53 protein-coding genes and 1 pseudogene (1 of these 54 only partly in view) are annotated in these 56436 nt (G+C 70.1%); 18 read left to right on the plus strand and 36 right to left on the minus strand.

Features of this window, described 5'->3' with window-relative positions; translation table 11 throughout:
- Positions 1 to 117: 117 nt before the first annotated feature.
- The 4 genes from ACZ601_RS29320 to ACZ601_RS29335 form a co-directional block, all read right to left on the minus strand.
- Positions 118 to 783 carry a response regulator gene (locus ACZ601_RS29320; protein WP_469543557.1) on the minus strand — a complete coding sequence of 222 codons (666 nt, stop codon included), beginning with the start codon at positions 781 to 783 and terminating at the stop codon, positions 118 to 120.
- On the minus strand, positions 780 to 2051 hold the full coding sequence (locus ACZ601_RS29325) for a sensor histidine kinase (RefSeq protein WP_469543560.1): 1272 nt from the start codon (positions 2049 to 2051) through the stop codon (positions 780 to 782). Before ACZ601_RS29325 ends, ACZ601_RS29320 begins: the two co-directional genes overlap by 4 nt.
- A gap of 69 nt (positions 2052 to 2120) precedes the next feature.
- A complete protein-coding gene (locus tag ACZ601_RS29330; protein WP_469543563.1) occupies positions 2121 to 2912 on the minus strand; it encodes an ABC transporter permease in 792 nt (263 codons plus the stop codon).
- Positions 2909 to 3847, minus strand: a complete 939-nt coding sequence (locus ACZ601_RS29335) for an ATP-binding cassette domain-containing protein (RefSeq protein ID WP_469543567.1) — start codon at positions 3845 to 3847, stop codon at positions 2909 to 2911. The genes ACZ601_RS29330 and ACZ601_RS29335 overlap by 4 nt, the downstream gene beginning before the upstream one ends.
- A gap of 142 nt (positions 3848 to 3989) precedes the next feature.
- Between ACZ601_RS29335 and ACZ601_RS29340 the strand changes: the two genes are divergently transcribed.
- A complete protein-coding gene (locus ACZ601_RS29340) occupies positions 3990 to 4547 on the plus strand; it encodes a GNAT family N-acetyltransferase (RefSeq protein WP_469543568.1) in 558 nt (185 codons plus the stop codon).
- A 35-nt stretch (positions 4548 to 4582) separates the two neighbouring features.
- Here the strand turns inward: ACZ601_RS29340 and ACZ601_RS29345 are convergent, their stop codons facing one another.
- From ACZ601_RS29345 to ACZ601_RS29390, 10 genes and pseudogenes are all read right to left on the minus strand, one after another.
- Positions 4583 to 6163 (minus strand): type IV secretory system conjugative DNA transfer family protein, encoded by a 1581-nt coding sequence (locus ACZ601_RS29345; protein ID WP_469543571.1) that lies wholly within the window; start codon positions 6161 to 6163, stop codon positions 4583 to 4585.
- A 1-nt stretch (position 6164) separates the two neighbouring features.
- Positions 6165 to 7583 carry an ATP-binding protein gene (locus ACZ601_RS29350; RefSeq protein ID WP_327338147.1) on the minus strand — a complete coding sequence of 473 codons (1419 nt, stop codon included), beginning with the start codon at positions 7581 to 7583 and terminating at the stop codon, positions 6165 to 6167.
- A 90-nt stretch (positions 7584 to 7673) separates the two neighbouring features.
- Positions 7674 to 9224 (minus strand): SCO6880 family protein, encoded by a 1551-nt coding sequence (locus ACZ601_RS29355; protein WP_440578599.1) that lies wholly within the window; start codon positions 9222 to 9224, stop codon positions 7674 to 7676.
- Positions 9221 to 10591: a hypothetical protein gene (locus ACZ601_RS29360; protein WP_469543575.1), complete on the minus strand. Its 1371-nt coding sequence runs from the start codon at positions 10589 to 10591 to the stop codon at positions 9221 to 9223. Before ACZ601_RS29360 ends, ACZ601_RS29355 begins: the two co-directional genes overlap by 4 nt.
- Positions 10581 to 11450, minus strand: coding sequence for a DUF8175 domain-containg protein (locus tag ACZ601_RS29365; RefSeq protein ID WP_469543579.1), 870 nt, complete (start codon positions 11448 to 11450; stop codon positions 10581 to 10583). Before ACZ601_RS29365 ends, ACZ601_RS29360 begins: the two co-directional genes overlap by 11 nt.
- Positions 11451 to 11632: 182 nt before the next feature.
- Positions 11633 to 11941: a hypothetical protein gene (locus tag ACZ601_RS29370; RefSeq protein ID WP_024493027.1), complete on the minus strand. Its 309-nt coding sequence runs from the start codon at positions 11939 to 11941 to the stop codon at positions 11633 to 11635.
- Between the two features lie 315 nt (positions 11942 to 12256).
- On the minus strand, positions 12257 to 13006 hold the full coding sequence (locus ACZ601_RS29375; protein WP_469543582.1) for a ribonuclease FAU-1 family protein: 750 nt from the start codon (positions 13004 to 13006) through the stop codon (positions 12257 to 12259).
- 202 nt (positions 13007 to 13208) lie between these two features.
- Complete coding sequence (locus ACZ601_RS29380; protein WP_440578281.1) at positions 13209 to 13409, minus strand: DUF397 domain-containing protein; 201 nt, start codon at positions 13407 to 13409, stop codon at positions 13209 to 13211.
- Positions 13369 to 13680 (minus strand): annotated as a pseudogene (locus tag ACZ601_RS29385) (Scr1 family TA system antitoxin-like transcriptional regulator); the annotation flags it as partial. The gene ACZ601_RS29380 and the pseudogene ACZ601_RS29385, both read right to left, overlap by 41 nt.
- Before the next feature lie 301 nt (positions 13681 to 13981).
- Positions 13982 to 14266, minus strand: a complete 285-nt coding sequence (locus tag ACZ601_RS29390; RefSeq protein ID WP_469543585.1) for a hypothetical protein — start codon at positions 14264 to 14266, stop codon at positions 13982 to 13984.
- Between the two features lie 219 nt (positions 14267 to 14485).
- On the opposite strand from ACZ601_RS29390, the gene lacZ reads away from it, so the two are divergent.
- Entirely contained in the window at positions 14486 to 17656 is a 3171-nt protein-coding gene (gene lacZ / locus ACZ601_RS29395) for a beta-galactosidase, LacZ type (protein WP_469543588.1), read from the plus strand.
- Between the two features lie 212 nt (positions 17657 to 17868).
- Complete coding sequence (locus ACZ601_RS29400; protein ID WP_469543591.1) at positions 17869 to 19041, plus strand: hypothetical protein; 1173 nt, start codon at positions 17869 to 17871, stop codon at positions 19039 to 19041.
- Positions 19042 to 19048: 7 nt separating this feature from the next.
- Here the strand turns inward: ACZ601_RS29400 and ACZ601_RS29405 are convergent, their stop codons facing one another.
- Entirely contained in the window at positions 19049 to 20251 is a 1203-nt protein-coding gene (locus tag ACZ601_RS29405; protein ID WP_469543594.1) for a low temperature requirement protein A, read from the minus strand.
- Between the two features lie 304 nt (positions 20252 to 20555).
- Here ACZ601_RS29405 and ACZ601_RS29410 point away from each other — a divergent pair, with 304 nt between their 5' ends.
- From ACZ601_RS29410 to ACZ601_RS29435, 6 genes are all read left to right on the plus strand, one after another.
- Complete coding sequence (locus tag ACZ601_RS29410) at positions 20556 to 21005, plus strand: peptidoglycan-binding domain-containing protein (protein WP_469543597.1); 450 nt, start codon at positions 20556 to 20558, stop codon at positions 21003 to 21005.
- A 364-nt stretch (positions 21006 to 21369) separates the two neighbouring features.
- A complete protein-coding gene (locus tag ACZ601_RS29415; protein WP_469543600.1) occupies positions 21370 to 21633 on the plus strand; it encodes a hypothetical protein in 264 nt (87 codons plus the stop codon).
- Entirely contained in the window at positions 21630 to 23435 is a 1806-nt protein-coding gene (locus ACZ601_RS29420) for an alpha/beta hydrolase (RefSeq protein WP_469543603.1), read from the plus strand. Before ACZ601_RS29415 ends, ACZ601_RS29420 begins: the two co-directional genes overlap by 4 nt.
- 101 nt (positions 23436 to 23536) lie before the next feature.
- On the plus strand, positions 23537 to 23992 hold the full coding sequence (locus ACZ601_RS29425) for a hypothetical protein (protein ID WP_469544016.1): 456 nt from the start codon (positions 23537 to 23539) through the stop codon (positions 23990 to 23992).
- Between the two features lie 126 nt (positions 23993 to 24118).
- Complete coding sequence (locus ACZ601_RS29430; RefSeq protein WP_242436523.1) at positions 24119 to 25081, plus strand: C40 family peptidase; 963 nt, start codon at positions 24119 to 24121, stop codon at positions 25079 to 25081.
- A 269-nt stretch (positions 25082 to 25350) separates the two neighbouring features.
- Positions 25351 to 26085, plus strand: coding sequence for a phosphatase PAP2 family protein (locus ACZ601_RS29435; protein WP_440578743.1), 735 nt, complete (start codon positions 25351 to 25353; stop codon positions 26083 to 26085).
- A gap of 100 nt (positions 26086 to 26185) precedes the next feature.
- Here ACZ601_RS29435 and ACZ601_RS29440 read toward each other — a convergent pair whose 3' ends face one another.
- Entirely contained in the window at positions 26186 to 27790 is a 1605-nt protein-coding gene (locus ACZ601_RS29440) for an FAD-binding oxidoreductase (RefSeq protein WP_469543607.1), read from the minus strand.
- Between the two features lie 54 nt (positions 27791 to 27844).
- Positions 27845 to 28018 carry a hypothetical protein gene (locus tag ACZ601_RS29445; protein WP_469543609.1) on the minus strand — a complete coding sequence of 58 codons (174 nt, stop codon included), beginning with the start codon at positions 28016 to 28018 and terminating at the stop codon, positions 27845 to 27847.
- Between the two features lie 132 nt (positions 28019 to 28150).
- Between ACZ601_RS29445 and ACZ601_RS29450 the strand changes: the two genes are divergently transcribed.
- A complete protein-coding gene (locus ACZ601_RS29450; protein ID WP_469543612.1) occupies positions 28151 to 29197 on the plus strand; it encodes an SCO4651 family lipoprotein in 1047 nt (348 codons plus the stop codon).
- A gap of 135 nt (positions 29198 to 29332) precedes the next feature.
- A complete protein-coding gene (locus ACZ601_RS29455; protein WP_123527661.1) occupies positions 29333 to 29527 on the plus strand; it encodes a hypothetical protein in 195 nt (64 codons plus the stop codon).
- Between the two features lie 61 nt (positions 29528 to 29588).
- Here the strand turns inward: ACZ601_RS29455 and ACZ601_RS29460 are convergent, their stop codons facing one another.
- Positions 29589 to 29984, minus strand: a complete 396-nt coding sequence (locus ACZ601_RS29460; protein ID WP_469543615.1) for a metal-sensitive transcriptional regulator — start codon at positions 29982 to 29984, stop codon at positions 29589 to 29591.
- A 200-nt stretch (positions 29985 to 30184) separates the two neighbouring features.
- Between ACZ601_RS29460 and ACZ601_RS29465 the strand changes: the two genes are divergently transcribed.
- Together ACZ601_RS29465 and ACZ601_RS29470 are read left to right on the plus strand one after the other, a co-directional pair.
- On the plus strand, positions 30185 to 30805 hold the full coding sequence (locus tag ACZ601_RS29465) for a DUF47 domain-containing protein (RefSeq protein ID WP_024493297.1): 621 nt from the start codon (positions 30185 to 30187) through the stop codon (positions 30803 to 30805).
- A 5-nt stretch (positions 30806 to 30810) separates the two neighbouring features.
- On the plus strand, positions 30811 to 31809 hold the full coding sequence (locus tag ACZ601_RS29470; protein ID WP_469543618.1) for an inorganic phosphate transporter: 999 nt from the start codon (positions 30811 to 30813) through the stop codon (positions 31807 to 31809).
- A 253-nt stretch (positions 31810 to 32062) separates the two neighbouring features.
- On the opposite strand, the gene pstB is transcribed toward ACZ601_RS29470, so the two are convergent.
- The 11 genes from pstB to mshD form a co-directional block, all read right to left on the minus strand.
- Complete coding sequence (gene pstB / locus ACZ601_RS29475) at positions 32063 to 32839, minus strand: phosphate ABC transporter ATP-binding protein PstB (RefSeq protein WP_311304167.1); 777 nt, start codon at positions 32837 to 32839, stop codon at positions 32063 to 32065.
- Between the two features lie 27 nt (positions 32840 to 32866).
- The gene (pstA, locus tag ACZ601_RS29480) at positions 32867 to 33949 is read right to left on the minus strand and encodes a phosphate ABC transporter permease PstA (RefSeq protein WP_469543622.1); all 1083 of its coding nucleotides are present in this window, start codon (positions 33947 to 33949) and stop codon (positions 32867 to 32869) included.
- Entirely contained in the window at positions 33946 to 34938 is a 993-nt protein-coding gene (gene pstC / locus ACZ601_RS29485; RefSeq protein WP_469543625.1) for a phosphate ABC transporter permease subunit PstC, read from the minus strand. The genes pstA and pstC overlap by 4 nt, the downstream gene beginning before the upstream one ends.
- 152 nt (positions 34939 to 35090) lie before the next feature.
- Positions 35091 to 36227, minus strand: a complete 1137-nt coding sequence (pstS, locus tag ACZ601_RS29490; RefSeq protein ID WP_440577425.1) for a phosphate ABC transporter substrate-binding protein PstS — start codon at positions 36225 to 36227, stop codon at positions 35091 to 35093.
- Between the two features lie 344 nt (positions 36228 to 36571).
- Positions 36572 to 37009 (minus strand): NUDIX hydrolase, encoded by a 438-nt coding sequence (locus tag ACZ601_RS29495; RefSeq protein WP_469543629.1) that lies wholly within the window; start codon positions 37007 to 37009, stop codon positions 36572 to 36574.
- Complete coding sequence (locus ACZ601_RS29500; RefSeq protein WP_469543631.1) at positions 37006 to 38001, minus strand: CHAD domain-containing protein; 996 nt, start codon at positions 37999 to 38001, stop codon at positions 37006 to 37008. The genes ACZ601_RS29495 and ACZ601_RS29500 overlap by 4 nt, the downstream gene beginning before the upstream one ends.
- A complete protein-coding gene (locus ACZ601_RS29505; protein WP_469543634.1) occupies positions 37988 to 40243 on the minus strand; it encodes an RNA degradosome polyphosphate kinase in 2256 nt (751 codons plus the stop codon). Before ACZ601_RS29505 ends, ACZ601_RS29500 begins: the two co-directional genes overlap by 14 nt.
- Positions 40244 to 40497: 254 nt before the next feature.
- A complete protein-coding gene (locus ACZ601_RS29510) occupies positions 40498 to 41469 on the minus strand; it encodes a hypothetical protein (protein ID WP_469543641.1) in 972 nt (323 codons plus the stop codon).
- Positions 41466 to 42368: an ABC transporter ATP-binding protein gene (locus ACZ601_RS29515; RefSeq protein ID WP_469543644.1), complete on the minus strand. Its 903-nt coding sequence runs from the start codon at positions 42366 to 42368 to the stop codon at positions 41466 to 41468. The genes ACZ601_RS29510 and ACZ601_RS29515 overlap by 4 nt, the downstream gene beginning before the upstream one ends.
- Positions 42365 to 42775 (minus strand): GntR family transcriptional regulator, encoded by a 411-nt coding sequence (locus ACZ601_RS29520; RefSeq protein WP_440579352.1) that lies wholly within the window; start codon positions 42773 to 42775, stop codon positions 42365 to 42367. Before ACZ601_RS29520 ends, ACZ601_RS29515 begins: the two co-directional genes overlap by 4 nt.
- 110 nt (positions 42776 to 42885) lie before the next feature.
- Positions 42886 to 43824: a mycothiol synthase gene (gene mshD, locus ACZ601_RS29525; protein WP_469543648.1), complete on the minus strand. Its 939-nt coding sequence runs from the start codon at positions 43822 to 43824 to the stop codon at positions 42886 to 42888.
- 699 nt (positions 43825 to 44523) lie between these two features.
- On the opposite strand from mshD, the gene ACZ601_RS29530 reads away from it, so the two are divergent.
- Positions 44524 to 46410, plus strand: a complete 1887-nt coding sequence (locus ACZ601_RS29530; RefSeq protein WP_469543651.1) for a bifunctional metallophosphatase/5'-nucleotidase — start codon at positions 44524 to 44526, stop codon at positions 46408 to 46410.
- Between the two features lie 427 nt (positions 46411 to 46837).
- Here the strand turns inward: ACZ601_RS29530 and ACZ601_RS29535 are convergent, their stop codons facing one another.
- On the minus strand, positions 46838 to 47122 hold the full coding sequence (locus ACZ601_RS29535; RefSeq protein ID WP_440579362.1) for an AbrB/MazE/SpoVT family DNA-binding domain-containing protein: 285 nt from the start codon (positions 47120 to 47122) through the stop codon (positions 46838 to 46840).
- A gap of 278 nt (positions 47123 to 47400) precedes the next feature.
- Here ACZ601_RS29535 and ACZ601_RS29540 point away from each other — a divergent pair, with 278 nt between their 5' ends.
- Positions 47401 to 48294 (plus strand): phosphatidylinositol-specific phospholipase C, encoded by an 894-nt coding sequence (locus ACZ601_RS29540; protein WP_469543655.1) that lies wholly within the window; start codon positions 47401 to 47403, stop codon positions 48292 to 48294.
- A 14-nt stretch (positions 48295 to 48308) separates the two neighbouring features.
- On the opposite strand, the gene ACZ601_RS29545 is transcribed toward ACZ601_RS29540, so the two are convergent.
- Both ACZ601_RS29545 and ACZ601_RS29550 read right to left on the minus strand, forming a co-directional pair.
- Positions 48309 to 49406, minus strand: a complete 1098-nt coding sequence (locus tag ACZ601_RS29545) for a cell wall protein (protein ID WP_469543658.1) — start codon at positions 49404 to 49406, stop codon at positions 48309 to 48311.
- Positions 49407 to 49629: 223 nt separating this feature from the next.
- Positions 49630 to 50091 carry an ATP-binding protein gene (locus ACZ601_RS29550; protein WP_469543661.1) on the minus strand — a complete coding sequence of 154 codons (462 nt, stop codon included), beginning with the start codon at positions 50089 to 50091 and terminating at the stop codon, positions 49630 to 49632.
- 232 nt (positions 50092 to 50323) lie between these two features.
- On the opposite strand from ACZ601_RS29550, the gene ACZ601_RS29555 reads away from it, so the two are divergent.
- The 3 genes from ACZ601_RS29555 to ACZ601_RS29565 all read left to right on the plus strand — a co-directional run bounded on the left by ACZ601_RS29555 (position 50324) and on the right by ACZ601_RS29565 (position 52026).
- Positions 50324 to 51175 (plus strand): DUF5753 domain-containing protein, encoded by an 852-nt coding sequence (locus tag ACZ601_RS29555; protein ID WP_469543664.1) that lies wholly within the window; start codon positions 50324 to 50326, stop codon positions 51173 to 51175.
- Positions 51176 to 51188: 13 nt separating this feature from the next.
- Positions 51189 to 51383 (plus strand): DUF397 domain-containing protein, encoded by a 195-nt coding sequence (locus ACZ601_RS29560; protein ID WP_469543667.1) that lies wholly within the window; start codon positions 51189 to 51191, stop codon positions 51381 to 51383.
- A gap of 301 nt (positions 51384 to 51684) precedes the next feature.
- Complete coding sequence (locus ACZ601_RS29565) at positions 51685 to 52026, plus strand: hypothetical protein (RefSeq protein WP_469543670.1); 342 nt, start codon at positions 51685 to 51687, stop codon at positions 52024 to 52026.
- Positions 52027 to 52117: 91 nt separating this feature from the next.
- Here the strand turns inward: ACZ601_RS29565 and ACZ601_RS29570 are convergent, their stop codons facing one another.
- From ACZ601_RS29570 to ACZ601_RS29585, 4 genes are all read right to left on the minus strand, one after another.
- Complete coding sequence (locus ACZ601_RS29570) at positions 52118 to 52453, minus strand: cupin domain-containing protein (RefSeq protein ID WP_469543672.1); 336 nt, start codon at positions 52451 to 52453, stop codon at positions 52118 to 52120.
- 249 nt (positions 52454 to 52702) lie between these two features.
- On the minus strand, positions 52703 to 54031 hold the full coding sequence (locus tag ACZ601_RS29575; RefSeq protein WP_469543675.1) for an LPXTG cell wall anchor domain-containing protein: 1329 nt from the start codon (positions 54029 to 54031) through the stop codon (positions 52703 to 52705).
- Positions 54032 to 54318: 287 nt separating this feature from the next.
- Positions 54319 to 55761, minus strand: a complete 1443-nt coding sequence (locus ACZ601_RS29580) for a sensor histidine kinase (protein ID WP_469543678.1) — start codon at positions 55759 to 55761, stop codon at positions 54319 to 54321.
- On the minus strand, positions 55758 to 56436 hold the 3' portion of the coding sequence (locus ACZ601_RS29585; RefSeq protein ID WP_440576887.1) for a response regulator transcription factor. 53 nt of this gene lie beyond the right edge of the window; 679 of the gene's 732 nt are visible here — the last part of the coding sequence; its start codon lies beyond the right edge, outside the window — the gene reads right to left on this strand; it ends in the stop codon at positions 55758 to 55760. Before ACZ601_RS29585 ends, ACZ601_RS29580 begins: the two co-directional genes overlap by 4 nt.

Consider the following 56436-nt stretch of genomic DNA (forward strand, 5'->3'; position numbering starts at 1 on the left):
GGGGACCCTGTGGGAGAGTAGGACGCCGCCGAACTCCTTTTAATAGTTAAGCCCCGTGCCCTTGTGGCACGGGGCTTTTCTGCGTTCCCGACCAGGCCGGAGGGCCCCTTACCTCTCTCAGCCCGCAGTGACCAGGTGGGTGTCGTACGCCAGGATCACTGCCTGGACGCGGTCCCTGGCACCGGTCTTCGCGAGGATGCGGGAGACGTGGGTCTTCACGGTTGATTCGGCCAGGTGCAGTCGTTCCGCGATCTCCGAGTTGGTCCAGCCCTGTCCGATGACGGTGAGGATCTCCCGTTCCCGGCCGGTGAGGGTCCCGATGCGCGAGTCCGGCGTCGCGGGTCCGCCGGGGGTGGTCGGCAGGTGCTGGACGTACGCGTCCAGGAGGCGGCGGGTCAGGCTGGGGGCGACCACCGCGTCGCCGCTCGCGACCGCACGGATGCCGGAGAGCAGTTCCTCGGGCATCGCGTCCTTGATGAGGAAGCCGCTCGCGCCGGCCCGCAGCCCGTCGTACGCGTACCGGTCCAGGTCGAACGTCGTGACGATGAGGACGCGGGTGCGGGAACCCGTCCTGATGATGCGGCGGGTCGCCTCGATGCCGTCGAGCAGGGGCATCCGGATGTCCATCAGGGCGACGTCCGGCTGGTGCCGGGCGATGAGCTGGAGCGCCTCGTGGCCGTTGGCGGCCTCGCCGACGACCGTCATGTCGTCCTGGCTCTCCAACAGCATGCGGAATCCGAAGCGTTGCATCGGCTGGTCGTCCGCGATGAGCACGGTCGTCACGAGGGGGAGTCCTCCAGAGGGAGCCGGAGCCGTACCCGCCAGCCTGTGCCGGTGGGCCGGCCCGTTTCTACGGTGCCGTCGTACAGGGAAGCGCGTTCACGCATGCCCGTGATGCCCTGCCCGGTGCCGTCGGATGCGGCGGCGCCGGGAGCAGGTGTTCCGTTGTCGGTGATCACGGCCTCCAGCTCGTTCGGCCGGTAGGTCAGGGTGACCTCGGCGGCCAGGGCGGAGTGTCCGCCGCCGTGCTTCAGCGTATTGGTCAGCGCCTCCTGCACCACCCGGTAGACCGTCAACTGCCGCCCCGCGGTGGTTGGGACGGCCGGTGGGGTGCCATGGCTGCTGAGACGTACGGGAAGGCCTGCCGTCCGTACGCCGGTGAGCAGGGTGTCCATGTCGTCGAGGGTCGGTTGCGGGGTGCGGTGGGCGCTCTCGGGGGGATCGCGCAGGACTCCGAGCAGGCGGCGGAGTTCGGCGAGGGCCTGGCGGCTGGTGGTGCCGATCGCGTCGAGGGCCTGGGCGGCCCGTTCCGGGCTCTTGGCCGCGGCGTACGCCCCGCCGTCGGCCAACCCCGTGATGACGGACAGGTTGTGGCCGATGATGTCGTGCATCTCCCGGGCGATCCGGGTCCGTTCGGCGACGGCGGCGAGCTGGGCCTGCTGGTCCCGTTCGAGTTCGAGCCGGTCGGCGCGGTCGACGAGGGCCTCCGTGTACTCCTTGCGGGTCCGGAAGACGATGCCGAACAGGGACGCGAACACGAACGCGTACAGGTGGGGGACGAAGAGCTGGTTCCAGTGCGCCGGGAAGTGGGCCGAGCCGATCGCGAGCGGGGCGAGCACGACCCCGCCGGACAGGGCCAGGGTGCGCAGCGGCAGCCGGAGCGCGATGTTGAAGACCACGATCTCCTGGAGGAAGGCGGCCTGGATGACCGCCCCCGTCCAGACGTTGACCAGTGCGAACGGGGTCATGAACAGCAGGACGGCCAGCGGGTGGCCGCGGCGCCACAGCAGCGGTGCGGAGAACGCGGCGCTCAGCAGCAGCACCAGCCGGGGGGACACGTCCGGGTCGACGGCGACGGTGCGCCAGCCACCGGAGGAGACGTCGAGTACGGCGAACAGGATCCAGAACGTGGTGAGCAGTCCGTCCCAGACGGCCGGCCTGCGCCGGTCGGCCGCGCGGATGCGCTGGAGCAGTCGCTGAATGTGCCCGGTGAGCGGGCTGGGGCGGGGTGTCCCCGCCCGGTCGGTGCCGTCGTCCCCGTAGCCCGTCATGTCCGCGTCCCCCGATCGTCCTTCGTCTCCCCCGCGATCCTTACACCCTCGTCCGGGGCCCCGTCCGCCTCATGCGTCACGTCGGCGTAGGAGGGTGGCCGCCGCGAGGAGTGCGGCCGAGGCCCAGAGGACGAGGGCGAGCAGGGCGGCGCCGTTGGAGGCGGCGTCGGGCAGCGGGGTCGCGGAGCCGAGTACGCCGGCGGCCTGGGTGGGGAAATAGCGGACGGCGGTCTCCACCGCGTCGTAGGGAAGCATGGAGAGGACCTCCGGAAGGACCATCACGCCCCCGATGAACGCGCCGATGGCGCCGGGAGTCGAGCGGAGCAGGGCGCCGAGGCCCAGGGCGATCAGGCTGAGGAGCGTGGTCCCGGCGGCGTTGCCCGCCACGGCGCGCAGGACGCCGGGATCGGTGAGGGAGGCGGCCTGGTCGGTGTCGTCGAGGAAGAACTGCGCGACGACGAAGGTGACCAGCGAGGTGGCGAGCATGGCGGTGAAGACGGTGGCGGCGAAGACCGCGGCCTTCGCCCACAGGACCGGGAGCCGTTGGGGGACGGCGGTGAGCGAGGCGCGGATCATGCCCGTCGAGTACTCGCCGGCCGTGATGAGGATGCCCAGCACGACCGTGCAGAGCGTGCCGAGTGTGGAGCCGTAGAGGACCATGACGACCGTGTCGACGTCCGAGTCGCCGCCCCCGGACGTATAGGTCGTGCCCATGAGGATGCCGACGGCGAGGACGAGAGCGGCGGCCGATCCCAGAGTGATCCAGGTTGAGCGCAGGGACCGGAGCTTGTGCCACTCGGAGCGCAGCACCCGGGCCGGGGTGATGCGGTAGGGGTGCGGGGTGACGGCCACGGTGGTCATGCGAGGGCTCCGGTCGGTTCGGGGGCGGTGATCCGGTACTCGACCGACTCCTGGGTGAGGTCCATGAAGGCCTGCTCCAGTGAGGCGGTGCGCGGCGTGAGCTCGTACAGGGGGATGGCGTGTGCGGCCGCGAGGCGGCCGATGTGGGCGGCGTCGGCGCCGCGGACCTCCAGCTCAGCGGTTTCGGTGCCGGTGGGGCCGGTGATCTCGATGCCGGGGCCCTGGAGGAGGGCGCGCAGGGCGGGGGCCTGCGGGGTGAGGACGTGGACCGAGGCGCCGCCGGACATGGCGACGAAGTCGTCGACGGTGGTGTCCGCGAGGAGGCGGCCGCGTCCGATGATGACGAGGTGGTCGGCGGTCAGCGCCATCTCGCTCATCAGGTGCGAGGAGACGAGGACCGTGCGGCCCTCCGCGGCGAGGGATCTGAGCAGGTTGCGGATCCACAGGACGCCCTCGGGGTCGAGGCCGTTGACCGGTTCGTCGAGGATGAGGACGGCCGGGTCGCCGAGCAGTGCGGCGGCGATGCCCAGCCGCTGGCCCATGCCGAGCGAGAATCCCTTGATCCGCTTCCCGGCGACCGAGGTCAGCCCGGCCAGGCCGAGGACGTGCTCGACGCGGCTGCGGGGGATGCCGTGGGTGTGGGCGAGGGACATCAGGTGGTGGAAGGCGGTGCGGCCGGGGTGGACGGAGCGGGCTTCCAGCAGGGCGCCGACTTCGGTCAGCGGTGCGCTGTGGGCGGCGTACGCGCGTCCGCCGATCGTCGAACGGCCCCGGGTGGGGGCGTCCAGGCCGAGCAGCATGCGCATGGTGGTTGATTTCCCGGCGCCGTTCGGGCCGAGGAAGCCGGTCACGGTGCCGGGGCGGACCGTGAAGTCGAGGTCCTGGACGACGGTGGTGTCCCCGTACCGTTTGGTGAGTTCGTATGCCCTGATCATGCGGTCGACGCTACGGAGCGGGCGGGCGCGGAACGTCGGACCGGGGGTGGCAGGTGGCGGTGCGCGTAGTACCGGGGTACGACGCCGGGGCCGGTGCGGGAACCCGTTTGCACGGCCGTCGGGGGCGGGTGAGGATCGGCGCATGGACTACGTGGTACGGCCGGTGCGGGCCGAGGAATGGCAGCCGGCGAAGGAACTCCGGCTGGCCGCGTTGCGGGATCCGGTGGCGCCGCTGGCGTTCCTGGAGACGTACGAGCAGGCCGTGGAGCGGCCCGACGCGTTCTGGCAGGAGCGGGCGGCCGGTGCTTCGGAGACGGGCGACGGTGAGAAGCGGCAGTTCGTCGCGGTGGCGCCGGACGGAAGCTGGGCGGGTTCGGTGACCGTGCTGGTCGAGCGGCCGGACGGGGAGGTGGTGTTCGGGGCGGCGACCGATGTGCACCAGGCCCATGTGGTCGGGGTGTTCGTACGCCCGGAGGCGCGGGGCGGGGGCGTGGCAGGGGAGCTTTTCCGGGCCGGTCTGGACTGGGCGTGGTCGCTGGGCGGGCCGAGGATCGAGCGCGTACGGCTGTATGTGCACGAGGACAACCTGCGGGCTTCCGCCTTCTACCGCCGGATCGGGTTCGTGCCGACCGGGGAGACGGTGCCGGTCCAGGGCGACCCGTTGGCTCGCGAGCTGGAGTACGCGGTGGTCCGGCCGTAGCGGTGGGGCGGGGTGGGTCAGGAGGTGGGGGTGGGTCAGGGGGTGCTCGGCGTCTGGAGTTGCTGGGTCCAGCGGGCGCGGCCCTGTTCGGGGGAGCGGAGCAGGGCGACGGTGGGCAGGCCCAGGTTGTTTCCGGTCGCCAGCAACTCGGGCAGCCGGGGCAGCGGTGCGACGGCTGCGACATCGTCGAGGACGAGCGTCATTGGTGGGTCGAGCCGACCGTCGGATGACCGTGCGGCCATGCGGCGGCCGTGCTCGACCACGTCTGAGGCGAGCGCCGTGAGCAGGGGCATGGCTCCCGGGCCCGATCGTGGATTCTCGATGGGTTCACCCACCACATAAAGCGTGCCCCCTTCGTCCGCGAAAGACTCCAGCGCGAGCGCATCGGCCCGATTGGGGGTGCAGGTGTCGCGGACATGGACCGAGGAGAGCGCGCCGAAGGCCCGGACCGTCAGTTCCCGTGCCATCTCGCGGCGTTCGGGGTGCGCGGTGAGCGCGGACTCCAGCAGTCCGGCGAGTCCGGACGCGGCCTTGGGGTGGGTACGCAGCAGCCGCACCGGTTCGTGGGCGGCGCCGCCCAGGGCCCAGCGGTGGACCTGGCGGAAGGGGCGGCCGTCGATGGCCGCGGCGTGCAGCCAGCACTGGAGGAGCGTCTCGGCGGTGTCGGCCGTCGCCGCGTCGATGCGGGCCTGCGGGCGGACCGGGGCGAGGAGGGCGGCGGCGCGGGCGGCCGCCAGGTCGGGCTGTTCGCAGCCGGTGGTGGGGGCCCAGTGGAGCCGGGCCGGGGTGTCGCAGAGGTGGCCGGGGTCGTAGATGAGGACGGGGCCCAGTTTGGCGCGGGCGTCCTTGGTCTCGGTCCAGACGCTGGGGTCCGAGGTGACGACGAGCACGGGCCCGGCGGCTTCGCCGATGGCCTGGACGACGGTGGGCCGACGGGTGGCTGCGGGGCCGTAGACGACGAGGGGGGCGCGGGGGGAGGGCACGGTGAGCGGGGCTGCGGTCGCGAGGAGTTCGGTGGTGGTGGCCGGGGTGGCGGTGGTGGCGTTTGGGGCGGTTGTGGCCTGTTGTTGTGGTTCGGGGAGGCGTTCCGTGGGGGTGGGCACTGGTGCTGGTGCTGGTGCTGGTGCCGGGGACTGATGTCCGTGCTCCTGGCCCTTCTCCAGGTCGGGGAGTTGCTGGGCGCCTCGCTCCGGCTGATGCTCCTCCAGCCGTTCCAACCGGTCCAGCCGCTGGGCGCGTTGCCGGGACCGTACGTCGCGCCAGCGTGCGACCACGCCCATGACGAAGATGGTCAGCACCACGAGCACCATCAGCTCACCGATGAACAGGCCCCAGAACAGCCCGTATCCGGAGAGCGCCCCCGCTGGGGTGGTCGGCCAGGCGGCCGGCAGGTCGTGCGGGGCCTCCACCAGGCGCCGTATGGCCAGCGGGGTTTCGGCGAGGGTGACGCCGTGCGGCCAGGCGCCGTGCGCGAGGAGTCCGGACAGTCCGGTGGCGGTCCAGGCCAGCAGTGTCAGCCCGAGCAGGAAGGACAGCAGGCCGATCAGCAGTCCGTCGGGGATGCCGCCGCTGCCGCCCGCGTTGCCGCCGGACCGTGCCTCGCCGCGCCCTGCCATGTCATGCCACCGTTGACTCGGACGACTCGTTGAGCCGCTGCTGGTTCTCGATCCGGGCCGCGCGCTGCTCCGCCTCCAGTTCGGCGGCGCGTACGTCCTCCGGGAGCAGGTCGATGGCGGAGGACTCGGTCATGGCGCGGTCGGTGAAGACGAGGGGGCGTTCGGCCTCGGTGATCAGGTGTTTGACGACCTGTACGTTGCCGTTGACGTCCCAGACGGCGATGCCAGGGGTGAGCGTGGGGATGATCTCGACCGCCCATCGGGGCAGCCCGAGCACCCGGCCGGTGGCTCTGGCCTCGTCGGCCTTCTGGGCGTAGATCGTGCGGGTCGAGGCCATCTTGAGGATGGCCGCCGCTTCCCGTGCCGCGGCTCCGTCGACGACATCGCTGAGGTGGTGGACGACGGCGACGAAGGACAGCCCGAGCCGTCGGCCGAACTTCAGCAGGCGCTGGAAGAGCTGGGCGACGAAGGGGGAGTTGATGATGTGCCAGGCCTCCTCGACCAGGAAGATGCGTTTCTTCCGGTCGGGCCTGATCCAGGTGTGCTCCAGCCAGACGCCGACGATCGCCATCAGGATCGGCATGGCGATCGAGTTGCGGTCGATGTGGGAGAGGTCGAAGACGATCAGTGGGGCGTCCAGGTCGATATCGGCGGACGTCGGCCCGTCGAACATGCCGCGCAGGTCGCCGTCGACGAGCCGGTCCAGTACGAGGGCGACGTCCAGGCCCCAGGCCCGTACGTCGTCTATGTCGACGTTCATCGCCTGGGCAGACTCGGGTTCCGGGTGGCGCAGCTGGTCGACGATGTCCATCAGGACGGGCTGGCGGTCGTTCTTCGTCTCGTTCACGAAGGCGTGCGCGACCTTGAGCGCGAAGCCGGACCGTTCGTCGAGGCCGTGGCCCATGGCGACTTCGATGATCGTGCGGAGCAGGGCGAGCTGCCCGGTCGTGGTGATCGCGGGGTCGAGCGGGTTGAGCCGGATGCCGCCGTTGAGCGCGGAGGTGGGGTCGAGGCGGATGGGGGTCAGGCCCAGTTCCTGGGCGATGAGGTTCCATTCACCGACGCCGTCCTCGCCCTGGGCGTCCAGGACGACGACCTGGCGGTCGCGGAAGCGGAGCTGGCGGAGTACGTACGTCTTCTCCAGCGCGGACTTGCCGTTGCCGGACTCACCGAGCACCAGCCAGTGCGGGGCGGGGAGCTGCTGGCCGTACAGCTGGAAGGGGTCGTAGATGTAGCCCTTGCCGGAGTACACCTCGCGGCCGATGATCACGCCGGAGTCACCGAGGCCGGGGGCGGCGGTGGGCAGGTAGACCGCCTGCGCCTGTCCGGTCGAGGTGCGGACGGGCAGCCGGGTCGTCTCCACCTTTCCGAAGAGGAAGGCGGTAAAGGCGTCCGACAACGCGGACAGCGGATCTCGCATGGCGTGACCGACCTCCCTTTCGTCTCTCTCGGTGCTCGGTGCTCGGTGCTCGGTGTTCTCGGTGCTCTAGGTGTTCTCGGTCGTGTACGGCTAGCGGCGGATGCCGGTGGCGAACGGCAGGGTGTTCACGAACGCGCGGTGGTGCTCGCGGTCGCACCACTCCAGCTTCAGGTACGACTTGCCGGCCGAGGCCCGGATCGTCCGCTTGTCGCGGGCGAGGGACTCCGGCGAACGGGACGACACGGTGATGTACCCCACCAGGTTCACCCCTGCCGCGCCGCTCGCGAGATCTTCACCCCGCTGGTCGAGCCGGCCGTGGGCGGCGATGTCGCGGGGGTCGACGGTGCGGTTCATCTTGGCCTGGCGGCTGGCCTCGGCGTCGTCGTTGGTCTTCTCGGTGAGCATCCGCTCGATGGCGATCTCGGTGGGTTCGAGATCCATGCAGACCGCGACCGTACGGATCACATCGGGCGTGTGGACCAGGAGCGGGGCCAGGAAGTTGACGCCGACGGGCGTCATCGGCCACTCCTTCACCCAGGCCGTGGAGTGGCACCAGGGGGCGCGGGTGGACGATTCGCGGGTCTTGGCCTGGAGGAACGTCGGCTCGACCGCGTCCAGTTCGGCGGGCCAGGCGTTGCGCTTCGTCATGGCCTGGATGTGGTCGATGGGGTGGTCGGGGTCGTACATCGAGTGGACGAGCGAGGCCAGGCGGCTCTGGCCGAGCGGCTGGCGTACCCGGATGTCGGCCTCGGCGAGGCGGGCGCAGATGTCGGTGAGCTCGCGCGCCATCACGACGGCGAGTCCGGCGTCCCGGTCGAGCTTGCGGCCGCCGTGGGGCCGGGCGGCGCGGGCCATGGCGTTGGCCTCTGCGGCGAGCTCGCGGTCGAACTCCATGCAGGCGACCAGGTAGGCGCGGTGCTGCTCGCTGGAGGTGGAGACCATCGACTGGAGCTGCTCGTAGGACTCCTGGAGCCAGCCGGGGGAGGCCTTGTCGCCGCGCTGGGCGACGTCCTTGGCGTGGGCGTCGGGGTCGGCGGGCAGGGTGCGGGCGAGCATCTGGATGCGGGTCACGAAGCCGTCGCCGTTGGCGACGTGCTTGAGCAGGGTGCCGAAGCGGTCGACGAGCGCTTCCTGGTCCTCGCTGTCGCGCAGCCCGACGCCGGGCCCCTCGATCTCGATCGCCGCGGTGACGGTGCGGCGGTCGGCGTGCAGCAGTACGGCGATCTCGTCGGGGCCGAAGGGCGCGGCCAGCCAGTTGATCCGGCCGATGCCGGGGGGCGGTCCGATCTCGACCTCGCGGCCGTCGGCGCTGGTGCCCGCTTCCATGGCGCCGGACTGGTAGGTGGCGCCTCGGCGCAGGGAGCGCTTGAAGCTGCGGTTGATCTCGAACCACTTGTAGAACGTCCGGTGCTTGTACGGGACGTAGACGATCGCCAGGGCGAGCAGCGGGAAGCCGGTGAGCAGCACGATCCGCATGGACAGGACCGGTACGAGCAGCCCGCTCATCATGCCGAGGAACGCCCCGCCGATGATCAGGGCGATCTCGCCGGTCTCGCGGTTCTTGCCGACCATGGCGTTGGGCCTGGCCCGGCCGATGAGATACGTACGGCGGGGCGCGATCGGATGGGACTGCGTGCTCAACGCCCGCCACCTCCTGTGCTGCTGTTACCTGAACTTCCTGATCCGCGGCGCGGGCCGCGGCTGCTGTGCGGGGTGCCGGAGGTGGGGCCGGAGCCGCTGCGGGGCGGAGGTGCGGCGGAGGGGACAGATCCGCCGCCGACCCCGCTCCCGGAGTTGCGGGAGCTGTGGGCGGCTACTCCGCCGCTGACCGGGTTGGCGGGGCGTCCGCCGCCGCTGTTGCCGCCGCCGTTGTCCTGGCCGCCGCCGCCGCGGCTGCTGTGGGTCTTGATGCCCTGGGAGACGAGAGCGGCGGGCGAGCTGATCATCGCGGCGGCCTGGGAGCCGTCGGTGGCCTGCTTGCGGTTGGTACGGGCGCCCTGGATCTCGTCGCCGAAGCCGGGGACGAAGCGGTAGATCATGCCGGAGGCGAAGATCGCGAGCAGGATGATCGCCAGTCCGGAGACGACGGCGGAGAACGCGTCCGGTCCGTCGTCGGAGGACAGCGCGCCGGCCAGGCCGAGCACGATGACGATGACGGGTTTCACCATGATCACGGCGATCATGATGCCTGCCCAGCGGCGTACGTGCCCCCACATGTTCTTGTCGACGAGCCCCGCGTACACGGCGGTTCCGAGCAGGGCGCCGACGTAGAGGAGGGCGGCCCGGATCACGAGTTCCAGCCAGAGGATGCCTGCGGCGAGGATCGACACCAGCGACACGACGATCAGCATGATCGGTCCGCCGCCGATGTCGGAGTCCTTCTTGAGCGCCTCCGCGAACGACCCGAAGAAGACGTCCGTCTGCCCGCCGGAGGACGAGGCGATGACCTCGGTGACGGCGTCAGTGGCGGAGACGATCGTGTACAGGATCAGCGGGGTGAACGCGGACGCCAGGACCGTCAGCCACAGGAACCCGATGGCCTCGGAGATGGCGGTGGTGAGCGGCACCCCGCGGATGGCGCGCTTGGCGACGGCGAGCAGCCACAGGACGAGCGTCAGCACGGTGGAGGCGGCGAAGACGATCGCGTACTGCTGGAGGAAGCGGGTGTTGGTGAAGTCGACGTTCGCGGTGCCCTTGACGGCGTCGCTGAGCTTGCCGACGATCCACGCGGCGGCGTCGGCACAGCCACGGCCCAGGGAGGTCAGGGGGTCCAGGGCGGAGTCGACGCTTTTGGGGGCGTTGGACTTGGAGGTGCGTGCGTCGCCTTCGCAGTAGTCCTTGGCGGGGCCAACGATGAGCGAGCAGTTTCCATCCCCAGAGGGAGAGCCGGAGGGGGACGGGGACGGCGTCGGTGCTGCTGCGGCGCGGGTTGCCAGAATTACCAGAGTTGCCTGGGCGCTTGCCAGGGCCGCACTCAACTTGATTGCGTGCCGGGATTTAGCGGGCATAGGTAAACCCTCCGTACTCCTCGACGGCCTTGGCGATGTCATCGGCGTTGGAGGCCGTACGGTCGGTATTGACCGGTGCCGGTCCGTCTTTCTGGGAGAAGCTGTCGACTCTCCAGTCGTTGCTCTCCCACTGGAGCTTGAGCGTCATGGTGAACCAGTCGTTGCTCACGGGATTGGTGGAGCCGACCCCAGCCGTTCCGAAGACTCCTGTGCACCACACCTCGACAGTGGCGGAAGAGCCAGAGAGCTGCGTCACCTTGGTCCCGACGGGCGCGGTCCTTGAGACGTACGTCATGCCCTCAGCTGCTTGACCGTTCTCGTCGAGGCCAACCTTGTCAAGGAAGTCCTTGCTGTACGCCTGGTTGAGCTTGGTCTCAAGCTCGTCGACTCGGCCTGCGGCGAAGACGCGGCGTACGATCTGCGTCCGGCGATCTGGCTTGAGGATGTCTGCCGATACGAGTGCCACGGAATAGTTCGCCGCCGCGCTCTGCGCCCCCTGCTCGTCATGCGCGAACCCCGAGGGAATCGAGCCGTTCTTCCCCGTCACCGGCTTCGTCCCGGTGGCCGCGGTCGGTGCGGAGCCGGCCTTCTTGGCGTCGCTTCCTCGGGCACCGTCGCCGCCGTTGCCCCCGTCGCCTCCGCCCATGTTCGCGAAGGCGATGGCGGCCAGGAGCAGGACCACCACGCCGAGGACGGTGAGGAGCGAGCGGGAGTTGCGGGCCGGGCGGCGGGGGCCGTAGCCGTCGCCGCCCTGGCCGTCGGGGAGTCGGGTGCGGGTCTGGCGCGTGCCGCCGAGGGTGCTGTAGGCGTCGTTCGAACGGCCGGAGTCGTTGCCGTAACCGTCGTCGTCGGGACTCATGCCGCGTACGCCCCCTCAACCGTTGCCTGAACCGCGTCGTAGTACGACGGTAGCCGTGCTGGTTCCCGCGCGGGCGCGGTGTGGTGACTCGACATCAGGGAGACGCAACCTCTGCCGGTGGGCACGACGGGCGGATGGTGGGGACGGGGCGGGAGTGCCCCCTGGCGCGGGCTGACGGCCGGTTAGACAGCCATCCCGTAGACGATGGTGAACAGGGTTCCCAGCGATCCGATGATGAACACACCGGTGAGACCGGCGACGATCAGTCCCTTGCCCTGCTCCGCGCTGAACGTGTCACGCAGAGCCGTCGCGCCGATGCGCTGTTTCGCCGCTCCCCAGATCGCGATGCCGAGACAGAGCAGGATGGCGATCGCCATCACCACTTCGATCATGACGCGGGCCTCGTTGCCCAAGGTCCCGAACGGCCCCCAGTTCGGGGCGATTCCGCCGATGATGGTGGTGATGTCGCCCTTTTCAGCTGCCAGGATCATTTAAGTCACCGCCCTTGCTGGGTAGTTCGGTGCCCGCACCGAACGGCACGAGTCACCCTCTATCTTCGCTGATGAATCTGCGTTCGCACGACGACTTGACGGCTCTCTTTACCCGGATCTCGCACATTTGACCGGTCTGACCGCCCTGACCTGCGGATCGAATCGGTGTGTGAGCGAATTACATATCGTTACTCTGTGTATCACGGAGGGTGACGCCGGGCAATGATCGCCATCGCGCCACCCTGGCCGAGACCGGCATCCGCGCTCGAACCGCACCTATCGGCGCATGAGTGGCGAGGTGGAGGTGTACGTCGTTCAGAGGATCGAGTGGCGGGGGTTGGGTGGGCGGGACGGTGTCGTCCAGGCCGATGGTGGCCTGAAATCGCACCAGGAGCCGTCGAAGGGAAACGTTCCGGCCTCGGCGAGCCGTGCCACCGCGTCTCCCTCGGAGCGGATGGCGACCGCTTCCTCGGCTGTCCAGTACGCGGGGTGGCCGGTCTTCTCCGCGAAGGACTGCTCGTCCTTCCACCGCCAGGTGCGGTCCGGTGCCACGTTGAGGTCCAGCTCGTGGTCAGCGATGTCGATGTCGTCGCCGTGGTGGAGCCGGCGTTCCAGATTGACGTACCAGCCGCGGAACTTCTGTCTGCGCCCGAACAGCCACAGGACGGAGTGGGCCGCGCCGGTCGGCTGGTAGAAGAGGGCGTTGCCCATCGGCCACCGGTCGGGGACCAGGGGGTAGCCCTCGGCGGGGCGTTCGTGCGGGGCGATGTCCCGCAGATGTGTGGTGCCGCACGGCAGGGCGGTCCGCCACATCGGCGTGCCGGTTTCCATCCACAGCAGCTGACCTGCGGTCGTACGTTCGACGAGGCGGACGGGAACGGAGGCGCTCAGGTGTCCACCTATGAAGAAGTTCCATTTCAGGACCTGCCCCGGCCTGCTGCCTGCTCCGGTGCCGGTGCCGGTGCCGGTTCCGGTCCCGGCACGGGCGCTCGTGCTCGTACTCGTGCTCGTACTCGTGCCGAGCCTCGTGCCGTTGGTTGCGACGTCCCTCTTGCCCGCTTTCATGCGATTGATCATGCCCGCCGTGAGGTCTTCGGACACGTGCCCGGACCCGTCAGGCGCTCGCGCTCGCGGAGGAAGCCCGAATCCACGTGGCCCGGGGCCCGGGACATCCGTCCGGTCATGACGCGGATCGTCGCATCCGACGCCGGTGTAGCGGTGGCCCGGCCCGGATCCTGCCCCGGTCGGGCGGTCCCTCACGCAGGCGCTATCCGTCGCCGGGTTCGGTGAAGTGGTCGAACGGCCCCTGGATCCAGGTGAGGTCGGCGGGGGTGGTCCGGAGTATCGCGCCGCCGGGGTCGCCTGATTCGGTGAGTATCACCGTGCCGTTGTGGGTGGCCACGTGGACGCAGGAGTTGCCCTGGGCGCAGTAGGAGCTCCAACTGCCGACGGGCGGTCTCGGGCCCACCGAACTGCATGCGCAGGGCCGCCTCGTGAATGACGGCCTGCTGGCGGGCCGGATGGTCCCGGTACAGGACAGCCTGCCGCTTGATGCGGAACGAGACCCGGTGCTCCACGTCGGGAGGCGGCAGTGCTGGTACGTCCTGGCGGAACACCTCGCGTGCGTGCTCGGGGGTCTGGAACAGGCCGGGGATGTGAACGGTCACGGCTGTACGGAGTTGCTGAGCATGGTGCTCGATCTCCGCCAGGTCGAGCAGGGGTGCGGGAAGGATCTCGCGGGTCCGGCTGGGGGTGTGGGACACCGATCCGCGCATTCCGGCGCCGTTCCGGTGGAGTGAGCAGGCGCCCGCGGAGCTCGCCGAGAGAGGGCGGGGGCTGTACCTCGTCACGCTCTACGCGGAGTGCTGGGGTGCGTACCCGATGCGCGGTGGCCTTCCGGTACAGGGCGGCAAGCTGCTGTGGGTGGAATGCGCGGCGAAGCCGGACTGCCGGTCAGGCGATCTGCCGTAGCCGTGTACGGAGGGGTGCCGGATTGCCGGTGGCTGAGAGGCGGGAGGGTGCGCGGGGCGATCGCCGAGTTCACGCATACCGGACGGCCGTTCCGTACGCCTGGTAGACCACGGTGGTTTCGATCATCGGGTCGGCCATGAGGCGCGTCCTTGTGCGGGTGTTCGTGACCGTGGTGACGCGCACCGCCATGACCGTGTCTGCCTGGTGGCTCGCGGCTGTTGCCTCCAGTTCGGACATCGCCTGGCCGAGGGAGTCGGCCTGGGCGCCCCAGATCATCCAGCTCTGGTCCACCTCCCGCCCCGGCAGCGGCGTCTCGGTGGTGGTCATGTGGACGGCGTGGGCGCGGTTCGGCATCGGAACAGTGTGGTGCCCGCCTGCCTCGCAGCGGAACCCCGGCCGGGCGGGTACTTCCGGCCACCTTCGGTCCTGCTGTTACGCCCTTTGGGGTGGTCGGGCCCCCGATGTGGGGGTGGCATCGGCCGCGATGTGCGGGGATCCCGCGCGGAGTCTTGCGTGTTGAGTGATTCCGTCTGATGGTGGTGGTTCTTGTTGCCTTCCGTTCGGAGTCGCTTCATGAGCGCATACCGTCCGAGCCGTCGTTCCGTCCTTTCGACCGGGGCAGCCCTCGCGGGCTGGGCCGTCTTCTCCGCGCAGAGACAGGCATTCGCAGCCGACGGCCCCGCCCCCGAGTGGGACGCGGAGCCGAGAGTGTTCCAGGTCGGCAGAGAGGCGGCGCGGGCCCGGCTGGTCCCGTACGGGAGCGGCTCCGACGCACTGCGCGGGAACATGGAGAAGTCGCCCTACTTCCGGTCGCTGAACGGGACCTGGCGCTTCAAGTGGTCCAAGAACCCCGACGCCCGGCCCGCCGGCTTCGAGGCGCCCGGCTACGACGACGGCGGCTGGGACCGGATCCCCGTACCGTCGAACTGGGAGATCGAGGGCTACCCGGAGCCGATCTACCTCAACATCCGCTACCCGTGGATCGGCTACGAGACCCCGGACCCGCCCGCCGTTCCGCACGACTTCAACCCGGTCGGCTCCTACCGCCGCACCTTCACCGTGCCGCGCGACTGGTCGGGCCGGCGCACCCTGATCTCGTTCCAGGGCGTGAAGTCGGCGTTCTTCCTCTGGGTCAACGGCAAGCGGGTCGGCTACAGCGAGGACAGCTACACCCCCGCCGAGTTCGACATCACAGACCACGTGCGGCCGGGCGACAACACCCTGGCCGTGGAGGTCTACCGCTGGTCCGACGGCAGTTGGCTGGAGGACCAGGACATGATCGACCTGTCCGGGATCTTCCGGGACGTCTATCTGTACGCGGTCGCGCCGGTCCACGTGCAGGACCTGTTCGTACGGACCGAGCTGGACGACGCGTACCGCGACGCGGTCCTCACGGTCACCGCGACCGTGCGGGACCGGGGCGGCGCAGGCGCGGCCGGCCACCGCATCGAGGCGGTGCTGTACGACGGCCGGGGGAGCCGCGTCGGCCGTCCGCTCACCGGGGACGTCGACCCGAAGGGCTCGGGCGGGGACACCGAGGTGACGCTGAAGGCGGACGTCTCCGCGCCCGCGCTCTGGTCGGCAGAGGACCCGAACCTCTACACCGTGGTCGTCACGCTCACCGACGGCTCCGGGCGGACGGTCGACGTCCAGCGCACCCGTACCGGCTTCCGCGAGGTCGAGTACGGGCCCGGGAAGTTCACCGTGAACGGCAGGCCCGTGATGTTCCGGGGCACCAACCGTCACGAGTCCGACCCCGACCACGGCCAGGCGATCCGCGAGCCCCGCATGCGCCAGGACATCCTGCTGATGAAGCAGCACAACATCAACGCGGTGCGCACCTCGCACTACCCCAACAACCCGCGCTGGCTGGAGCTGTGCGACGAGTACGGCCTGTACGTCATCGACGAGACGAACCTGGAGACCCACGGAGTCCGCGACACCGTTCCGGCCTCCCTGCCGGAGTGGACCGACGCCTGTGTCGACCGGATCCGCTCCATGGTCGAGCGCGACAAGAACCACCCGAGCGTCGTGGTCTGGTCGCTGGGCAACGAAGCCGGTGGCGGCTCCAACTTCCGGGCGATGGCCGACTGGGTGCACGCCAGGGACGCCTCCAGGCCCGTGCACTACGAAGGCATGAACGAGGTCGCCGACCTGCACAGCGAGATGTACACCAAGCCGGCGGACGTGGAGGCGTACGGCAAGTCGGGCAAGGACACGCCCTTCATGCTGTGCGAGTACGCGCACGCCATGGGCAACAGCAGCGGCAACCTCAAGGAGTACTGGGACATCTTCGAGCGCTACCCGAATCTGCACGGCGCGTTCGTGTGGGACTGGGTGGACCAGGCGATCCGGCTCCCCGTGCCGGGCGACGCCAAGCACACCTACCTCTCTTACGGCGGGGACTGGCACGACGGCTATCCGACCGACGCAAACTTCTGCTGCAACGGGCTGGTCGCCGCCGACCGTACGCCGCACCCCGGTCTGCTGGAGCTCAAGAAGGTCTACCAGCCGGTCGCGGTCGCCGCGGCGGACCTCGCGGCCGGGACGGTCACCGTACGGAACAAGCACCTGTTCAGCGGCCTGGACGCGTACGAGCTGCGCTGGGACGTCAGCTGCGACGGCCGCAGCGTGCAGCACGGCAGGCTCGCCGCGCCGAAGGTGTCGCCCGGCGGCGAGGGCACCGTACGCATCCCGTACCGGAAGCCGGCGAAGCCCGAGCCGGGCGCCGAGTACTGGCTGAACGTCGCCTTCGTACTGAAGGCGAAGGCGACGTGGGCGGAGGCCGGGCACACCGTGGCCGCCGAGCAGCTCGCGCTCGACTGGCACACCTCCGCCCCTGCGGACCCGGCCCCGGAGACGCTGCCCGCCCTCACCCTGGACGAGACCGACGCACGCGTAAAGATCAGCGGGCGCGACGCGGAGGTGGTCCTGGACAAGTCCACCGGGACGCTGGCCTCGTACCGGGTGAAGGGCCGGCTGCTGCTGGCGGGCGGCCCGGTGCCGAACTTCTGGCGCGGGCCCACCGACAACGACATCGGCCGGGGCGCCCAGGACTCCCTGCGTACCTGGCGGGACGCCGGTACAGAGCGCGAGGTGACCTCCGTCAGGACCGGTCAGCCGTCTCCCGGAGTCGTCACCGTCGAGGTGGCGTGCACCCTGCCCACCGCCCCGGCCACATCCACCTGGACCACCGTGTTCACCGTCCGCGGGGACGGCGAGATCCGGATCCGGCACACCCTGGAGGCCGCCGCCGGGCTGCCCGATCTGCCCATGGTGGGTGCGCTGCTGACCGTCCCGGAGGGCTTCGAGCAGATCGACTGGTATGGACGCGGCCCGCAGGAGAACTACTGGGACCGGCACACCGGCGCCTTCGTGGGCCGCTACCGCTCCACGGTCGACGAGCAGGTCGCGCCCTACGTCCGGCCCGAGCAGACCGGCAACATGACCGACGTGCGGACGCTGTCGCTGACGGACCGCTCCGGCACCGGGCTGCTGGTCCGGGCCGACCCCGGCGAGGACGAACCCATGCTGGAGACGAGCGTCCTGCACTACTCGCCGTTCGACCTGGAGGGGCCGAAGCACCCCTACGAGCTGAAGCGGCGCGACGAGACCGTCCTGGGCGTCAACCACCGGCAGATGGGGGTCGGCGGCAACGACTCCTGGGGAGCCCCGCCGCTCGCGGAGTACCTGCTGCACGCCGGGCGCACGTACACCTACGCCTACCGCTTGCGGTCCGCGTAGCAGAGCCGTACATCCACCGGCCCGGGGAGTTGAATGCCCCGGGCCGGCGGCCGTCCGGCCGCCTTCGCGGCTGCCCGCGGGCGGATACCGTTCTCTCCTGGTCCCGGATCCGGATGCCGGTGGTGCGGCGCGGCCGGCGTCATCCGTCGTGAGGTCGCGACGAATGATGCCGGTGCCCGTGTCCTCGACGACTGAACCGCGTTAGGAGAGATGTGCCCAAGACTGTCATCTCGCAAGAGACCGCCGCCTCGAAGCCCGTCGAACCCACCCTGCCGCCCTTTCTGCTGACGAACGGGCAGGGGGAGGCCGCACGCGCGCTCCTGTCGTACGTGGCCGGGTTGCCGCTCGGGTCCGTCGACGCGCAGTTCCTCGCCGTCGTCGTGGCCATCCGGGCCGCACGGGGTGGTGTCGGCAACGTCACCGGCACCGACGTGCGCTCGTTGCGGCTGGAGGACCCGCGCCGGGCCGTGGCCGATCTGGAGGCCGCCGGATGGGAGGTACCCGGTCCGCTGGTCGACGGGGAGCAGGACGTCCCGGTGGGGATCAGGGTGCCGGGCATGAACCGGGAGGCGGACCACCCGCTGCCCTTGGGCAAGGGCACACGGTCGCGGGTGTCGGGATGGGCCATGCGCGCGCGGATCGCGAAGCCGGTCAAGAAGGCGTCGCCGGCGATCCGGCTGGCGGCCCTGTTCCTGGCGGCCCACAGCACCTCCGAGCTGCACGGCCGGATCCCCGGCCACCTGCCGGAGGCCTGCCGCGCCGCCGGGCCCGAACTCGCCGCCAAGGGGTTCCTCGCGGAGCTCTCCGGCGACGCGTACCGCCTCGACCCGGTGGTGCGTCACCTCGCGGGCAGGTTCCGTACCCCCGAGGAGATCGCGGAGGAGGCGCGCGTCGAGGCGAGCCGCCCGCCTGCAGACCCGGAGCCGGACCAGATCACCCCGGCCGCGTGGGACGCGTGGAAGTCCGGTACGAGTCCGGCTCTGCGGCGGCACGTGGAGGCGGTCGAGCAGTGCCCGCTGTGCCGGTTCCCCATGGGCCGGGTGGCGAAGGCGTTCATGTACCCGCCGGCCGACATCCCCGCCCCCCGGTCCGTACTCACCGCCTACGACGCCTGGGAGGACGGCCATCCCGACCGTGGTCCGCAGGCCGCCGGCTTCGCCGCCGACTTCCGCGCGGAACACGGGCACGGCCCCTCGTACGGGCAGTTGTGCAAGGGCCTCGGCTGGAAGCTGTCGCGCTCGCTGCGCGGGTTCGTCGTGCACCGGATCGTCGCGGAGGACTGGCTGACCGACACCTCGCCGGTGCCGTGGACGCTGCGTCCGGGGCGGGTCGCCCAGGCCCACGGCATCGCCCTGCCGGGGCAGGCGGCGCGCATCACTCGCTGATCAGCGGTCAGGCATCGAGCGGAGAGGGTGACGCCTTCGTGGCGCCGCGTGCGGAGAGGGTCAGCTTCGCCGCGATGAGGAGTGCGGCGAGGATGCCCGTGACCAGGATGGGCGAGGGAGCGAACGTCGCGGCGAGGATGGCGGCGACCGCGACCGGGTGCACGGCGTCGGCGGCGTCGATCCGCACCGGGGTGGGGTGGTGCAGCAGCCACACGAGGGCGACGAAGAGCGCGACCGGAACGGTGTAGACCGAGGCCGCCGCGTGGTCGGAGAGATGGCCGTGGCCCGTGGCGTGGGCGACGTTGAGCGCGAGTCCGGCGCCGACGGCGGCCGCGGAGGCGAAGACGAAGTAGTGCCCGTAGCCCCAGAGGAGCGCGACGCGGAGGGTGGTGAGCCGCTGCGGCGCGTTCTGTGCGAAGTACAGCCACCACAGGGCGAACACGGTCAGGATGCCTCCGACGACGAGCGCGGCGAGGTCACCGAGCGCCGCGTGGGTGTCGAGCGAGGCGCGTACGGCACCGGTGGCGGCGGTGATCGACTCACCCAGCACGATCAGCGTGAACAGTCCGTACCGCTCGGCGATGTGGTGCGGGTGCCAGGTGGTGGTGGCTGCCCGCTCTGCCCATACGGGGACGGCGATCTCCGCGACCACGAGGACCGCGAACGTCGCGAGTCCGCTGCCTTCGGGCAGGGCCAGGCGTACGACCCAGCCGACCTGCACCACGAGGATGCCCACGGCGTAGCGCAGGCAGCTGCGGCGTCGTTCGGGGTCGGCACGGGCGGCGCGCAGCCACTGGGCGACCATCGCCAGCCGCATGATGACGTAGCCCCAGGTGATGACGGTGAAGTCCTCGCGCTGAACCGCCTCGGTCGCGCCGGCGGCCAGGACGAGTGCGCCGGTGATCTGCAGGAGGGTGAGCAGCCGGTACGGCACGTCGTCGGTGTCGTAAGCGGAGGCGAACCAGGTGAAGTTCATCCAGGCCCACCAGATCGCGAAGAACACCATCGCGTAGCCGAGGACGCCGTGGCCGATGCGTCCCTCCGCCAGTTCGTGCTCGAACGCCGTCGCCGCCTGGGCGACCGCGGTGACGAAGCAGAGGTCGAAGAAGAGCTCCAGCATGGTCGCGGTGCGGTGCTGCTCGTCGGCCGGGCGGGCGACCATCGGGCGGAGCCACGCGGACTCGTTGCGGGCGGGTTGGGAATGGCTCATGGGGGCGCATTCTTCCCGCTGGGGGCGGCGGGGGGCGTACAGCCACGCCCCGGCCGTCGGACGCCCGCCCGACGATGACGGCCCGTCACGTCCACTGGTACATGGTCATGGTGTCTTCACCGTTGGGCCACAGGCGCTCGACCGATCTTCACCGCCGGGCCGGGTGGTGGCTAGCGTCCGACCCCGAAGGCATCGGGAGAGCCGGGGACGTCCGTCGTCCCGTCCGATGCGAATCCCGGAGAGGATGAGGATGCACATGCGTGCCGTTTCTCGCAGGACGCAGGCACTGGTCACAGCCGTGGGGATGACTGCCGCGACGCTCTCGCTGGCTGTTGCCACGAGCGCCCCCGCTCAGGCGGCTGTCGTGGTCTGCAACACCACGGCCCTGAAGTACACCGGAAACTACGAGTACGTCAGAGTGCCGACCAACTCAAGCAGCGGGATCGGCTGCAACCTGAGCCTGGGCAAGGGTTCCAAGGCCACGGTCAAGGCGTTGCAGGACGCGATCGTGACCTGTTACTCATCGAGCGCGGCCGCCCGGCTGATCGAGGAGAGCGGCGGCATCGACGGCTCCTACGGCCCGGCGACCGTGAAGGCCGTCAAGTCCCTGCAGAAGAACCAGCTTCACTTCACGGGGAGCAACGTCGACGGCGTGTACGGGCCGAAGACGCGCAACGCCATGATGTGGCAGGTACTCGGCAGCAAGGGCGCGCCGTTCTACCCGTGGATGTGCAAGAACCCGACCCAGGTGTGACGCACCGAGTGGGGGTGTGAACCGGTCCACCGTTCGGGTGATCCCCGCGTGGCGGGACCGGCCCGAGAGGCCCGGGGAGCAGGGGATTTCCTGCTCCCCGGGCCTTTGCGCGCCGTCCGGTCCGGCGTGTCGCGGTCGCCCCTTTTGGCACAGTGCCGCTCCACGATCAAGGAACGGGGTGAGCGGGGTGAGCGGTATGGCCGTGGTGGGGCAGCCCGGGGGGCGGCAGAGGCTGAGCGAACTGGTGGGCGGGTCTGGTGGGTCAGCGGGGTCTGGCGGTTCGGGTGCGGCTGGTGGTTCTGCTGGGGACCAGCTTCGGCACAGCGGAGGGGTGTGGGTCCGGGCTGCCGGGGGCGCGGAGGGGATGGCCGTGCACCTCGGGCCGGTGAAGGCGGAACTCGCGGCGGCGCACGAGGGACTGCTCGCCGGCACGGCCGAGCTGAGCGCCCTGGCGGAGCTGGGGAGCGTGCGGGAGTCGTGGGAGCGGCGCTTCGAGTCCGCGCGCCGGGAGTGCGGGTCCCTGGCGGGGAACCTGCGGGGCGTCGCACGGGCCCAGGGCGAGACGAACGAGACCGTGAGGTCGTCCTTCACACCCGTGGCGAGGCCGGAGTGGGGAGTCGTACGTTGACGCCGCCGGTGCCGAGTTCCACGCTGACCTGGGCGCAGTTACGGGACCTGAGGTGCGCCGAGCTGGAGGGTGCGGCCGACGGATGGGGAAAGGCGAGCAACCGCGCCGACGCCGGACGGGACCGGATCGAGAAGCAGCTGCTGAACGGCCTGCGCGAGACCCAGCGGGGCGCGGCGGCGGACGCGGCGGTCGGCAGGCTGCGGCAGCTGAGCCAGAACCTGCAGTACGTGTACACGGAGTGCGGCTTGGTCCGTACGGCGCTGAACAGCCTCGCCCACGAGATGAGGGCCCAGCAGCGGGCGTTGCGGGACGCGCTGGACGATGCGGAGGCGCTGAGGTTCACCGTCCACGCGGACGGCTCGGTGACGTACCCGGAGGCGGGGGAGGGCCTGGTCGACGGCAAGCCGTTGCCGGGTGGCACGGCGTCGGTCACGGCTTCACCGGGACTGCTGCCGCCGTCGGGGCTGGTGGCGCCGAACCCGAACGCGGGCAAGGCGCAGGACATCGCGGACCGGGTGACGAAAGCCGTACGGACGGCGGCCGAGATCGACTGGCGGTTCGCCGGAATCCTGCGGGACCTGAAGGCCGAGGAGGGCCTGAAGGTCCCGGACCGGACATGGACGGACGCGGCGGGGGACGCGGCAGCGGTACGGGATGCGGCACGCGGCTACCTGAAGTCGGGCATCCCGCGCGATGCGAGCCCGGCGGCGCGCAAGGCGTGGTGGGCGGGCCTGACGGACGAACAGCGCGAGGAGTACCTCGCGGTGTACCCGGACCAGATCGGCAACCTGGACGGCATCCCGGCCCTGGTCCGCGACACGGCCAACCGCGACAACCTCCAACTGCTGATCGGCAAGCTGGAGGGGCAGGACGATGCGGACGCGGAGACGAAGCTGGCGGGGCTGCGAGAGATCGACCGGCAACTGAAGGAGGGCCGGCAGCCCCCGATGTTCCTGCTCGGCATCGGGGACGAGGGGAACGGCCGTGCGATTGTCTCGTACGGGAATCCGGATACGGCTCGAAATGTTTCGGCCTATGTGCCTGGGCTGAATACGTCGTTGGATGAGGACTTCGCGCGGAATGACCTCAAGCGGGCCCGGGATACCGCAAAGGGGGCCAATAAGTATGATCATTCTAGTGCGGCGATTGTTTGGCTTGGTTACGACGCGCCGCAGAGTGTGGATGGCCTTGACAGTCTCGACGTGATGGGGGACGAGAGGGCTGAGAGAGGTGGGGACGCCTTCAATCAATTCATGGGTGGGATTTCAGCTACGAATGAGAACGAGGATCAGCATCTCACCGCGATTGGGCATTCCTATGGTTCGCGTACTGTGGGTGCGGCTACTCAGCAAGGGGGAGGAATTCCAGGGGTTGACGACATCATTCTCGTTGGAAGTCCTGGAGTTGGTGTGGATCGAGCAGAGGACCTCGGAGTGGGCAAGGGGCATGTTTTCGTCGGTGCGGCAGAGAACGATGTCGTGACCAAGCTCCCATCAAAGAATCAAGGCATTGCCGGCGCCGTGGGTTGGGCTGCGGCCGGACCCGCTGGTGCTTATCTCATGGGTGATATTGCAGATCCAGGGGACGACGATCTCTGGTTCGGAAGAGATCCGGCAAGTGAAGCATTCGGCGCTAGGCGCTTTCCGGTAGGCGAGGGTCCCCGACTTGTTAGCGGTAGTGGGGTCTCCATCGATGCGCATTCGCAGTATTTCGATCCCCAACGAGATGCTGTGTCAGCTGACAGTATTGCGTTGATTACTGCTGGGCGAGCCGACAAGGTGAAGATTGAGGGCTCTCGGTGAAATATCGCAACTTGGATGGGATTTGGGTGCTCCTCCTGTGCCTGCAACTATCGGGTTGTGCGACGAATTATCGTTTATCTGAAGAAGATAGGCACACGAAGATGGATATGCAAGAGGCGGCAGGCCGTGCGGACAGCATTCTCGATGCTGTTCTGGGGGAGGTGAAGCCGAAAGTGCATTGGGCCCATGGTCCAACTAGCATCGGTGGCTGCGACGTGTCGAGAATGCGGGTTGTTATGACAATCGTGTCCGATGGTCGGCGCGGTAGCTTTCTAGGTGTGGTGGACCGTTTCTGGCGAAAGAATGGGTACAGGATTAAGGCTGTTAACAAGGATGCAGATTTCCCTGCGATCTACGCTCAAACGAGCGATGGATTTGGTGTGACTCTGAGTGTCGGAGGGGAGGGCCAAGCCTTCTTCGAGGTGGACAGTCCCTGCGTGGAGGAGTCCGAAGTGGCGGAGTCGACAACACCGCCCAACGGTCCGTCCTACGAGGGCGTCTACCCGCTGCCCCGCCCCAACGTCCGCTCCGACTTCTGGTCCGCCGGAGCGCCCTGATGCTCCATCAGTGACCCCGATGACTCGCACACACCGTCGAAAACACCCATGAACCCCTCCCCGATGGGGGAAGGTTGAGGGGTGCGGAAATTCTGGTTGGTGGGTGGGATCGGCGTCGGGGCCGCCATGTGCTTCGTGGCGTTGCTCGTTGTCGGGACGTACTCCGCCGCGGCCGGCCTCGGGGGCGGCGGTGGCGGGGCTGTCGGGCTGGCCAAGGGAGCCGTGCCGGCCAAGTACCAGCCACTCGTGGAGAAGTGGGGCAACCTCTGTCCCGCCATCAACCCCGCCCTCCTCGCCGCCCAGCTGTACCAGGAGAGCGGCTGGGATCCGGGCGCCAAGAGTCCCGCCGCCGCGCAGGGCATCGCGCAGTTCATCCCCGGGACCTGGGCCGGACACGGCATCGACGGGGACAACGACGGCGACCGGGACGTCTGGGATCCCGCCGACGCGATTCCGTCCGCCGCCTCGTACGACTGCGAACTGGCCGGGTACGTGAAGAAGGTTCCGGGGGACGCGACCGACAACATGCTGGCCGCCTACAACGCGGGCGCGTACCGGGTGATCAAGGCGGGCGGGGTCCCGGGCATCTCGGAGACCGAGAACTACGTCAAGATCATCCGGTCCCTGGAGAAGAGCTTCGCCAAACCCGTGGGCCGGGTGCAGCCCTCTCAGCAGGCGGCGGGTGCCATCTACTTCGCGCAGAAGAAGCTCGGGACGAAGTACCTGTGGGGCGGCAACGGCACGGCGGAGCAGGGCGGACGGTTCGACTGTTCGGGGCTGACGCAGGCCGCGTACCGGACGGTGGACATCGAGCTGCCGCGGGTGGCGAACGACCAGTACAACGCCGGACCGCACCCCTCGCGCGACGAGTTGCTCCCCGGTGACCTGGTCTTCTTCTCCGACGACCTGGCCAACTCGCGCGCCATCCACCACGTGGGCCTGTACGTTGGCGGCGGGTACATGATCAACGCGCCGTACACCGGTGCCGTGATCCGGTTCGACAAGATCGACTCGCCCGACTACTTCGGTGCGACACGCGTCACAAAGGACGGCGCCGCGGCTCTTCCGACCACGCAGCCGGCCGCTTGACCGGTGGGCGGCGGTGGCTGGAACTCTCTGTGAAGCCTGGGCCCTGAGCTGCGACGATGAGTCACTCTTCGATAACGTCATGGTGATCATTCGGTGGAGAGTGGAACGTACGCACGGAACGCGTCGTTCTCTGGTTGGACCGGGACAGCGGCCACTGACCGAGCGTCGTCCCACGTACGTGATCGAAACGAACACGGGGGTTCGTCAAAGCGGTGCACATGGGTGTGTGCCGCGGTATCAGAAGCAGACAAGGCAAGGGGCCGCGGCAGATGGCTGGACTCGCACTGGATGGGTCAAACCCCGACGTCAGCCTGCTCTACGACATCAACGGGCTCGCCAAGTCCGCTCCGACCTGGTTCGACAAGGTCATGGAGTTCATCGGCGAGTACGGGATCATGCTCGGCATGGTCCTGGTGGTCCTGTGGTGCTGGTGGAGTGCCCGTCGGCGCGGGACCCCCGAGGACTCGGTGACGGCTGTCTCCGGAATCGTGTGGGCGCCGCTCGCCGCGGGCATCGCCCTGCTGATCAACATCCCGATCCGCGGCTTCGTCGAACGGCCGAGGCCGTTCAAGGACCACCAGGGGCTCGAAGTCCTGGTGGACGGGAAGAACGACTTCTCCTTCGTGAGTGACCACGCCACGATGGCGATGGCCCTCGGCGTCGGGCTCTTCGTGGCGAACCGCAAGTTCGGCATCGCGGCCATCGGGCTCGCGTTGCTGGAGGGTTTCTGCCGGATCTACATGGGCGTTCACTACCCGACCGACGTGATCGGCGGATTCGCCCTCGGCACGGCTGCGGCGCTGCTGCTCGCCCCGCTCGCGATGATGCTGCTGGCCCCCCTCGTGGGTGCCGTCTCCCGGTCTCCCCGGGCGGGCAGGCTCGTACGGTCGCGCCGGGCGCTGTCGGCGGCGGGGACCGAAAGCCGGGGCGAGGCGCTCGGGATTCCCGAGCCGCGGCCGGGCTCCGGCGGTGGCGGTGACGGCGAGAAAGGGCTCGCGGCGTAGAAACGCGGAGTCCTGAGGTGGGTCCTGACGCGGGTCGTCGTGCGGAGTCGTGACGCGGAGTTGTGCGGGGCTTCCTGGCCGGGAAGCCCCGCACGGCCGTTCAGAGCGACTGCGGGTACGTGAAGGCGCCGTCCGGGTCGTACCGCTTCTTCACCTCGCCCAGGCGGGCGGCGGCCGTGCCGTAGTAGGCGTTCCGCCAGTCCGTCAGTGCCGGGTCCGCGTAGTTCTGGTAGGCCGCTCCGGATGCGTACCGGCGCAGCGTGGAATGGGTGTCTTTCAGCCAGTTCTGTTGTGGGCGGCCCGATGTGCCGGGGCGCCAGGCGCCGATGTACTGGGCGAGCACCCGTGAGTTCCGATGGACGAACGCCGTGGCCTGCGCGTCCACCCGGTTGATGGCCCCGCCCAGTGCGGTGAGCGCGATCGATCCGCCGCCGCCCTCGGCCGTACCGAGCCGGGTGAAGGCCTCCGTCCGGTCGAGGAGGGCCTGGACGCCGGCCGGGGACAGCGCGTGGTCGTAGAAGTCGGACGCGGCCGCGTACGTCTCGCGCTGGAGCGTGCCCTGCGAGGTGCGGCCGGGCGTGGTGCCCGGCAGATGGCACTGGGCGTCCGTGATGCCCGAGCAGCCCGCGTACACGAGCATCGCCTCCTGGTAGCTGCGGCGGCGCAGCGAGACGGAGGAGGCGGGCGCGCCGATCCGGTCGGCGAGGCGGTCGACGGCGTTCTGCAGGTCGCTGTACGTGCCGAGGCTGAAGGCCGAGACCGTCACGGTCGGGTTTCCGCCGCCGGGGCCCGCCGCGAGGTGTGCGGAGGACCAGATCTCGTCCGGCTGGTCCGGCCCCCACTCCTGCCAGGCGGTGATGACGGAACGGGCGCGGGACCAGGGCCAGGACATGTACGCGGTGACGGTCTGCGGGGCCGGGCGGGTGCGGAAGCGGAGTTCGGTGACGACGCCGAAGTTGCCGTTGCCCGCGCCGCGCAGCGCCCAGAAGAGGTCCGGGTGGTGTTTGGCGTCGACGGTGAGGGTCTTGCCGTCGGCGGTGACGATGGTCGCGGCGGTGAGACTGTCGCAGGTCAGGCCGTATGCGCGGGCCGCGACCCCGTGGCCGCCGCCGAGGGTGAGGCCGGAGATCGCGACCGTGGGGCAGGAGCCGCCGGGGATGGTCACGCCGTGCGCGGCGAGGCCCTGGTAGACGTCGAGGAGCCGGGCACCCGCGCCGATCGTGCCGTCCCCGCCGACGCGGGAGAGTGACGAGACGTCAATGACGAGCCTGCCGTCACCGCTCGACCAGCCACCGTAGGAGTGGCCGCCGCTGCGGATGGCGACGGGCGTGGAGCTGCGCCGGGCGAAGGCCAGGCACTCGCGGATGTCGTCCTCGTGCCGCACGTAGGCGACCGCGGCCGGTTTCTGTTTGTCGTAGCGGGTGTTGTAGAGCTGACGGGCGGTCGGATAGGACGCGTCGTCGGGGCGTACGACGGAGCCGTCGAGGCTCTTGGCCAGCGCCGGCCAGTCCGCCGGGCCGGAGGGCGCGGTCGTCGACGGGGACGCGGAGGTGCCTGCGGGCGACGGTCCGCCCGTCCTCGTGGCCGGGGTCGAGCCGCCGGTGGGCGTGGAGGATCCGGTGTCGTCGCAGGCGGTGGCGGTGACGCCGGTGAGTGCGGCGGCGGCGCCCGCGGTCAGGAGGGTGCGCCGGTTCGGCAGGGTCATCGGACCTCCGGGGTGGGGGGAACGGGTCCTCGTGGGGTGCGGCCGGTGGTCCGGTCAGGGGGCGGCGCGGTGTGCGTCGGCGTCGGCGCGGGCCCGGTCGCGGGATCTCCGGGCCGGTCCGGACCAGCCGCAGCCGCATCGGGCGGTGCAGAACGAGCCGCGTTCGACGGTGGTGGGTTCGTGGGCGGGCCGGGCCGGTGGAACCTCTGCGGTGTGTTGGTCATACACGCGTCCACGGTACTGGGCGGGGCCGTCCGGCGGTGAGGGGTGGGCGGGCGGCGTTACGGGGGACAGGGGCCGTCGTTATCCGGAACGGGTGGGGGCTCGGGCAAACGGCACGGCGTTGGGGGTTGGCAGGCGATGGTGGTGCAGCAGCACAGATCCGGAGGCGGGGCGCGCGCTGTGTGCGCCCTCGCCGCGATGGGCGTGATGGCGGCGGCCGCCGGTTGCTCGGGCGGTGGCGGCGACCGGGCCGCGTCCGACGACCGGTCCGGGCCCGGAGCCGTCGAGGCGGTGCGGCAGGCGGCCGCGGTCCTCACCGGGACGGACGCCGACGACGCGTCCCCCGCCCGTGTCACCGGGAAGCCCGCGGTCACGGGCTGGGCCGAGGACCCGTCCGCCCCCGCCGGGGCAAGACCCGACGCGGGCACGAAGTCAGGCGCGGGCACGGAGTCCGACACGGGCACGAAGTCCGGCGCGGGCGCGGAATCCGACGCGGGCACGGAATCCAGCGCGGGCACCACCGCCAAGGTGAGTACGTCGATGGAGACGGCGGCGGGCGGTACCCGGGTCACGATCAGGGGCCGGGGGACGTACGACTTCCGTAGCCGGTCCGGCCGGCTCAAGGTGGTGCTGCCGCAGGACGCCGTGGGCAAGGAGGAGCACCTGCCCATCACGGAACTGCTGGCACCCGGCGCGCTCTACATGATGAACCGAGGCGCCGGGGTGCCCAAGGACAAGTGGGTCCGGATCGACACGACGGCCCTGGCCGACGGCAATCTGGTGACCGGCGGTGCGACCGATCCGGTGGCCGCGGCCGAGCTGCTGCTCGGGGCGCGTGCGGTGACGTACCTGGGCGAGAGCGATCTGGCCGGGGTGACGGTGCGGCACTACCGGGGGACCACCGACATCGGGCGGGCCGCGCGGCAGGCGCCGGCCGCCTCACGGGGCGCGCTGACGGCGGCGGCGAAGGGGTTCCGTACGGACACCGTGCCGTTCGACGCGTATCTGGACGAGCAGGGGCGGCTGCGCAAGGTGCGGCACCGGTTCAGCTTCGCCAACGAAGGGCCCGCGGTGGAGGTGGTGTCGACGACCCTGCTGTACGGGTTCGGGGTGCCGGTGTCCGTGAAGATCCCGGCCGGGCGCGACATCTACACCGGTGAGATCCGGCAGGGGCAGCAGCCGTGACCGCCACGGACGGGCTCTGTCAGGGGCTGTGCCGTAGGCATCTCGCTGAGGCGAAATGGTCCGTCCGTGCCATGCGCGGTGTGTGGTGCGCTCCCTACCCTAGGAAGTCGGCGACGGCAGTGAGAGGTGAGTGACGTGGTGACGCTCAGCGCACGGACCGTATCGGACCATGTGGCACTCGCCGAGATCGAGCTGTGCGGGGAGCTGATGATCGCGGCGTCGGCGGCGATCGGGGAACGCCTCAGTGCGGACCGTATCGACGAGGTGCTCGATGTGAAGGTGATCACTGAACGCACCACCGTCCCCCGGCAGGGAGAGCACCGGGGCTGACGGGGGGCGGGCAGGGCGGGGGCGCGGGGCGGCACTCCGCGCGGGAGTAAGCAGTGGTGGCTCAGGTGCGCAGCAGTCGGGCGATGGCCTTGGTGGCCTCCTCGACCTTCGCGTCGATCTCCTCGCCGCCCTTGACGGCCGCGTCCGCGACGCAGTGCCGCAGGTGCTCCTCCAGCAGCTGGAGCGCGAAGGACTGGAGCGCCTTCGTGGACGCGGAGACCTGGGTGAGTATGTCGATGCAGTAGACGTCCTCGTCGACCATGCGCTGCAGGCCGCGGATCTGGCCCTCGATGCGCCGCAGGCGCTTGAGGTGCTCCGCCTTCTGGTGGTGGTAGCCGTGGATGCCCCGGTCGTGATCGGTGACGATCTCGACCGCCGGAACGGCGGCGTCCGCCGGGGTCCCGGCGTCCGTGGCATCCGGTGACCGGTCCGCCCCGGCGGCCTCGGTGGTGGTCATTGCTGCCTCCCGTTTTCCCTTTACCCTGCCGTTTATATACCCCTGGTGGGTATATCCTAACGAATTCAGCTGAAACGTGACCGGGGTCCCGTGCTGATCACTGTGCCTGATGCGCGACACTGAATAATGCCGGTTAGCCGTGGCCGGATGATGCGCCTAGCATCAGCCTGACCGAATCCAAAGCACCCCGAGGACCCCACGTGCGCTTTCGTCTGACCCCCAGGGAGACGAGCTTCTACGACATGTTCTCCGCGTCTGCGGACAACATCGTCACGGGCTCGAAACTCCTGATGGAACTGCTCGGGGCGGATTCTGCCTCCCGAGTCGAGATCGCGGAGCGTATGCGGGCAGCGGAGCACGCGGGGGATGACGCCACCCACGCGATCTTCCACCAGCTGAACTCCTCCTTCATTACGCCGTTCGACCGCGAGGACATTTACAATCTCGCGTCGTCGCTCGACGACATCATGGACTTCATGGAGGAGGCGGTCGACCTGGTCGTGCTGTACCAGGTCGATGAGCTCCCGAAGGGTGTCGAGCAGCAGGTCGAGGTGCTGGCACGGGCGGCGGAACTGACAGCCGCCGCGATGCCGAACCTGCGGACCATGGACAACCTCACCGAGTACTGGATCGAGGTCAACCGCCTGGAGAACCAGGCCGACCAGATCCACCGCAAGCTGCTCGCGCAGCTCTTCAACGGCAAGTACGACGCCATGGAGGTGCTGAAGCTGAAGCAGATCGTGGACGTGCTGGAAGAGGCTGCCGACGCATTCGAGCACGTCGCGAACACGGTGGAGACCATCGCGGTCAAGGAGTCCTGAACCACGTGGACACCTTTGTACTGATCGTGACCATCGGCGTCGCGCTCGGCTTCACGTATACGAACGGCTTCCACGACTCCGCGAACGCCATCGCCACCTCGGTCTCCACCCGGGCGCTCACCCCGCGTGCGGCACTGGCCATGGCGGCGGTGATGAACCTCGCCGGCGCGTTCCTCGGCAGCGGGGTCGCCAAGACCGTCAGCGAGGGCCTGATCGCGACGCCCGAGGGCGACAAGGGGATGGGAATCCTCTTCGCCGCGCTGGTCGGCGCGATCATCTGGAACCTGGTCACCTGGTACTTCGGCCTGCCGTCGTCGTCCTCCCATGCCCTGTTCGGCGGCATGGTCGGCGCGGCGCTCGCGGGCGGGACGCTGGTGCACTGGATGGGCGTGCTCGACAAGGTCGTCATCCCGATGTTCATCTCGCCGGTGATCGGCCTGGTGGTCGGCTATCTGGTGATGGTCGCCATCATGTGGATGTTCCGGAAGTCCAACCCGCACAAGGCCAAGCGCGGTTTCCGGATCGCGCAGACGGTGTCGGCCGCGGGCATGGCGCTCGGTCACGGTCTCCAGGACGCGCAGAAGACGATGGGCATCGTGGTGATGGCCCTGGTCATCTCCGGCCATGAGACGTACAGCGACCCGATTCCGGTCTGGGTCAAGCTCGTCTGCGCGCTGATGCTGTCGCTGGGTACGTACGCGGGCGGCTGGCGCATCATGCGTACGCTCGGCCGCAAGATCATCGAGCTGGACCCGCCGCAGGGCTTCGCCGCGGAGACGACGGGGGCGTCGATCATGTTCGGCTCCGCGTTCCTGTTCCACGCGCCGATCTCGACGACGCACGTCATCACCTCGGCGATCATGGGTGTGGGCGCCACGAAGCGGGTGAACGCGGTGCGGTGGGGTGTCGCGAAGAACATCATCCTGGGGTGGTTCATTACGATGCCGGCCGCGGCGGTTGTTGCTGGCGCGAGCTACGGGGTTGTTGTGCTGCTGTTCGGCTGACGGTGCGGGTGGTGCCCGGCGGGCGTCTTGTCCTCAATCGCCGGACGGGCTTGAGGGTGCTGGACGGGCTTGAGGGTGCTGGACGGGCTTGAAGGTGCTGGACGGGGTTGAAGGTGCTGGACGGGCTTGAAGGTGCTGGACGGGTTGATCATGTGGGTCCGCCCCGCTCTCTTGTGGAGAGCGGGGCGGACCCTTCGCCTTGTGGTGGCACCGCCATGCAGCACCCCAAGGCCGTCTGTGGGAGTGGTCCGGCTCAGCCGAAGCGGCCGGAGATGTAGTCCTCCGTGGCCTGGACCGACGGGTTGGAGAAGATCCGTTCCGTCTCGTCTATCTCGATCAGCTTGCCGGGCATGCCGACCGCCGCGAGGTTGAAGAACGCCGTGCGGTCCGAGACCCGGGCCGCCTGCTGCATGTTGTGCGTCACGATGACGATCGTGAAGCGCTCCTTCAGCTCGCCGATCAGGTCCTCGATGGCGAGCGTGGAGATCGGGTCGAGGGCGGAGCAGGGCTCGTCCATCAGCAGCACGTCCGGCTCGACCGCGATGGCGCGGGCGATGCACAGCCGCTGCTGCTGGCCGCCGGAGAGACCGGAGCCGGGCTTGTTGAGCCGGTCCTTGACCTCGTTCCAGAGGTTCGCGCCGCGCAGCGACTTCTCCACGATGTCGTTCAGGGCGCTCTTGCGGTAGTTGCCGTTCAGCCGCAGGCCCGCCGCGACGTTGTCGAAGATCGACATGGTGGGGAACGGGTTCGGGCGCTGGAAGACCATGCCGACCGTGCGGCGCACGGTGACCGGGTCGACGTTCGCCCCGTACAGGTTCTCGTCGTCCAGCAGCACCTTGCCCTCGACGCGGCCCCCGGGGGTGACCTCGTGCATCCGGTTCAGGGTGCGCAGGAAGGTGGACTTTCCGCAGCCGGACGGGCCGATGAAGGCGGTCACCGAGCGGGGTTCCACGGTCATGGAGATGTCGTCGATCGCCTTGTGGCTGCCGTAGTAGGCCGACAGTCCGCTGATGTCTATGCGCTTGGCCATCTGAATCACTGCTGCTTTCCGCCGGACCTAGCGGCCGGTCTTCGGGGCCTTCCAGCGGGCGATGCCGCGGGCCACCAGATTGAGGATCATGACGAAGGCGATCAGGACCAGGGCGGCGGCCCAGGCGCGGTCGTACGACGCGGTCTCACCGATCTTGTACTGCTCGTAGATGTAGAACGGCAGCGAGGACTGGGCGCCTTCGAAGGGGTTCGGGTTGATCAGCTGGCTGCCGAAGACCAGCAGGATGATCGGGGCGGTCTCGCCGGCGATCCGGGCGATGGCGAGCATGACGCCGGTGGCGATGCCGCCGATCGCGGTCGGCAGGACCACCTTCAGGATGGTGCGCCACTTCGGGATGCCGAGGGCGAGGGAGGCCTCGCGGAGCTCGTTCGGTACGAGCTTGAGCATCTCCTCCGTGGAGCGGACCACGACCGGGATCATCAGGATCGTCAGGGCCAGCGCGCCCATCAGGCCGGAGGGTTCGAGACCCGCGATCAGCATGATCGAGAGGATGAACAGGCCGGCCACGATGGACGGGATGCCGGTCATCACGTCGACGAAGAAGGTGACGGCCCTGGCGAGCGGGCCCTTGCCGTACTCCACCAGGTAGACCGCGGTGAGCAGGCCGAGCGGGGCGGAGATCACCGTGGCGATGCCGACCTGTTCCAGCGTGCCGATCAGCGCGTGGTAGACACCGCCGCTGTCCTCTGAGCCGAGCACACCGGCCATCGAGTGGGTCAGGAAGTAGATGTCCAGGCGTCCGGAGCCTCGGCTGACGGTCGTCCAGAGCAGCGAGGCCAGCGGGACGACGGCGATCAGGAAGCAGACCCACACCAGGCTGGTGGCGAGCCGGTCCTTGGCCTGTCGCCGGTTCTCCACGACGCTGGTCGCGACGTACGAGATCACCAGGAAGAGCAGCGCGGAGACCAGGCCCCACTGGACGCGGCTGTGCCAGCCGGCGGCCGCTCCGATGCCGACGCCCAGGGCGATCGAGACGGCGGCGAAGCCGAGCGGTGCCAGGCGGGGCAGCGTGCGGCTGCTGAGGCTGTTGTGCCGTGCGGGCGGTATCGGCGTCTGCCGGTCCTGGACGCTGGTGGATGCGTGGCTCATGCGTTGGCCCCCGAGTACTCCTTGCGGCGGGCGATGATGAGCCGCGCGGCGCCGTTGACCAGCAGGGTGAGGACGAAGAGGACCAGGCCGGAGGCGATCAGGGCGTCCCGCCCGAACGCGTCGGCCTCGCCGAACTTCGCGGCGATGTTCTGGGCGAACGTCCCGCCGCCCGGGTTGAGCACGTGCAGCGAGATGAGGAAGTTCGGCGACAGCACCGTGGCGACGGCCATCGTCTCGCCGAGTGCCCGGCCCAGGCCCAGCATCGACGCGGAGATCACGCCGGAGCGGCCGAAGGGCAGCACCGAGAGGCGGATGACCTCCCAGCGGGTGGCGCCGAGCGCGAGCGCGGCTTCCTCGTTCATCTTCGGGACCTGGAGGAAGACCTCGCGGCTGACGCTGGTCACGATCGGCAGGATCATGATCGCGAGCAGGATGCCGACGGTGAAGAGCGAGCGGGCGACGCCGACCTCGGTCTTCTCGAAGACGTACGTCCAGCCGAAGAACTGGTCGAGCCAGAGGTTCAGGCCTTCCAGGTACGGCACCAGGACGAGCGCGCCCCAGATGCCGTAGACGATGCTGGGCACCGCGGCGAGCAGATCGACGACGTACGCGATCGGTCCTGCCAGCTTGCGCGGCGCGTAGTGCGAGATGAAGAGGGCGATGCCGACAGCGATCGGAACCGCGATGACCATCGCGATGATCGAGCTGACGACGGTCCCGAAGAGCAGGACGGCGATGCCGAAGACGGGGGGACTGCCTGCCGGGTTCCAGTCGAAGGTGGTGAAGAAGTTGCCTTCGTCCTTGGAGATGGCGAGGGCGGCGCGGTAGCTGAGGAACACGGCGATCGACGCCATGAGCACGAGCAGCAGGATGCCGGAGCCCTGTGACAGTCCCAGGAATATCCGGTCGCCGAGGCGCCCGGCCGGCCGGGGGCGGGATCGCCCGCCCGGCCGGGCCGGTGGTGTCTCTGTCTGTGTGGTGGAAGCCATGGTCTTTCCGGTCTGTGTGGGGGAGCGGAGGGCTCCCCTGGCGGCGGTGCACCGGATGGGGGTGGTGGTGGCCGCCGGTCCGGAGGGGTGTGCCGGACCGGCCGCCTGTTGCGTCTACATCTGGGTTGCGTCTTGCGTGGGGTGCGGCCGGGTTACGAGAGGCCGGCGACCGTCTCGCGGACCTTGGTGTTGATCGCCTCGGGGATCGGGGCGTAGCCGGCCTCGGTGAGGAGCTGCTGGCCCTCGGTGGAGGCGGTGTAGGTCAGGAAGGACTTGACGGTGCCGAGGGTGTCGGCCTTGTTGCCGGTGTCGCAGACGACCTCGTACGTCACCAGGACCAGCGGGTAGGCGCCCTCGGCCTTGGTGGTGTAGTCGAGGTCGAGGGCCAGGTCCTTGCCGGTGCCCGTGACCTTGGCGGCGGCGATGGCCTTGGAGGCGTTCTCCGAGGAGGCCTTGACCGGGGTGGCGCCGCCGGTGTTGATGTCGACCGTGGTGATCTTCTGCGAGGCGGCGTAGGAGAGCTCGAAGTAGCCGATCGCCCCGTCGACCGCCTTCACCTGGGTGGCGACGCCGGAGGAGCCGGACGCGGCCTGGCCACCGGGGGCCGGCCACTTCTTCTCGGCCTCGTACTTCCAGTCGCTCGGGGCGGTGGCGGCGAGGTACTTGCCCAGGTTCTGGGTGGTGCCGGAGTCCTCGGAGCGGTGGAAGGGCTGGATGGCCTTGTCCGGGAGCTTGGCGCCGGGGTTGAGCTTGGCGATCGCCTCGTCGTTCCACTTCTTGATCTTCGTGTCGAAGATCTTGGCGAGGGTGGGGGCGTCCAGCGTCAGGCTGTCGACACCTTCGAGGTGGAAGCCGACCGCGATCGGGCCGCCGACCATCGGGAGGTTGATGCCCTGGCCGGTCTTGCAGATCTTCTTCGAGTCGGCGACCTCCTCGGGCTTCAGCGCCGAGTCGGAGCCGGCGAAGCCGACGGTGCCCTGGTTGAAGGCGACGATGCCCTCGCCGGAAGAGGAGGAGTTGTAGTTGATCTCCACGCCGGAACAGGCGGCCATGTAGTCCTTGACCCACAGGTCCATGGCGTTCTTCTGGGCGCTGGAGCCGGAGGCGCGCAGCTGGCCCTTGGCGCCGTCGCACTTGACGTTCGAGGCGGCCTTCGTCTTGCCGCCGCTGCCGCCGGTGTCGCCGCCGCTGTTGTTGTCCGAACCGCACGCCGTGAGGACCAGGGCGCCGGAGACGGCGAGGGCACCGAGCGCGGTGGCACGAAGCCGGTTCTTGCGCTGAAGCTTCACTTTCGGGTGTTCCTTCCAGGAGCCGCCGCGGTTGATCTCGTTCTACGACGGCGTGCGAGGTGGTGGGTCGTGCGGAAGTCATTGCCGGTGCGGTCTGTGCCTCGCACCGTGTACTGCCGAAATTAGGCAGAACAGGTGAAGCGGTTTGCGGGGGTGAGTGAACGGAGGGTGAACCGTGCGGGGCGGCCCGGTTCCGCGTGGCGGGGAGGGTGGTGGCACGTCGGGGAGCCGGGTTCCGCGTGGCGGGTAGCCCGGTGGCGCCTCGGGGCCCGGCTCACGCGAGGGCGGCCCGGACCCGGGCACGGGTTCCGTCCTCGAACGCCGGACGGGCCGGGGTTGCCGGGTTACGCGTTCGGCAGGGTGCGCAGGGACCGGGCCGTGTCCAGCAGGGCGCGGTCGCGCGGCTGGGTCAGGCGGGCGCGGGCGGCCTCCGGCGGGAGCCACAGCACGGCGTCAACCTCCCGGTTCGGCACGAAGGAGCCCGCGGTCGCCTCGGCGGACCAGTAGGTGACCTCCTTCGGGCGCCCGTTCGCGACGTACCGGACCATGGGCAGCACGGCGCCCGGCACGCAGTGGTGACCCGTCTCCTCCAGTACCTCGCGCAGCGCCGCGTCCCTCGGGGACTCGCCGCGCTTCAGCTTGCCCTTGGGGAAGGACCAGTCGTCGTATCGCGGCCTGTGTACGAGACAGAGCTCGACGCCGACGGCGGGCGTGCCTATATCGGCGGCCGGGGCCGGGCGGCGCCAGAGCACGCACCCCGCCGCCCGGACCGTGCCGTTCACCGTGCGGTCACGGCCGCCGCGTACGGCCAGGTCTCCCGGAACACCGCCCGTGCCGCCGCCACCTCGTGGCGCTGGTCGGCGTGCAGCACGCCCAGGGCGTACGCGGTCGCCGGTGCGATCCGCGGCGTACGGGCGGCAGAGGCCGCCGCTGCGGCCGCCTCCGCCGCGTCCCGGTGCAGATCGAGGGCGTGGACCGGGCCGGCCAGGACCGGCTCCGGGGCGCCGCGCACCACCTCGTGGGCGTACCGGTGCAGGCGCAGCAGCAGCCGGGTCCGGTGCCAGTTCGCGTCCTGCGCCTCGTTGTACGGCTCGGCCGCGGTGCCGGAGGCGAGGGCGGCCACCGCGCCGAGCAGTCGCTGTTCGGCCCGGTCCGCGGGCTCGGCCAGCAGCTCGGCGGCGGGTGCGGAGGCCGCAGGAGCGAGCGGGACCTCGGAGGCGAGCAGCGCGACGGCGTCGGCCACCGCGTGGAAGCGGGAGGAGCCGAGGGCCTGGAGTGCGGCGGAGTGCGCGCGGGTCCGGGCGAGGGTCAGCTGCCGTTCCAGCAGTGCGCCGGCGCGCGCCGCACCGACGCCGAGGCCGGCGCGCGCCTTCGTGGAGTTCGTGGCGCCGTCACCGGAAGAGGTGCGGGCCGCCGGCAGGGGCGTCCCGGACAGTCCGTGCAGTGCGTCCAGGAGCCGGTTCAGCCGGTCCGCGTACGCGTGCTCGCGGGCCAGGGTGCCGGACAGCCAGGCCAGTTCGGTGCGCAGCTGCTCGGCCCAGAGCGGGTCGAGCCCGGCGCGGAAGGTGTGCAGGGTGCCGCCGATCCGGCGGGACGAGCGGCGCAGCGCGGCGGCGGCCTGCTCCGCGGCCTGCGGACCGGCGTCCGTGGGGGCACTGTTCTCGCGGTGCAGGCGCAGACTCCGCAGGAAGTCCGCTGCCTGCGCCCGGAGATACGGTGCGAGCACCGCCCCCGCGGTCACGTCCGTCTGGGTCTGGTGGTCAGGGCGTCGCACGCCGGCGCCTCCGGGCGTCAATGAGCATTTCCTGTACGTGCCGCAGCGGCCGGCCCTCCGCGTCCGTGGCGTGCCGGGTCCAGTTCCCGTCGGGACCCAGGTGCCAGGAGGAGGTGGTGTCGGCCATGCCCGTCTCCAGGAGGCGGCTGAGCGCGGCCCGGTGGGCGGGGTCGGTGACCCTGACGAGGGCCTCGATGCGGCGGTCGAGGTTGCGGTGCATCATGTCGGCGCTGCCGAACCAGACTTCGGGTTCGCCGCCGTTGCCGAAGGAGAACACCCGGGAGTGTTCGAGGAAGCGGCCGAGTATCGAGCGGACCCGGATGTTCTCCGAAAGGCCGGTGACGCCGGGGCGGATCGCGCAGATGCCGCGTACCCAGATGTCGACCGGGACGCCTGCCTGCGCGGCCCGGTAGCAGGCGTCGATGATCGCTTCGTCGACCATCGAGTTGACCTTGATGCGTACGTAGGCGGGGCGGCCGGCCCGCTGGTGCGCGATCTCCTTGTCGATCCGGGCGATCAGTCCGTCGCGCAGCGACTTGGGGGCGACCAGCAGCCGGCGGTAGGTCTCGCGGCGGGAGTAGCCGGAGAGCCGGTTGAAGAGGTCGGAGAGGTCCGCGCCGACCTGCGGGTCGGCGGTGAGCAGGCCGAGGTCCTCGTACAGCCGGGCCGTCTTGGGGTGGTAGTTGCCGGTGCCGACGTGCGAGTAGCGGCGCAGGGTGTCGCTCTCCTGGCGGACGACGAGCGAGAGCTTGCAGTGCGTCTTGAGGCCGACGAGCCCGTAGACGACGTGGCAGCCCGCCTCCTCCAGCTTGCGCGCCCACTTGATGTTGGCCTGCTCGTCGAAGCGGGCCTTGATCTCGACGAGTACGAGGACCTGCTTGCCGGACTCGGCGGCGTCGATGAGGGCGTCCACTATCGGGGAGTCGCCCGAGGTCCGGTACAGGGTCTGCTTGATCGCGAGGACGTCCGGGTCGCCCGCCGCCTGTTCCAGGAAGGCCTGGACGGAGGTGGAGAACGAGTCGTACGGGTGGTGCAGCAGCACATCGCGTTCGCGCAGGGCGGCGAAGATGTCGGGCGCGGAGGCGGACTCCACCTCGGCGAGGTCGCGGTGGGTGCCCGCGATGAACTTGGGGAACTTCAGCTCGGGCCGGTCCAGCGACGCTATGCCGAACAGCCCGGTGAGGTCGAGCGGTCCGGGCAGCGGGTAGACCTCGGCGTCGGACACCTTCAGCTCGCGGACCAGCAGGTCCAGCACGTACGGGTCGATGGACTCCTCGACCTCCAGCCGGACCGGCGGGCCGAAGCGGCGCCGCATCAGCTCCTTCTCCAAGGCCTGGAGGAGGTTCTCCGCGTCGTCCTCCTCGACCTCCAGGTCCTCGTTCCTGGTGACCCGGAACATGTGGTGCGCGAGCACCTCCATGCCCGGGAAGAGCTCCTCCAGGTGGGCGGCGATGACGTCCTCGATGGGGACGTAGCGCTGCGGGGAGGCCTCCAGGAAGCGGGTCAGCAGCGGCGGGACCTTGACCCGGGCGAAGTGGCGGTGGCCGCTGACCGGGTTGCGTACGACGACGGCGAGGTTGAGCGAGAGGCCGGAGATGTACGGGAAGGGGTGCGCCGGGTCGACGGCCAGGGGGGTCAGTACGGGGAAGACGCGCTGCCGGAAGAAGGTGAACAGGCGGGCCTGCTCCTTCTCGGTCAGCTCCGGCCAGCGGATCAGCTGGATGCCCTCGTCGGACAGGGCGGGGGCGACGTCCTGCTGGTAGCAGGCGGCGTGCCGGGCCATGAGTTCGCGCGAGCGGGTCCAGATCAGGTCGAGGACCTCGCGGGGCTGGAGCCCGGACGCGGAACGGGTGGCGACACCCGTCGCGATGCGGCGTTTCAGGCCCGCCACCCGGACCATGAAGAACTCGTCCAGGTTCGAGGCGAAGATGGCGAGGAAATTAGCCCGTTCGAGGAGGGGGGTCGAGGGGTCCTCGGCCAGTTCCAGAACGCGTTCGTTGAATGCGAGCCAGCTGCGTTCGCGGTCCAGGAACCGGCCCTGCGGCAGCTCGTCCCCGTCGACATCGGGCTCGTACGCGTCCGCGTCGGCGTCGATGTCGGGGTCCAGATCGGCCGCCGTGGACAGGGTGGAGCCTGCGTGCGCGGGGGCGGCGACGGCGTGCGGCCGGTGGGCGGCGAGGGAGCCGACGGACGGCTGAGCGGCGGGCTGGACCGGGACCTCGGAGCTGGGCTGCTGGCTCATGGGCCCATTCTTCCGCGCGGAGTGCTCCGGGGGCGCGTCGGAGGGGGGTGAGATCGCGGAGATCGCACGGTCGGCGCGTTCTCTGCCGGGAATTCTCCCGTTGCGGGGGGACGGCACAGCTGGCTGCATCCTGAGAGGGTCGCAAGGGCGTCTGAATGCCCGGTAACGGCGACATGACATGCAGGAAGCGGTGTGGCCGTGTCCGGGGGGCGGATGCGGCCCCGGACACGGCCACCGGGTGGCCTCGCGGCCGCTCAGCCGTGGCTGCGGCGCAGCACCCGGAACGTGACGGCGACGGTGACGGCCGCGAGGACCAGCAGGATGCCGGTCTCGACCAGCTGGAGCGGCCAGAAGTGCCCGGCCGGGTGGTAGTCGACGTACTGCGAGACCGCGCCGTGCCGGACCATGCACGCGTCGACGTCGTCGGCCCCGGAGCAGGTGGTGCCGCCCAGCCGGGTGCCGCCGCCGGTCAGCCAGCCGACGGAGACGTCGGAGGCCGCCGACGGGTACCGGACCTCCCGCCCGAGGGCCGTGGTGTCCGTCCGCATCGGCCACAGGCCGCCTCGTACGGCGTTCATGACCACGACCACGACGGCGTACGCGGCCGCCGTGACGGCCATCGCGGGCAGCGTGCGCCTGACCAGCACCGCGGCGAGGGCGCCGAGGGCCAGGCAGAGCAGGGCGTAGCCCACCGGGGCGGGGCCCATCGCCCCGTACACCTGCGGCTCGAACCACTGGACCGGGTAGTTCGTGCCGCGCGCCCGGGACCAGGCCCAGCCGTAGACGGCGGACAGCACGGAGACGCCGGCCACGGTGAGGACGGCGGGCACGGCGAGCTTCGCGGTCAGCCAGCGGGCGGGGCTGACGGACTGGCTCCAGGAGAGCCGGTAGGTGCCGTCCTCCAGCTCCCGGCCGATCATCGGCCCGGCGACGAACATGCCGAACGCCGCGGGCAGCACCATCATGGCGACGCCCGCGTACCCGAGCAGGTGGTTGAAGTACAGCTCGACGCTGAGGAAGTGGCGGACGGCGATGCCGCAGCCGTGGACCGTGTGCCGGACCGAGCAGCCGGTGTCGTCGAAGGTGGTGGCGGCGGCCGACGTCACCCACCAGGCCACGCCCATCAGCACGATCCCGGTGAGCGCGAGCGCCCCGGTGATCCACAGGGTGCGGCGGTGCTGGAGTACGACGACGCGGGCCGGTCCGCGCAGGGCGAGGGTGCTCATGCCGCGCTCACCGCCGCCCGGGTTCCGGCCGCCGCGCTCGGCGTGAGCAGCGGGGGCGCGTCGGGGGAGCGCAGGTGTGCCAGCAGCAGTTCCTCCAGTGACGGTTCCGCGGTCTCCCAGGCGGCGGTGTCCACCGGGCCCTCCTTCCGGACGAGTGCGGTCAGCCGCCGTCCCGTGGTGCGTGACTCGACGACGGTGTGCGGGGCGAGGTCCCCTGCCGGGCCGGTGAGCAGGGTGTGCGCGGTGAGCAGCTCTTCGGTCTCGCCGCCGAGGCGGACGCGGCCGCCGTCGACGAGCAGCAGGTAGTCGCAGGCGCCCTCCAGCTCGGCGAGGATGTGCGAGGACATCACGATGGTGGTGGAGCGCTCGGCGGCCTCGGCCATCAGGGCGCCCATCAGCTGGTGCCGGCCGAGCGGGTCGAGGTCGGCCATGGGCTCGTCCAGGAGCAGCAGTTCGGGCCGCTTGCCGAGGGCGAGGGCCAGGGCGAGCCGGGTGTGCTGGCCGCCGGACAGGGTGCGGACCCTGGCGTCGCCGGGCAGCGGCTCCGTGATGCGCTCCGCGACGCCCTGGTCCCAGGTGTCGGGGTTCAGCTCGGCGCCCGCCCAGAGCGTCTCATTGACCGTCAACTGCGGGTACAGCGGCTTGTCCTGAGCCACGAACGCCATCCGGGCACGGGCGTCCCCGGGCGTCGTGCCCAGTACGCGTACGGTGCCCTCGGCCGGCCGCAGGAACCCCGCCGCCAGGCTCAACAGGGTCGACTTCCCGGCACCGTTGGGACCGACGAGCGCGCATACGCGTCCGGCGGGCAGCCGGAACGAGCAGTCGCGCAGCGCCCAGCCCCCGCCCCTGCCCCGGTACTTCATGCCGAGGCCCTCGGCCTCGATCGCAGCGCCTGTCATCCGGCCTGTTCTCCCTCGAAGGTCTTGTTCAGTACGGCGGTGAAGAGCGCGTTCACGTCGTCCTTGTCCAGTCCGGCCGTGCGGGCCCGGCGGGCCCAGTCGGCGAGTTCGGCGCGCAGCGGGGCGTCGTCGGCGGCCGCCGCGCCGCCGAGGGTGCGGGTGACGAAGGTGCCGAGCCCGCGCCGCGCCTCGACCAGCCCTTCGCGCTCCAGCTCGCGGTAGGCCTTGAGCACGGTGTTCGGGTTGATGGCGGTGGCCTCCACGACCTCGCGTGCGGTGGGCAGCCGGTCGCCGGGCTTCAGCAGGTTCAGGCGCAGGGCCTGCTTCGTCTGCTGGACGATCTGGAGGTACGTGGCGATGCCGCTGCGCCGGTCGATGCGGTACTCGACTGCTGCGGGCTGTGCCATGTTCACCCCTTTCACTAATTGAGTAGTGAAAGGGTGGCGTAAAACTGGGGCGGCGTCAAACGACGCCGCCCCAGGGGTGCTTGTGGCCGCTCAGGACTCCGTGCGGCCGCTCAGGACTCCGTGCGGTACATCAGGTCCACCTCATGGGTGGTGAAGCCCATCCGCTCGTAGACCGTCACGGCCGCGGTGTTGTCCGCGTCGACGTAGAGCATCGCGGTCGGCAGCCCCTCTGCGGCGAGGTGGCGCAGCCCGATCGCGGTGAGCGCCTTGCCCAGGCCGCCGCCCTGCGCGTCGGGCCGGATGCCGACGACGTACACCTCGCCGAGCTGCTCCTCCGCGTGCACCTTCGTCCAGTGGAACCCGATCAGCTCGGCGCCGCCGTCATCGGTGGCGCGCTCCGCGAGGAAGAAGCCCTTCGGGTCGAACCAGGGCTCGGCCTTGCGGTCGTCGAGGTCCCGCTGGGTCAGCGAGCCCTGCTCGGGGTGGTGGGCGAAGGCGGCGCGGTTCACGGCCAGCCAGGCGGCGTCGTCCTGGCCGGGGACGAACGCGCGGACGGTGACGCCCGGCGGCAGCACCGGCTCCGCGATGTTCAGCGGGCTCAACGGGCGCCGCAGTTGCCGCAGCTCGCGGAAGAGGGAGAGACCGAGGACCTGCGCGAGGTGGCGCGCCCCGGACCTGCCGCCGTGCGCCCACACCCGCAGCCGCTTCCCGGTGGCGGCCAGCAGCGCCGCCCCGAGCGCCCGCCCGTGCCCGTGCCCGCGGTGCGAGGGGTGCACGACCAGCTCGGCGGCCGGCGCCTCCACGGGGTCGGTGTCCTCCAGCTGCGCGTACCCGACGAGCACGCCCCCGGCGGTCAGCAGGAAGTGCCGCACGCCTGCCCGGTGCCCGCCGCGCAACTGCAGCCGCCCCTGCTCGGACACGGCCTGCCGGCCATCGGACCTGGCCGCCTCCGCGAGCAGCGTGGACACGGCCTCCGCCTGCTCGGGGTCGAGGGCGTCGAGCGTCCGGATCTCGCGGCCGGGGGCGGGGAGGGGTACGTCAGTCGTCATGCGTACGAGCGTACGTGGCCCTTGGGCGGGGGCGGCGGGGTTCTCTGGCCTGGCGCCGCGCCTTGGGGTGCGGGGTTCCGTCCTCAATCGCCGGACGGGCTTTTGTGCGGGTCCCCCGCGTGTGCGGGTGCCCGCTCGTGCGGGGTGCGCCTGCCCGGTGGTGGGGGGGCGGTGCCCCTCCGGGGCGTCTCCTCAAAAATGGCGTGTTCACCCGGGTACGTGAGGGACCCGGGTCGTACGCCATTTTCTGCGGGGACTCCCCTGCACGTCCCCACCCCAGGCCCAGTCGCGTCTGCACACCGGCCGGAGTGCTGTCGCAGACGCACGGCGGCCGGGTTCGGGGGCGTGCAGGGGAGTCCCCGCAGAACGACGAACACAGACCCGGGTACGCAATGCGTACCCGCCGCACGTTCGTCGTTTGAGGAGACGCCCCGGAGGGACCCCGAACCCCCACCCACCGGGGCAGGCGCACCCGCGCAACGCGGAGCACCCGCACCCAAGCCCGTCCGGCGATTGAGGACGGAACCCCGCGCCCCGAGGCGCGGCGCCATATGGGTGAATGGCCCCGTTCCGATCGCGCGGCAACCAGTTCGTAACCCCGAACACCTGTCGCGCTACGCGCGTTGACTCTAGGCTGCGGCACGCAGTCTCCAGACTCGTCACCACTCTCAGACCTCCGCTGAACTCACAAGGGGACCGATGTCAGCGACACCGCAGAAGAACCGCGCGTCCCGGCGGGTGCTCGCCGCCGCGGCCGGCCTTGCCACCGTCGGAGCGCTCGTCGCGGCCATGCCGGCCGGCGCACAGGAGCGCGGGCACGGACATGAGCACGGGCACGGCAAGGGCCACGGCCATCACGCGCCGGACCGGACCGTGGACGTACAACTGCTGTCCTTCAACGACCTGCACGGCAACCTGGAGCCGCCGGCCGGCTCGGCCGGTACGGTCAACGAGACGCAGGCCGACGGCACGGTGAAGGCCGTACCGGCCGGCGGCGTGGAGTACCTCGCCTCCTCGCTGCGCACCGCGCGCAAGGGCCACCCGTACTCGATCACCGCGGCCGGCGGCGACATGGTGGGCGCGAGCCCGCTGCTGTCGGGGCTCTTCCACGACGAGCCGACCATCGAGGCGCTCAACAAGATCGACCTCGACGTGACGAGCGTCGGCAACCACGAGTTCGACGAGGGCGCCACGGAGCTGGCCCGCCTCCAGAACGGCGGCTGCCACCCGGTCGAGGGGTGCTACGAGAAGGGCAAGAAGTTCAAGGGTGCCGACTTCCCCTACCTCGCCGCCAACGTGACGAGCGAGAAGACCGGCAAGCCGATCCTCAAGCCGTACACGGTGTGGAAGAAGAACGGCGTGAAGGTCGGCTTCATCGGAGTGACCCTGGAGGGCACGCCGGACATCGTGACGGCCAACGGCGTCAAGGGGCTGAAGTTCCACGACGAGATCGAGACGGTCAACAAGTACGCCAAGGAGCTGGACCGGCAGGGCGTCAAGTCCATCGTCGCGCTGATCCACGAGGGCGGCGCCCCCGCCTCTTCGTCGTACAACTACGACTGCGACAGCCCGGGTGCCGGTGACGGCATCTCCGGGCCGATCACCGACATCGCCAAGGGCATCTCGCCGAAGGTCGACGCGCTGGTGACGGGCCACACCCACCAGGCGTACGTGTGCACCATCCCGGATCCGGCGGGCAACCCGCGCCTGGTCACCTCGGCCTCGTCGTTCGGCAAGCTGTACACGGACACGACGCTCACCTACGACCGCCGCACCAACGACATCGTGCGCACGGCGGTGAAGGGGTCGAAGACGCAGAAGCACCACCCGCGTCCCAAGCCCGCCAACCCGGTCTCCGCGAACCACATCGTGGACCGGGACCAGGCCCCGGCGAACGACCTGACGGCCCTCATCGCGCGCTGGAACACCCTCGCGGCGCCGATCGCGAACCGGCCGCAGGGTTACATCTCCGCCGACATCAACGGCCGAGGCTCCACGGCCCCGGAGAAGCCGCTCGGCAACCTGATCGCGGACGCGCAACTGGAGGGACTGGCCCCGGCGGACAAGGGCGGGGCGGTCGTCGCCTTCATGAACCCGGGCGGCATCCGCGCGGACCTGGTGTACAAGGCGTCGGGCAGTGAGGGCGACGGCGTGGTGACGTACGGCGAGTCGTTCACCGTGCAGCCGTTCACCAACATGATGAACGTCCTCGACCTGACCGGCGCGCAGCTCGTCAGCGCCCTCCAGCAGCAGGTCAGCGGCGCGAACGAGGCCAGCCCGAAGATCCTTCAGGTGTCGAAGGGCCTCACGTACACGCTGGACATGACGAAGTCGGGCGCGGACCGGGTGGTCACCGACACGATCAAGTTGAACGGCGAGGCGATCGACCCCGCCAAGACCTACCGCGTCGCGATGAACGAGTTCCTGGCGGGCGGCGGCGACGGCTTCGCGGCCCTCGGTGAGGGCACCAACAAGCTGGTCGGCGCCTCCGACCTGGACCTGTTCAACGACTACCTTTCCGCGCACTCCACGGCCGCCGCGCCCCTGGCCCCGCCGGCGACGGACCGGATCACGGTCGTTCAGTAGCTCCGGCGCGCGAGGGAGTCTCCCTCCGACCGGACAGGGTCCGAAAGACCGGCGGCCCGCCACGGGAAGTGGCGGGCCGCCGGCCTGTCAGGCCGGTCCAGGGACGAAGATCTCGTGTCCCCCGACTCGGCGCCACAGGACATGCGTCTCACCTGGACGGAGCTCATCTCCGTACTGCCAGGTGGCACGGCCGTCGGGCGCCCATGTCATCTCCATGACGGGGCGTGCGCCCTGCGGTACGGAGATGCCCTGAACCGGCTTGACCCGGAGCCCGGGTCGGAACTGCCCTCGCTCCACATCCGGGACGAACTTCTTCCGGATGACGTCTTCGAAGCGCTTTCGCTCCTCAGGCTTCAGAGACTTGAAATCGCGCTTGAAGTGGGCAGTCGTCTCGAAAGTCGGCAATCGGGCCTCCCGGTGCTGGACGTCATTCTTCGTCGAGGTGGGCGAACATGCTGTCCGCGTCCTCGTGGACGGCGGTGCGCCCGGCCGCGATGTCCTCGCTGGCCCCACGCTCCCCGTCCTGCCACTCCGGAGTCCAGAACCAGGCCTGGTCGGAGCGGATCTTGGTGAGCCCGTGCACCGTCACTTCGCCAGCGCTGGTGATCTCGAACTCAAGCTCGTCGCCCTGCTGCACCCCGAGGGCGGTGCGAATCGCTTTGGGCAGGGTGACCTGCCCGTTTGTACGCAGTGTGGCTGTGGCCGTCGTCAAAGTGATGACCTCCTACCTCTGTCGCCATCCCCGCCAATCTATCACGTAGAATCAAAAATTCGCACTCTGCGAAATTCACAATGTGAAGCTCTTTTTCGGCTCTGCGTCGGCGGCCCGCTCGCGGTGCTCGCCTGACTCTGTCCGGAACGGGTCCACCGGTGTCCGGATGTCCGGGGACGACCTCTTCCTGCCGTGACGTGCACCCGACATAATCCATGGGCCCGACCCGTACGCCACTACCACGCTGACCCCCCACGGCACCCCGGAGGCGTCCCCGCATGAGCCCGTACACAGCCAACCGCCGGAACTTCCTGGCCGGCGCACTGGCCGTTTCCGCCACCGCGGTCCTGGGCACGGCCCCCGCCCGCGCCTCGGCCCGCAGAGTCCTCACCAACCAGGACTGGATGAGCGGCATCGCGGACGCCACGGAGCTGCGACGGCTCACCATCCCCGGCTCGCACGACTCCGGCGCCCGCTACGGCGGGCCCTGGACGGAGTGCCAGAACACGACGATCGCGGAACAGCTGAACAGCGGGCTGCGCTTCCTCGACGTACGGTGCCGGATCACGGACGGGTCCTTCGCGATCCACCACGGAGCCTCGTACCAGAACCTGATGTTCGGTGATGTCCTGGGCGCCTGCTGGGACTTCCTGGCCGCGCGGCCCACCGAGACGGTACTGATGCGGGTCAAGCAGGAGTACTCGGAGGAGAGCGACGCGGCGTTCCGGGCGGTCTTCGACGACTACCTGGACGTCCGGGGCTGGCGGCCGCTGTTCCGCATCGATTCCGCGCTGCCCGCGCTGGGGGAGGCGCGCGGCAAGGTGGTGCTGCTGGCGGACAACGGGGGCCTGCCGGGCGTGCGTTACGCCGATCCGGACCTCTTCGACATCCAGGACGACTACATGGCGGAGCCGTTCGCCAAGTACCCGAAGATCGAGGCCCAGTTCCGCAAGGCGGCTCAGCAGCCGGGCAAGTTCTTCATGAACTACGTCTCGACCGCAGCTCTGCTTCCGGTCCGCTCGAACGCGGACCGGCTCAACCCGCAGGTCCAGTCGTTCCTGGACGGCTCGGAGGCGTCCGGCTGGACCGGCCTCGGCATCGTCCCGCTGGACTTCCCGGCGACCCGGTCCGGGCTGGTGGAGTCCCTGATCCGGCACAACCCGGCGTCCTGAGCCGCCGTTCCGGGTCATGGCGGGGAACCGGTGGCGTGTGCGGCCCGCTTGACGGCGTAGGCGCACAGCCGGGTTCCATAGAGGTCCAGGGCGTCGTCGGGATCGTCGTCGTAGTGGGCGGCGACCTCGTACCACCGGTCCCAGGCGTAGAGCCTGGCGTGGCGTCGGTCGCCCTCGGTACGCGCCGGCTCCTCGGACGGCCGGCTGTTCAGCCACCGCTGCCATTCCTGGTGCGCGGCGGGGTCCGCCGCGAGCCCCGCGTCCGCCCGGCGGGCCGTTTCGGCGCACCGGTCCCGGGCGAGCGCGGCGGTGACGTACGCGGCCGGTCGGGCGGGGCGCCATCCGGCGGCCATGCCGATGAGTTCGGCGGCGATGTCGTGGGCCTCCAGCCCCCGATCGATCAGCGGGCGCAGCGCGAAGGCCAGCCGGCGGAGGCCCTCGGGCTGGGTCCAGCGGACGAGCGGCCGCACCTGCCGGGCGATCCGGATGTCCCGGGCCACCTGCCACGGGCTCCGGCGCGAGCGGCTGCCGTCGTTCCGGGGCCTCCTGGGAGCAGCCGCCCTCGCGCGCGGCGCGCATGTGCGCGAGGTGTAGTTCAAGCACCCGTCCGGATCTGCCGTAGATACGTTGTGGTGCCGCCCAGAAGAATGGGGTGCACGGTGCGCCCAATCGCTTTCGCGTGCGGCCTCGTTGTCCACAGGGTGTGGATGCGGGCGGGCGGCGGTCCTCGCGGCGAGCGCCCGCCCCTCGTCCGTTACTCCGGTGACCCGGGCCCGGTACCCCCTGCCGGTGAGCCGGTGTCCCATCGCCTCGTCGTACGCGGCCGGGACCGTCGCCGCGTAGATCGTCGCCGTGGCCGTGTACGGGCGGCCCGGCAGCCGGAGGTTCCTCTTCGTGCCGTGCCGGTGCCAGGCCAGCGCGCCCAGCTCCCGTAACACCCGGACGTGACGTTTCACCGTCGCCGTCGACACCCCGCACCGGGTGGCGGTGCCTTGGAGGTCGTACAGGACGAGCCCCAGCCGGTAGTCCATCCGCGCGGCGAGATCCCGGGCCACGGTCCGCGTCGTCTCTGTCGCGCGCGGGTGCAGCCCGGCGCCGACCAACCACGTCACGGCGGGCAGCCATGCTCGTGGCCGGGTGTGCCGGGCAGCGGTCGAGTCGACCTCCTGCGAGCGGCGGTGGACGGGGGCCCATGCCGGAAGCGGGCATGGCGAAGGAGCGCGGCGCGAGGCCGCGCCGGTGGTGCGGCGCATGGTGGTCCGTCTGGGTAGGCGCAGACCGGGGGCGGCGGGCCGGATGCCCCGCCGCCCCCGCTTGTGGTGGGTGCCGGGGCGCTTACGCCCGGCCGTCGTCCGGGACGGGCCGCCCGAGCGCGAACCAGACGACCTTGCGTCCGGGGTGCTGCTCGCCTGCGGTGTTCGCTCCCCAGGCGAGAGCGAGGCTCTCCACGATCAGGAGGCCCCGCCCGCCGTCCTGTTCGGGACCGGCGCGTAGTGCGTGCAGGAGTTGCGGAGCGACGGGCCCGTCGTCCGTGACGGCGACGGTGACCCGCTGGTGGCTGACCGCGACGTGGACGCGGATCAGGGGTGTGGGGGTGTGCCGGTGGGCGTTGGTGACCACTTCGGTGACGCAGACCCGCGCGTCTTCGACCAGGTCGTGGAGTCTGCTGACGCCCAGCAGTGAGGTGACGAAGTCCCGCGCGAGCTTGGCCGCGCTGGCGGTGCTCGGCAGGGTGAGCCGGTACGTCTCACCGCCAAAGGGTTTGATCGGTAAGGGCTTTGTGACGCGATTGGTCATGTCGTTCTCCCCACACGGTCTTGTTCTCCGGGTGTCCGCGCCGCCCGCCGCCGCTGGGGCATGCCTCAACGCACGCTTGTGCGGCTGCACATCAGACCTGCCGACGTGTAGCGCGGTGTGGAACGACGATAGCGCGGCGTCGCACATGTCGTACCTTCTAGGACTACTTAGTAAACGAATGGATTACCGTGAGGACGCCAGTCACACTGTGATCCGATACGAGGAGGGGTCGATGCCACCGAGGAAGACGCCCACTGCACGGCAGTGCCGGGTGGGGATTGAACTGCGGAAGATGCGGCAGCAAGCGGGCCTTGCTCTTGCTGAGGCTGCGGCGTTGCTCGGCACGGATCGCACGACCATCAGCAATACGGAGTCCGGACGCTTCGGTGTGAGTGGCGAGCGGGTGCGTGCGTGGGCCGATGGCTACGGGTGTCCTGACGAGGTTTACGTTGCGGCGCTTCGCGCCATGGCTGAGGAGCGAGTGAAGGGCTGGTGGGAGGACTATCGCGGCGAGCTGGCCAGTGGTGCGCTGGACCTTGCTGAGTTGGAGCACCACGCTGTCGGTATTAGGTCCGTGCAGATCGTCAATCTGCCCGGTTTGCTCCAGGGCGAGGACTATGCACGAGCTGTGTTCGCTCAGGCTGTGCCGCAACCGAGCCCGGCTCGCAGGCGCCGCTGGCTTTCGCACCGCCTGAAGCGCCGCGATGTGCTCGACCGGGATAATCCGCCCGCATGCACGTTTCTGATTCATGAGGCGGCCTTGCGCATGGTGTACGGCAGCCCGGAGATCGCGCGGGCGCAGCTCAGCTATCTGCTGAGTGAGTCGGAGCGTGACAATGTCACGATCAGGGCGATCCCCTTCGCGGCGGGTGGCCTCCCGGAAACGGGCGGCTCGACTCAGTACGTCCACGGCCCAGTCCCGCAGCTCGACACGGTGCAGATGGACACGGCGACCGGACCGGTGTACTTGGACGCGGAGACGCGTCTTGTGAACTACCGGGCTGTGTTGGACCGGGTCGAGAACATGTCTCTCGACCCGCAGGAGTCGAGAGACTTCATTCGGAGAATCGCACAACAAGCATGAAGGCGTGAGAAGCATGGAAATCCAGTGGCGCAAGTCCACCAAGTCGTCAAGTGCTGAGGGCAACAACTGCCTGGAGTTGGCGGATGTCGGTGGCGAAATTCTGATGCGTGAGAGCGACAACCCCGACGTGGTCATTCGTACAAGCCGCGCGAAGTTGCGGGCGTTCCTGGGTGGCGCGAAGGCTGGCGAGTTCGATGATCTGGCATAGCTGATCGCGTCTCGTCCGTCTCGGGTGGCTCCCACCGGCGCAGGCTGGGGGCCGCCCGTTCTGCTGCCTGCTGCCTGCTGCGTGTGGCAGCCTCTTTGTCTCACTCGTTAGACGTAAAATACTTGATACGGAACCGCATCACGCGCTAACTTCATGACGTGCCGCCACGGAATGACTCCACTGGCGGCCAACTCCCTTGGCTTCTGCGCCAGTTGAGGGGTCACGGGCCCTCTCTGCTCGTCGCTCGTCACGCCGGTTGCGAGCAGGGAGGGCCCGTGGGTGAGCGTCAGGAGGCGACGTGTTGAGCGATTTCGAACCCGATAGCCCCGCCGCGCAAGGATTCTTATGCGAGCGGGTCACGTTCCGGACGATAGAGGCGGACGAGATCACCGAGATCCGCCGCACGTCCATCCCGAGGCCGGCCGAGGCGATCCGGCAGATCCGGGTGGACGTACGCTCGCTGGCCCCCGAGCTGCCGCCCCTGGAGCGGCACCGGGCCCTGAGCTGGGTCGACGGCGGAGGCTGCATCGGCGCTCTCGGGGCCCTGCACAGGGGCGAGCCCTGCGGGTTCTCGCTCAGTCATCGCGGTACGTGGATCGAGTGGACCGTACGTCCCGAGCTGGTTCTCCACATCGGCGGCTGAACCCGGCGCCCGGTGTAATCGGAGGGATCCGTATGGGCGCCGGAGCCGTACGTTCACGCGCGGAGGGCTGCGCACCCCGGAACCCGGCGGCTTACGACGCGGACGTGCGCGACCCGAAGGCGGGACCGAACACCACGAGCAGCGCCAAGTCCTCGGTCACGTCGACGAATCGGTGCTCTTCACCGGCCGGTACGAAGATCACCGCCCCGGGGCCGACGTCGGCCGTGCGGCCGGGTGTCATGATCTTGGCGCGTCCGGATGTGACGACGTAGATCTCGTCCTCTGTGTGAGGGCTCTGGGTGTCGAGCCCTCCGACCGGGATGCAGTAAGTGCCCACGGACAGATCTGACGTCCGCAACTGCTCAACCCAGTCGTTGCCCGCTTCGCCGGGACGCGTCCACATCCCGGCGCCCTCGATGATCTCCATGGCGCGAGCCTAGTGCTGCGCGCGGCGCCCCAACACCCCTGATCTGTCCGGTCCGGTTCAAGCAGCCCCCTGGGCCACCAGCCGAGGGCGACGGTCTGGGCACCGATCGGCGGGGTCGGGCGGCAGCGATCCGTGGAGGCTCCGTCCCGTCGGTGACGATGGTGAAAGATGAGGCACCGGAGCCCCGGCGTACGCGGTCAGGGGTGGCAGGCCGACTGGCCTGCCACCCCTGTGCGTGGTACTTCCTGATCAGACCTGGGAACCCGTCCGGCGGCGGCGGACGGTGAACATCGCCGCCGCGCCGAGCGCCACGGCCGCGCCGCCCAGGAGGCCGAGCTGCGGGGTGGCGGAGGAACCGGTGGAGGCGAGGCTGCCGCCGGTGGTCACGGGGGTGCTCGACGCCGTGCCCTGTGCGGACGGGCCGGAGCCGCCAGAGGCACCGGTGGTGCCCGTGCCCGTGGTGCCCGTGCCCGTGGTGCCGGTCGTGCCCGTACCCGTGGTGCCGGGGTCGGTCTTGCCGGGCTTCGGCTTCGCGGCCTTGAGGACCCCGAAGTCGTACATGGCGATGTCCGGGTTGCCCCCGCAGGAGCCGTTCTCGTTGGTGTAGTCGGCCGACACGAAGGCGGCGCCGTTGCCGGCCGGGGCCGACGCGTCGATGGTGAGGCGCAGCTTGATGTCGGCGTGGGCGCCGTCCTTCAGCGGGCCGATGGCGTCGATCAGGTGGTCGCCGCCGATGCTGTGCCACTTCGGGGACGACGCCGTGGACCACTGCAGGTGCAGAAGCTTGTCGGTCTCCTTGAGGCCGCTCTTGTCGGTGGCGTGCGTGAAGGCGAGGGCGGTGACGTCGTCCATGGTCTTGCCCGAGCGGTTGCTCACCCGGAGGGAGAGGGAGGTCGTCGTGCCGGCGGTGATCGAGTCCGGAACGCCGGTCAGGACGGTGGTGAGACCGGGCTCGCCCACGCAGTCCTGGTTCCCGTTCTCCTCTTCTTCCCGGGCCTTGGCCAGCGCGTCGTCGGCGGTGGTCTTGGCGTCCTTGGCCTCCGTCAGGGCCTTCTGCGTCACGGAGTAGGCGCGGAGCGCGGCGACCCTCGCGTCGTCGCGGGCCGTGTAGGCCGCGGTGGCCTTCGTGTCGGCGGCGGTCTTGTCGGCGGCGGCGGTCGCGGCGGTGGCCTCGGCCCCGGTGACGGCGGTCTGGGCCGCGGTCCGCTCCTCCTCCGTCGCCGTCTCGGGCAGCGCGGCGAGGGCGGCCTTCGCGTCGGTGACGGCCTGGTCGGCAGCGGTCTTGGCGGCGCCCGCGTCGTCCGCGGCCTTCTTGGCGACGTCGGCGGCCACGGCGAGGGGGGCGGTGTCGGACATCGCGTCCTCCACCACCTGGTAGGCGGCGGTCTTCGCGGCGAGGGCCTTGTCGTAGGCCTCCTGTGCCTCGGCCGCGGCCTTTTCGAGCTCTTCCAGTGTCGGCTTGGCCTGCGTCTGTGCCGTCGGCGAGGCGTCCGCGAACGCGGGGGTGACGGAGAGCAGTACGGCGGGTGTGGTCACGGCGACGGCCACGGCAGTGGCGAGAATGCGGCGAATCTTCACATGAGCCCTTGGGTCCGGATCCGAAAAGGAAAGAAATAGGAGTGAACGGCTGCCACAGCGGCTGGATCACGCGGGCGGCTGTGAAGATGCTATGGCCGTCGCTGGAGCCGGTGGCGTGCATTTTCCGGCGCTACGGGCCGGTCCGGGGCCCCTGGTCGCGGACAGACGTCATGAAAGGGCGCAGTTGCTCTCAGCTGGGTGCCTTTCGTTGTGACGAACGGCACATGACGCTGCCCCGGACCCTTGCTGAGCTGCGCGTTGCCTATCGCGACGTACAGCCGGGCCGCTCAGCTCCGCGGTGTCTCCGGTGGCGGCTGCGGGGCCCCCGGCAGCCGGATCGTGGCCACCGTGCCGTCGCCGTCGTCCGCCGGGCGCAGGCCGATTTCGCCGCCCGACTGCTGGACCGTACGGGCGACGATCGACAGGCCGAGGCCAGAGCCGGGGAGCTGGCGGGCGGAGGGGGAGCGCCAGAAGCGCTCGAAGACGTGGGGGAGTTCGTCGGCGGGGATACCCGGGCCCCGGTCGCGGACCGTCAGTTCGCCCCGGTGCAGGACCACGTCGATCGTGGAGCGCGGCGGGCTGAACTTCACCGCGTTGTCCAGGACGTTGACGACCGCCCGCTCCAGGGCCGCCGGTTCGGCCCGTACGTACCAGGGGGCCAGCTCCGCCGTGATGGTCAGCTCGGGGCCGCGCAGCCGGGCGCGTTCGAGGGCGGTGCGGGTGATGTCGTGCAGGGCCACCACCTGGAGCGGGCCGGGCTGGGCGGCGTCCGGGCGGGCCAGTTCCTGGAGGTCTCCGATGAGCGAGGCCAGCTCGGTCATCTGGGCCTTGACCGAGGACATCAGCGCCTTGCGGTCGTCCGGCGGGATCGCCCGGCCCGTCTCGTCGCTGCGGGCGAGCAGCTCCACGTTGGTGCGGAGAGAGGTGAGCGGGGTGCGCAGCTCGTGGCCCGCGTCCGCGATCAGCTGGGCCTGACGGTCCCGGGAGGTGGCGAGGGAAGCGGTCATCGAGTTGAAGGAGCGCGAGAGGCGCGCGATCTCGTCCTCGCCGTCGACCGGGATGCGGACGGTGAGGTCCTCGGTGCGGGCCACGTGCTCGACGGCCTCGGTGAGTTCGTCGACGGGGCGCAGCCCGGAGCGGGCGATCCAGAGTCCTGCGGCGCCCGCGCCGATGACGCCGATGCCGGAGACGAGGAGGAGGACCCAGGCGAGGGTGGAGAGGGGTTTGTCGATCTCGCTCAGCGGCCGGGCGACGGAGACGCCGAGACCGATCTCCGCAGGCGGCTGACCGAGCCCGCGCTGCACCGTCACCCGCACCGGGTAGGTGAAGACGCGCATCTTCACCCCGTCGGCATCGGTCTCGGAGTGGAGTGCCTCGCTCCGCTCGTGGTCGACGACCGCGAGGTCGGCCCCGGTCACCGGGAGCGCGGACGAGTCCGGGGCCGTGCAGGCCGTTCCCTGGGCGTCGATGAGCTGGACGGTGAAGCCCGTGTAGGGCTGGGTCGGCTGCTTGCTGATACCGGTGCAGTGCTGGTAGAGGCCGATCAGGTACTGGTTGTCGACCTTGGCGGCGCGCAGCGTCGCATCCGCCTGGTGCTCCAGCTGCGCCCGCGTCACGAACCAGCACGCCGCCGCCACAGCCGCGACCGCGACGGCGACCGCCACGGCGACCAGCAGCGCGAGCCGGGAGCGGAGCGGCAGGGTGCGGAAGCGGTGCAGGGGCCCCGTCACCCCTCGCCCCCGCCCGCCCGCAGCGCGTACCCGACACCCCGGACCGTGTGGACCAGGCGGGGTTCGCCGCCCGCCTCGGTCTTGCGGCGCAGGTACATCACGTACACGTCCAGCGAGTTGGAGCTCGGTTCGAAGTCGAAGCCCCAGACCGCCTTGAGGATCTGTTCGCGGGTCAGCACCTGGCGCGGGTGCGCGAGGAACATCTCCAGCAGGGTGAACTCGGTGCGGGTCAGCTCCACGCGGCGGGTGCCCCGGCTGACCTCGCGGGTGGCGAGGTCCATCCGGAGGTCCGCGAAGGCCAGCACGTTGTTGTCGGGAAGCTCGGCGCCCGAGGCGGCCGCGTACGAGCTGCGGCGCAGCAGGGCCCGGATGCGGGCGAACAGCTCGTCCAGCTCGAAGGGCTTGACCAGGTAGTCGTCGGCGCCCGCGTCGAGTCCGGTGACCCGGTCCCCGACGGTGTCGCGGGCGGTGAGCATCAGGATGGGTGTGGTGGTCCCGGTGGCCCGGATGCGGCGGGCGGCGGTCAGCCCGTCCATCCGGGGCATCTGGATGTCGAGGACGATGAGGTCGGGGGCGTACGACTCGGCCTTGGTGAGGGCGTCGAGACCGTCGACGGCGACCTCGGTGCCGTACCCCTCGAACGCGAGGCTGCGCTGCAGGGCCTCGCGCACGGCG

It is taken from the genome of Streptomyces sp. NPDC104307 (assembly GCF_055584045.1).

Excerpts from the sequence above, each read along its gene's own strand:
- ACZ601_RS29365 (WP_469543579.1), bottom strand. The coding sequence starts at position 11,450 with ATGAGTCCCGACGACGACGGTTACGGCAACGACTCCGGCCGTTCGAAC.
- ACZ601_RS29435 (WP_440578743.1), top strand. The coding sequence starts at position 25,351 with ATGGCTGGACTCGCACTGGATGGGTCAAACCCCGACGTCAGCCTGCTC.
- ACZ601_RS29330 (WP_469543563.1), bottom strand. The coding sequence starts at position 2,912 with ATGACCACCGTGGCCGTCACCCCGCACCCCTACCGCATCACCCCGGCC.
- ACZ601_RS29325 (WP_469543560.1), bottom strand. The coding sequence starts at position 2,051 with ATGACGGGCTACGGGGACGACGGCACCGACCGGGCGGGGACACCCCGC.
- ACZ601_RS29560 (WP_469543667.1), top strand. The coding sequence starts at position 51,189 with ATGGAAATCCAGTGGCGCAAGTCCACCAAGTCGTCAAGTGCTGAGGGC.
- ACZ601_RS29430 (WP_242436523.1), top strand. The coding sequence starts at position 24,119 with ATGTGCTTCGTGGCGTTGCTCGTTGTCGGGACGTACTCCGCCGCGGCC.
- ACZ601_RS29555 (WP_469543664.1), top strand. The coding sequence starts at position 50,324 with ATGCCACCGAGGAAGACGCCCACTGCACGGCAGTGCCGGGTGGGGATT.
- ACZ601_RS29570 (WP_469543672.1), bottom strand. The coding sequence starts at position 52,453 with ATGGAGATCATCGAGGGCGCCGGGATGTGGACGCGTCCCGGCGAAGCG.
- ACZ601_RS29530 (WP_469543651.1), top strand. The coding sequence starts at position 44,524 with ATGTCAGCGACACCGCAGAAGAACCGCGCGTCCCGGCGGGTGCTCGCC.
- ACZ601_RS29520 (WP_440579352.1), bottom strand. The coding sequence starts at position 42,775 with ATGGCACAGCCCGCAGCAGTCGAGTACCGCATCGACCGGCGCAGCGGC.
- ACZ601_RS29360 (WP_469543575.1), bottom strand. The coding sequence starts at position 10,591 with ATGCCCGCTAAATCCCGGCACGCAATCAAGTTGAGTGCGGCCCTGGCA.
- ACZ601_RS29450 (WP_469543612.1), top strand. The coding sequence starts at position 28,151 with ATGGTGGTGCAGCAGCACAGATCCGGAGGCGGGGCGCGCGCTGTGTGC.
- ACZ601_RS29460 (WP_469543615.1), bottom strand. The coding sequence starts at position 29,984 with ATGACCACCACCGAGGCCGCCGGGGCGGACCGGTCACCGGATGCCACG.
- ACZ601_RS29415 (WP_469543600.1), top strand. The coding sequence starts at position 21,370 with ATGGCCGTGCACCTCGGGCCGGTGAAGGCGGAACTCGCGGCGGCGCAC.
- ACZ601_RS29550 (WP_469543661.1), bottom strand. The coding sequence starts at position 50,091 with ATGACCAATCGCGTCACAAAGCCCTTACCGATCAAACCCTTTGGCGGT.
- ACZ601_RS29345 (WP_469543571.1), bottom strand. The coding sequence starts at position 6,163 with ATGGCAGGGCGCGGCGAGGCACGGTCCGGCGGCAACGCGGGCGGCAGC.
- ACZ601_RS29340 (WP_469543568.1), top strand. The coding sequence starts at position 3,990 with ATGGACTACGTGGTACGGCCGGTGCGGGCCGAGGAATGGCAGCCGGCG.
- ACZ601_RS29335 (WP_469543567.1), bottom strand. The coding sequence starts at position 3,847 with ATGATCAGGGCATACGAACTCACCAAACGGTACGGGGACACCACCGTC.
- ACZ601_RS29410 (WP_469543597.1), top strand. The coding sequence starts at position 20,556 with ATGACTGCCGCGACGCTCTCGCTGGCTGTTGCCACGAGCGCCCCCGCT.
- lacZ (WP_469543588.1), top strand. The coding sequence starts at position 14,486 with ATGAGCGCATACCGTCCGAGCCGTCGTTCCGTCCTTTCGACCGGGGCA.
- ACZ601_RS29515 (WP_469543644.1), bottom strand. The coding sequence starts at position 42,368 with ATGACAGGCGCTGCGATCGAGGCCGAGGGCCTCGGCATGAAGTACCGG.
- mshD (WP_469543648.1), bottom strand. The coding sequence starts at position 43,824 with ATGACGACTGACGTACCCCTCCCCGCCCCCGGCCGCGAGATCCGGACG.
- ACZ601_RS29370 (WP_024493027.1), bottom strand. The coding sequence starts at position 11,941 with ATGATCCTGGCAGCTGAAAAGGGCGACATCACCACCATCATCGGCGGA.
- pstB (WP_311304167.1), bottom strand. The coding sequence starts at position 32,839 with ATGGCCAAGCGCATAGACATCAGCGGACTGTCGGCCTACTACGGCAGC.
- ACZ601_RS29350 (WP_327338147.1), bottom strand. The coding sequence starts at position 7,583 with ATGCGAGATCCGCTGTCCGCGTTGTCGGACGCCTTTACCGCCTTCCTC.
- pstA (WP_469543622.1), bottom strand. The coding sequence starts at position 33,949 with ATGAGCCACGCATCCACCAGCGTCCAGGACCGGCAGACGCCGATACCG.
- ACZ601_RS29425 (WP_469544016.1), top strand. The coding sequence starts at position 23,537 with ATGGATATGCAAGAGGCGGCAGGCCGTGCGGACAGCATTCTCGATGCT.
- pstC (WP_469543625.1), bottom strand. The coding sequence starts at position 34,938 with ATGGCTTCCACCACACAGACAGAGACACCACCGGCCCGGCCGGGCGGG.
- ACZ601_RS29505 (WP_469543634.1), bottom strand. The coding sequence starts at position 40,243 with ATGAGCCAGCAGCCCAGCTCCGAGGTCCCGGTCCAGCCCGCCGCTCAG.
- ACZ601_RS29510 (WP_469543641.1), bottom strand. The coding sequence starts at position 41,469 with ATGAGCACCCTCGCCCTGCGCGGACCGGCCCGCGTCGTCGTACTCCAG.
- ACZ601_RS29375 (WP_469543582.1), bottom strand. The coding sequence starts at position 13,006 with ATGAAAGCGGGCAAGAGGGACGTCGCAACCAACGGCACGAGGCTCGGC.
- ACZ601_RS29405 (WP_469543594.1), bottom strand. The coding sequence starts at position 20,251 with ATGAGCCATTCCCAACCCGCCCGCAACGAGTCCGCGTGGCTCCGCCCG.
- ACZ601_RS29390 (WP_469543585.1), bottom strand. The coding sequence starts at position 14,266 with ATGCCGAACCGCGCCCACGCCGTCCACATGACCACCACCGAGACGCCG.
- ACZ601_RS29540 (WP_469543655.1), top strand. The coding sequence starts at position 47,401 with ATGAGCCCGTACACAGCCAACCGCCGGAACTTCCTGGCCGGCGCACTG.
- ACZ601_RS29440 (WP_469543607.1), bottom strand. The coding sequence starts at position 27,790 with ATGACCCTGCCGAACCGGCGCACCCTCCTGACCGCGGGCGCCGCCGCC.